The organism is Stappia taiwanensis, assembly GCF_014635285.1.
Lineage (GTDB): Bacteria > Pseudomonadota > Alphaproteobacteria > Rhizobiales > Stappiaceae > Stappia > Stappia taiwanensis.
Map to the genome: position 1 here is coordinate 55,756 of NZ_BMCR01000003.1, position 57,671 is coordinate 113,426.

The 57,671-nt window shown below is 66.2% G+C and carries 45 protein-coding genes (2 of these 45 only partly in view); 30 read left to right on the forward strand and 15 right to left on the reverse strand.

Features of this window, described 5'->3' with window-relative positions; translation table 11 throughout:
- Nucleotides 1-11,209, reverse strand: partial view of a right-handed parallel beta-helix repeat-containing protein gene (locus tag IEV83_RS07680; RefSeq protein WP_181760829.1) — the 5' portion only. Its footprint begins 1,325 nt before the window's first position; the window shows 11,209 of its 12,534 coding nt (coding positions 1-11,209); the start codon lies at nt 11,207-11,209; its stop codon lies beyond the left edge, outside the window.
- A 292-nt stretch (nt 11,210-11,501) separates the two neighbouring features.
- On the opposite strand from IEV83_RS07680, the gene IEV83_RS07685 reads away from it, so the two are divergent.
- Nucleotides 11,502-11,978, forward strand: a complete 477-nt coding sequence (locus IEV83_RS07685) for an ureidoglycolate lyase (protein ID WP_181760897.1) — start codon at nt 11,502-11,504, stop codon at nt 11,976-11,978.
- 65 nt (nt 11,979-12,043) lie between these two features.
- On the opposite strand, the gene IEV83_RS07690 is transcribed toward IEV83_RS07685, so the two are convergent.
- From IEV83_RS07690 to hutI, 7 genes are all read right to left on the reverse strand, one after another.
- Complete coding sequence (locus IEV83_RS07690) at nt 12,044-13,597, reverse strand: TRAP transporter large permease (RefSeq protein WP_181760828.1); 1,554 nt, start codon at nt 13,595-13,597, stop codon at nt 12,044-12,046.
- Nucleotides 13,594-14,106: a TRAP transporter small permease subunit gene (locus IEV83_RS07695; RefSeq protein WP_244628108.1), complete on the reverse strand. Its 513-nt coding sequence runs from the start codon at nt 14,104-14,106 to the stop codon at nt 13,594-13,596. The genes IEV83_RS07690 and IEV83_RS07695 overlap by 4 nt, the downstream gene beginning before the upstream one ends.
- 132 nt (nt 14,107-14,238) lie before the next feature.
- Nucleotides 14,239-15,336, reverse strand: a complete 1,098-nt coding sequence (locus IEV83_RS07700) for a TRAP transporter substrate-binding protein (protein ID WP_181760827.1) — start codon at nt 15,334-15,336, stop codon at nt 14,239-14,241.
- 82 nt (nt 15,337-15,418) lie between these two features.
- Entirely contained in the window at nt 15,419-17,092 is a 1,674-nt protein-coding gene (gene hutU / locus IEV83_RS07705; RefSeq protein ID WP_181760826.1) for a urocanate hydratase, read from the reverse strand.
- Complete coding sequence (gene hutG, locus IEV83_RS07710) at nt 17,089-17,910, reverse strand: N-formylglutamate deformylase (protein WP_181760825.1); 822 nt, start codon at nt 17,908-17,910, stop codon at nt 17,089-17,091. The genes hutU and hutG overlap by 4 nt, the downstream gene beginning before the upstream one ends.
- Nucleotides 17,907-19,457, reverse strand: a complete 1,551-nt coding sequence (gene hutH / locus IEV83_RS07715; protein ID WP_181760824.1) for a histidine ammonia-lyase — start codon at nt 19,455-19,457, stop codon at nt 17,907-17,909. The genes hutG and hutH overlap by 4 nt, the downstream gene beginning before the upstream one ends.
- A complete protein-coding gene (hutI, locus tag IEV83_RS07720; RefSeq protein WP_181760823.1) occupies nt 19,454-20,665 on the reverse strand; it encodes an imidazolonepropionase in 1,212 nt (403 codons plus the stop codon). The genes hutH and hutI overlap by 4 nt, the downstream gene beginning before the upstream one ends.
- A gap of 116 nt (nt 20,666-20,781) precedes the next feature.
- Between hutI and IEV83_RS07725 the strand changes: the two genes are divergently transcribed.
- From IEV83_RS07725 to IEV83_RS07795, 15 genes are all read left to right on the forward strand, one after another.
- Nucleotides 20,782-22,158, forward strand: a complete 1,377-nt coding sequence (locus IEV83_RS07725) for a formimidoylglutamate deiminase (protein WP_181760822.1) — start codon at nt 20,782-20,784, stop codon at nt 22,156-22,158.
- Nucleotides 22,159-22,163: 5 nt separating this feature from the next.
- Entirely contained in the window at nt 22,164-22,883 is a 720-nt protein-coding gene (gene hutC, locus IEV83_RS07730; protein WP_181760895.1) for a histidine utilization transcriptional repressor HutC, read from the forward strand.
- A gap of 166 nt (nt 22,884-23,049) precedes the next feature.
- Entirely contained in the window at nt 23,050-24,087 is a 1,038-nt protein-coding gene (locus tag IEV83_RS07735; protein ID WP_181760821.1) for a TRAP transporter substrate-binding protein, read from the forward strand.
- Between the two features lie 87 nt (nt 24,088-24,174).
- A complete protein-coding gene (locus IEV83_RS07740; RefSeq protein WP_181760820.1) occupies nt 24,175-25,449 on the forward strand; it encodes a flavin-dependent oxidoreductase in 1,275 nt (424 codons plus the stop codon).
- A 9-nt stretch (nt 25,450-25,458) separates the two neighbouring features.
- Nucleotides 25,459-25,920 (forward strand): MarR family winged helix-turn-helix transcriptional regulator, encoded by a 462-nt coding sequence (locus tag IEV83_RS07745; RefSeq protein ID WP_181760819.1) that lies wholly within the window; start codon nt 25,459-25,461, stop codon nt 25,918-25,920.
- Between the two features lie 154 nt (nt 25,921-26,074).
- Nucleotides 26,075-26,584 (forward strand): hypothetical protein, encoded by a 510-nt coding sequence (locus tag IEV83_RS07750; RefSeq protein WP_181760818.1) that lies wholly within the window; start codon nt 26,075-26,077, stop codon nt 26,582-26,584.
- A gap of 52 nt (nt 26,585-26,636) precedes the next feature.
- On the forward strand, nt 26,637-27,908 hold the full coding sequence (locus tag IEV83_RS07755; RefSeq protein WP_181760817.1) for an imelysin family protein: 1,272 nt from the start codon (nt 26,637-26,639) through the stop codon (nt 27,906-27,908).
- Between the two features lie 98 nt (nt 27,909-28,006).
- Complete coding sequence (locus IEV83_RS07760) at nt 28,007-29,530, forward strand: di-heme oxidoreductase family protein (RefSeq protein WP_181760816.1); 1,524 nt, start codon at nt 28,007-28,009, stop codon at nt 29,528-29,530.
- A gap of 43 nt (nt 29,531-29,573) precedes the next feature.
- Nucleotides 29,574-30,707, forward strand: coding sequence for an imelysin family protein (locus IEV83_RS07765; RefSeq protein WP_181760815.1), 1,134 nt, complete (start codon nt 29,574-29,576; stop codon nt 30,705-30,707).
- On the forward strand, nt 30,688-31,839 hold the full coding sequence (locus IEV83_RS07770) for a DUF1513 domain-containing protein (RefSeq protein WP_181760814.1): 1,152 nt from the start codon (nt 30,688-30,690) through the stop codon (nt 31,837-31,839). The genes IEV83_RS07765 and IEV83_RS07770 overlap by 20 nt, the downstream gene beginning before the upstream one ends.
- A gap of 150 nt (nt 31,840-31,989) precedes the next feature.
- Entirely contained in the window at nt 31,990-33,600 is a 1,611-nt protein-coding gene (locus IEV83_RS07775) for an ABC transporter substrate-binding protein (protein ID WP_181760813.1), read from the forward strand.
- Between the two features lie 12 nt (nt 33,601-33,612).
- Entirely contained in the window at nt 33,613-34,677 is a 1,065-nt protein-coding gene (locus IEV83_RS07780) for an ABC transporter permease (RefSeq protein WP_181760812.1), read from the forward strand.
- Nucleotides 34,677-35,609, forward strand: coding sequence for an ABC transporter permease (locus IEV83_RS07785; RefSeq protein ID WP_181760894.1), 933 nt, complete (start codon nt 34,677-34,679; stop codon nt 35,607-35,609). Before IEV83_RS07780 ends, IEV83_RS07785 begins: the two co-directional genes overlap by 1 nt.
- Before the next feature lie 7 nt (nt 35,610-35,616).
- Complete coding sequence (locus IEV83_RS07790; protein WP_181760811.1) at nt 35,617-36,483, forward strand: ABC transporter ATP-binding protein; 867 nt, start codon at nt 35,617-35,619, stop codon at nt 36,481-36,483.
- A complete protein-coding gene (locus tag IEV83_RS07795; RefSeq protein WP_181760810.1) occupies nt 36,476-37,279 on the forward strand; it encodes an ABC transporter ATP-binding protein in 804 nt (267 codons plus the stop codon). Before IEV83_RS07790 ends, IEV83_RS07795 begins: the two co-directional genes overlap by 8 nt.
- A 25-nt stretch (nt 37,280-37,304) precedes the next feature.
- On the opposite strand, the gene IEV83_RS07800 is transcribed toward IEV83_RS07795, so the two are convergent.
- Both IEV83_RS07800 and IEV83_RS07805 read right to left on the reverse strand, forming a co-directional pair.
- Nucleotides 37,305-37,826, reverse strand: a complete 522-nt coding sequence (locus IEV83_RS07800) for a glycine cleavage system transcriptional repressor (RefSeq protein ID WP_181760809.1) — start codon at nt 37,824-37,826, stop codon at nt 37,305-37,307.
- A gap of 107 nt (nt 37,827-37,933) precedes the next feature.
- Nucleotides 37,934-38,461: a cupin domain-containing protein gene (locus IEV83_RS07805; protein ID WP_181760808.1), complete on the reverse strand. Its 528-nt coding sequence runs from the start codon at nt 38,459-38,461 to the stop codon at nt 37,934-37,936.
- Between the two features lie 411 nt (nt 38,462-38,872).
- Here IEV83_RS07805 and IEV83_RS07810 point away from each other — a divergent pair, with 411 nt between their 5' ends.
- Genes IEV83_RS07810 through cobM form a run of 8 tightly spaced genes read left to right on the forward strand, consistent with a single transcriptional unit; the run spans nt 38,873 to nt 45,902 of the window.
- Nucleotides 38,873-39,133, forward strand: a complete 261-nt coding sequence (locus IEV83_RS07810) for a DUF6732 family protein (RefSeq protein WP_181760807.1) — start codon at nt 38,873-38,875, stop codon at nt 39,131-39,133.
- Complete coding sequence (locus tag IEV83_RS07815) at nt 39,130-40,269, forward strand: sirohydrochlorin chelatase (RefSeq protein WP_244628109.1); 1,140 nt, start codon at nt 39,130-39,132, stop codon at nt 40,267-40,269. The genes IEV83_RS07810 and IEV83_RS07815 overlap by 4 nt, the downstream gene beginning before the upstream one ends.
- Entirely contained in the window at nt 40,266-40,928 is a 663-nt protein-coding gene (locus IEV83_RS07820; RefSeq protein WP_181760806.1) for a precorrin-8X methylmutase, read from the forward strand. Before IEV83_RS07815 ends, IEV83_RS07820 begins: the two co-directional genes overlap by 4 nt.
- Nucleotides 40,925-42,130, forward strand: coding sequence for a precorrin-6y C5,15-methyltransferase (decarboxylating) subunit CbiE (gene cbiE, locus IEV83_RS07825; RefSeq protein WP_181760805.1), 1,206 nt, complete (start codon nt 40,925-40,927; stop codon nt 42,128-42,130). The genes IEV83_RS07820 and cbiE overlap by 4 nt, the downstream gene beginning before the upstream one ends.
- Nucleotides 42,109-42,858 (forward strand): precorrin-2 C(20)-methyltransferase, encoded by a 750-nt coding sequence (gene cobI / locus IEV83_RS07830; RefSeq protein WP_181760804.1) that lies wholly within the window; start codon nt 42,109-42,111, stop codon nt 42,856-42,858. The genes cbiE and cobI overlap by 22 nt, the downstream gene beginning before the upstream one ends.
- Nucleotides 42,828-44,648 carry a precorrin-3B C(17)-methyltransferase gene (cobJ, locus tag IEV83_RS07835; RefSeq protein WP_181760803.1) on the forward strand — a complete coding sequence of 607 codons (1,821 nt, stop codon included), beginning with the start codon at nt 42,828-42,830 and terminating at the stop codon, nt 44,646-44,648. The genes cobI and cobJ overlap by 31 nt, the downstream gene beginning before the upstream one ends.
- A 16-nt stretch (nt 44,649-44,664) precedes the next feature.
- Nucleotides 44,665-45,126 carry a hypothetical protein gene (locus IEV83_RS07840; RefSeq protein ID WP_181760802.1) on the forward strand — a complete coding sequence of 154 codons (462 nt, stop codon included), beginning with the start codon at nt 44,665-44,667 and terminating at the stop codon, nt 45,124-45,126.
- A complete protein-coding gene (gene cobM / locus IEV83_RS07845) occupies nt 45,123-45,902 on the forward strand; it encodes a precorrin-4 C(11)-methyltransferase (RefSeq protein ID WP_181760801.1) in 780 nt (259 codons plus the stop codon). Before IEV83_RS07840 ends, cobM begins: the two co-directional genes overlap by 4 nt.
- A 16-nt stretch (nt 45,903-45,918) precedes the next feature.
- Here cobM and IEV83_RS07850 read toward each other — a convergent pair whose 3' ends face one another.
- Complete coding sequence (locus tag IEV83_RS07850) at nt 45,919-46,482, reverse strand: winged helix DNA-binding protein (protein ID WP_244628110.1); 564 nt, start codon at nt 46,480-46,482, stop codon at nt 45,919-45,921.
- 170 nt (nt 46,483-46,652) lie between these two features.
- On the opposite strand from IEV83_RS07850, the gene IEV83_RS07855 reads away from it, so the two are divergent.
- Together IEV83_RS07855 and IEV83_RS07860 are read left to right on the forward strand one after the other, a co-directional pair.
- Nucleotides 46,653-47,777 carry an LLM class flavin-dependent oxidoreductase gene (locus IEV83_RS07855; protein ID WP_181760800.1) on the forward strand — a complete coding sequence of 375 codons (1,125 nt, stop codon included), beginning with the start codon at nt 46,653-46,655 and terminating at the stop codon, nt 47,775-47,777.
- Entirely contained in the window at nt 47,774-48,316 is a 543-nt protein-coding gene (locus tag IEV83_RS07860; protein ID WP_371873420.1) for a flavin reductase family protein, read from the forward strand. Before IEV83_RS07855 ends, IEV83_RS07860 begins: the two co-directional genes overlap by 4 nt.
- Before the next feature lie 81 nt (nt 48,317-48,397).
- Here the strand turns inward: IEV83_RS07860 and IEV83_RS07865 are convergent, their stop codons facing one another.
- The gene (locus IEV83_RS07865; protein ID WP_181760799.1) at nt 48,398-49,732 is read right to left on the reverse strand and encodes a cobyrinic acid a,c-diamide synthase CobB; all 1,335 of its coding nucleotides are present in this window, start codon (nt 49,730-49,732) and stop codon (nt 48,398-48,400) included.
- Nucleotides 49,729-50,601, reverse strand: coding sequence for a uroporphyrinogen-III C-methyltransferase (gene cobA, locus IEV83_RS07870; RefSeq protein ID WP_181760798.1), 873 nt, complete (start codon nt 50,599-50,601; stop codon nt 49,729-49,731). Before cobA ends, IEV83_RS07865 begins: the two co-directional genes overlap by 4 nt.
- Nucleotides 50,602-50,759: 158 nt before the next feature.
- Between cobA and IEV83_RS07875 the strand changes: the two genes are divergently transcribed.
- Together IEV83_RS07875 and IEV83_RS07880 are read left to right on the forward strand one after the other, a co-directional pair.
- Complete coding sequence (locus IEV83_RS07875) at nt 50,760-51,878, forward strand: cobalt-precorrin-5B (C(1))-methyltransferase (RefSeq protein ID WP_181760797.1); 1,119 nt, start codon at nt 50,760-50,762, stop codon at nt 51,876-51,878.
- Entirely contained in the window at nt 51,875-52,654 is a 780-nt protein-coding gene (locus IEV83_RS07880; protein WP_181760796.1) for a cobalt-precorrin-6A reductase, read from the forward strand. The genes IEV83_RS07875 and IEV83_RS07880 overlap by 4 nt, the downstream gene beginning before the upstream one ends.
- Here IEV83_RS07880 and IEV83_RS07885 read toward each other — a convergent pair.
- Nucleotides 52,651-53,430, reverse strand: coding sequence for a WecB/TagA/CpsF family glycosyltransferase (locus tag IEV83_RS07885; RefSeq protein ID WP_209003043.1), 780 nt, complete (start codon nt 53,428-53,430; stop codon nt 52,651-52,653). The genes IEV83_RS07880 and IEV83_RS07885 overlap by 4 nt on opposite strands.
- Before the next feature lie 303 nt (nt 53,431-53,733).
- Here IEV83_RS07885 and IEV83_RS07890 point away from each other — a divergent pair, with 303 nt between their 5' ends.
- Complete coding sequence (locus IEV83_RS07890; RefSeq protein WP_181760795.1) at nt 53,734-55,842, forward strand: GumC family protein; 2,109 nt, start codon at nt 53,734-53,736, stop codon at nt 55,840-55,842.
- A gap of 16 nt (nt 55,843-55,858) precedes the next feature.
- Nucleotides 55,859-57,157 (forward strand): UDP-phosphate alpha N-acetylglucosaminyltransferase, encoded by a 1,299-nt coding sequence (locus tag IEV83_RS07895; protein WP_181760794.1) that lies wholly within the window; start codon nt 55,859-55,861, stop codon nt 57,155-57,157.
- 20 nt (nt 57,158-57,177) lie between these two features.
- Here the strand turns inward: IEV83_RS07895 and IEV83_RS07900 are convergent, their stop codons facing one another.
- Nucleotides 57,178-57,671, reverse strand: the final stretch of a protein-coding gene (locus IEV83_RS07900; protein ID WP_181760793.1) for a glycosyltransferase family 4 protein. The gene runs 691 nt beyond the window's last position; only the last 494 of its 1,185 coding nucleotides appear in the window; its start codon lies off the right edge, out of view; the stop codon is at nt 57,178-57,180.

Sequence of the window (57,671 nt, forward strand, 5' to 3'; positions counted from 1 at the left end):
CCGTGACCGTGCCACCGTCGGCTGCGACGAAGCCCGCACCCGCCGTCGCGTCGATATCGAGGCCGCCGCCGATGAAGCTGATCGTGGAACCTGTATTCGCAGTCAGGCTGACGGCGGTCTGCATGCCGCTGTTGATCGTCTTCGTGCCACCGGAGAAGTTGAAGGTGGTCCCGCTGACGCTGTTCGCCACCAAAAGGCCGGTCCCGGTGGACCCGGTGATCGTCATGTTTCCCGTCAGATTGACCGTGCCGCCGACGCCGAGGAGCCTCATGCCGGTCCCGGTGCTGCCGGTCGAACGGGTGTGCGTCGCGTTCAGGTTCAGCGTGGTGTTGCTGATGTCCAGGACCGCGCGGCCGTTCGAAGTGAGGCCGCCCGCACTCGTCGTGCCGATATTCAGCGTCCCGGTGTTGCTGGCAAGAATGGCCGATGCGTTGACTGCGGAAATGCCTTGTATCGTGCTGAAGGTGAAGGTGCCGGTGTTGTTGACGAGCTTGAGGCCGCCGCCGCTTTCTCCCGCGTCGTCGTGATCGATCCAAAGGGTCTCGATGGTGATGCCGCCGGCACCCAGTGTCGTGTTGGCGATGTCGACCGCATAAGTGTCTGCGCCGAGGATGTTGTTTGTTCGAATCGCACCGCCGGAAATGGTCAGTATGCCGCCGTCGTTGGCGACGATGGCCTGACCGGTCGTCAGCGGCCCGCCTGTGCGAGGATTGTCGTTGTAGACGAGATTTGTGAAGTTGATGGTCGCCGTACTGTTGTTCGTCAAGACGAAGCCGTCGCCCGCGCCTGCGCTGGCGTTGGCCCAGTTTCGGACCTCGATTTGAGCCTGGAAGTCGGCGGCAAAGCTGGCGGCGGAATTGGTGATCGCGACACCGCTTCCCGTTCGATTGTGAATGATCGAGCTGCCGGTGAGAGTGAAGCTGCCCGAGTTGTTGTCGAGGCGAATGCCGGTCGCGACATTGTCCGCCGTTGCGTCTGATCCGATGGTCACCGTGCCGAAGGAGAAGGCGCCGGAGGACGAGGAAATGTCGATGCCGTTCGCCGTGCTGCCGGCAATGTTCATCGCGTTGGCAGTAAAGGTGCCTGCTCCGCCGACGTTGGTCATCGTCACGGCATTGCCGGTGATCTTGCCGGACGAGGCGAGCGTGTCGAAGGACATGCCGCTGGCAGCGATGCTGACGCCATTCAGTGAGATCAGCTGCCCGGTGGTGGTGTTGATCGTGTTGGTGCCGGTGGCGGTGCCGGAAAGGGAGCCGCCGCCCGAGCCGTCAAGCCGCAGGCCGCTGGTCAGCGCCAGACCTTGGAAATCGAAGGTGGAGGCGCCCGAAGTGGTGGCGACGTCGATTGCGTCGCCGCCGGTCCCGCCGCCGATGCTGCTGAACCGGACGATCAGGTTTTCAGCCGCCGCGTAGCTGGCGGCGATGCCATCGAACGTTCCGCCATTGGTGATCTGGACGTTCTGGATGCCGGAGGATCCGGCAAGGGTCACCGTGTTGCCGGTGGCGGAGGTCAGGGTCGGCAGCACCGTGTCGATGCCGGTAGCGGGGGCGGCGACCACCGAGGACGAGCCCATGCCGGTCAGCTTTACACTGGCCGGAGCCCCGCCGCCGGAGATCCCGAGGGTCGAAACGTCGATGCTCTCGCCGGCGGCAAGGCCGATCAACACCTGTCCATCGGCAAGGTCGAGCGAGGTTTCGCCCTGGGCGTTCAGGTCGATCAGGTCGCTGGACCCATTCACATTGGTATCGATCAGCACGATCACATCGGCGCCGGAGGCTTCCGCCTCGCCAGCGGTGCCCGGGTCGGCGAAGGTGCCGAGGCCGGAGGTGCCGGCGTTGTCGATGACGAAGACGGTCGGGCCTTGCAGGTTGGCGACATTGCTGGCGCCGAAACCGACATCTTCGAAATTATACTCGCCGGTGGCGGTCGTGCCGGTCGTGACAATGGCGAAATTGCCGGCAATGCCGGAGGTGTCGATCAGGCTGGCGACCGGTGCGGACCCGTCGCCATACTGGAAGCGGACGCCATTGGCGATGTTGGCGTTGGTCAGATCGACACCGACCTGCACGCCCTGGATCGTGCCGGAATTGGTGGTGACCACATCCTTGCTGTTGTCGTAGCCGGTGAGGTCGATGCCCTTCGAGCCAACCTGGCTTGTGCCGCTGATATCGAGGCGCGCGAAGGTCACCTGCCCATCGAAGGTGCCGCCGGAGAGGTTCAGACCTGTTCCCGCGCCGAGATTGGTGATGTCGACATTGCCGAAGGTCATGTTGCCGTTCGTGCCGGTCGCACGGATACCGTTGCCGCCCGCTCCCATGGCAATCGTCATGTCGCCAGTGGTGAGCGTTCCGGAGTTGCCAGTGAGGAGCAGACCGTCGCCACTGGTCGGCATCAGGTTGACCGCGCCGAAGGTCATATCCGACGACACATTCGTCGCGGCGATCGCCGACCCCAGGGTTCCCGAGATCGAGGTGGTTCCGCTGACGGTGAATGCGCCTCCGGTAATGGTGTGGAGCCCGAGGCCCGCAGGACCTGCGATATTCGTGCCTGTGATGGAGGTGAAATTGACGCCGCCGGCGCCAACGGCAATACCCGCGAAGTTGGCGATCTGCGCGTTGTTGACCGCAAGTGATCCGGTGCCGACGGACAGCGTTCCGCCGTTCTGAACGATCATGCCGAAGCCGCCATCCGTCGCCACATCAATGTCGGCGAAACTGACCGTGACGGCCTGGGTAGCGTTGTCGATGAACACGCCGTGGCCGCCAAGCGCGGTCGTGGTCCCCAGATCCAACGTGCCGGTAAAGGAGATCGTATGCGCACCGGTCGCGCCGCTCGACAGAATGCCGCTCGATCCCGCGCCATTCGAGACGATGGTGCCGGCATGGGTGAAGCTGCCGCCAGAGCGGCCGGTGATCGATACCGCGGTTCCGGACGTATTGTTGATCGAGCTGGCGCCGTCGAAGGTGAAGACCGCGTCGCCCCCGTCGATCGACAGCGTGTTGCCGCCGGAAATGTCGACATTCACTGCATTGATGGTGCCGCCGGCATTGTTGAAGGCAATGCCGGCGGCCGCGCCGGAGATCGAGATGTTCTGCAGCGTCGTCGTGCCGGTGGCGTTGTTCAGCGTGATCGAGGTCCCGGTCACGCCGGTGCTGGTCATGTTGCTGATGGAGGAGCCTGCGGCATTCAGCAGAATGTCATTGGCGTTGCCGGAGAAGGTGACACCGCTGATGGTGGTGTTGGTCGAGGGGGTGATCTCGATGCCGTAATTGGCAAAGTTGCTGATCCGGGAGCGCTCGATCAGCGTTCCCGTGGCGCCCGTGCCATTGTCCTTGATGCCGCGTGCGGCGGTGCCGTTGCCTTCCAGGTCGAGACCAGCGATGTGGTTGCCGCTGGACCCCAGCGTGACCACATTGTCGCCCGCGCTGGTGGTCAGCGTCGCCGCGCCGTTGCCGGTCGGATCGTCGATGGTCAGGCTTGGGGCGAAGAGCTGGATGGTCGGCGGCACCGTGAGATTGACGGCGACTGCCTGGCTGCCGCCGGCCCCGTCGCCGAAACTCAGAAGTTGCTGCGTGTCTTTCAGATTGAGGGTGTTGTCGCCATTGGTGCCCGCAGCTGTGATCGCACTGCCGTTGTTGATCAGGATGATGATATCGTCGGTTGCCGCTGCAAGCTCCGCATCGGCAAGCGTCATGGGGTTCGCCGCATCCGATCCCGACCCGTCGCCGCCGCCGGCGGCCCCATCGGCATCGACGAAATAGATCCGGCCAACACCGAAGCCCTTGCCCGGGCTGCCCGCGAAGGCCACGTCCTGGAAATTGTAGGTGCCGGCGATCGGAGCGGAACTGGCGTCGATGGCCGTGGTCGCGTCGATGGTCGATCCGGTGTCGATGCCGTCTTCGCCGTCGCCAAAGGTGAAGTTGGCGTTCGAGGCCGCATTGAGGAACACACCGGTATCGACGCCGGCGATCGAGCTGGACGTACCGCCGGCGGCCGTATCGCCAAGACGGATGGTCTGGCCGCCAAGGACGCCGCGCAGGTCGACACCGATGGTGCCGGTGGCGCTGCTGCTGATCAGGTCGAAATCATCGGCCGTCACGGCGGCGTTCAAGGTTGCGCCGCTGACATCGAAACCGGTGCGGTTGTCGTTATCGAGTGCAATGTCGATGTTGTCGAAATGGATCGCCCCATCGATCGTACCGGCGATCCTGATTGCGGCGGCGCCGGCGGGAAGCGCTGGAATGAGCGGCGCGCCAATCGTGCTGTCCGTGCCGGGGTTGGTGATCGTCACCTGGCCGAAACTGATCACGCCGGAGGTATCGGTGATGCGGATCGCATCATCCACCGTATCGGCGATCGTTGTGGTTCCGGATACGGAGAAGCTTCCGGTATTGCCGTTGAGGTCGAGGCCGATCGTGGCGCCGCCGGTGGTAAATTCCAGGCCGGCACCTGGCGCCAGCATCGGCGTCGATTGGATGTCCAGGGTGTTGAAGCTGATGTTCGCCGCGGAATTGACCACCTTGACCGCAGAGGTCTCGCTCCGGAGATAGTTTCCGCCGACCTGGGAGGAGACTTCCGGGGCAAGGATCGTCGCCGCACCGGTCACGGTGAAGGCTCCAGTGAAATTCCGAATCAGAAGCGCGTGCCCGCCGTAGGACTGGGTCAGGGTCAGATCGCTCAGGGTGATGGTGCCGCCAACAGGACCGCCGCCGCCGAAGCCGAGTGACATCGAGCCGCCGACGACCGATCCGTCGGCGATGTTCACGGCAAGACCCGGCTGATTGCCCTCGACCTGCAGGGTCGTGCTGTAGACATTGGCGTCGTAGTCGTCGAAGGCGATCGTGCCTTGGTTCGGGCCGGTGAGCGTATTGAAGAAGATGCCGCTTCTGATCGCCTGCGCGGCGCTGCCCGCCTGGAAGCGGCCTCCGGCAACGGTCTGCAATCCGGCGGTGGCAAGATCGCTGTCGAAGGTCACGCCACTGAAGGTGACGCCGTTGCCGAACAAGGTCGGATCGAAGGCGGTGGCATCGCCAACCAGCGTGTTGTCGGAGAAATCGGTGACGATCAGGTTCCCTGCAGGGCCAAGGCCGCGCAGGCGAACGCTGCTGTCCTCCGTCTTGAAGGTCGAGTTGGCAATGGAAACGATCGCCCGGTCGTCGCCCTGGGTCTCGACAAGGATGCCGAATTCGTTTTGGGCAACCGCCGCGCCCGAGGCATCGTGGTTGATGGTGAGGCCATTGATGTCCAGCGTCAGGCTACGTGTCGCGCCGGCATCGTTCTGGAGGACCTTGAGGCTGCTGAAACTGCTGCCGGAGGCCACCGTGTTCAAGGTGCCGCCCTTCAGGGTGAATGAGCCGTCGACATTCTGGAGCAGCACCGAGTCCATATTGGCGTTGGTCGCATTGACCTCATCAAATGTGACGTTGCTGTTGATGCCGTTCAGTTCAAGCGCACGCGCGTTGGTCGCCGTCACCCTCTCGCTTGCCGCGTCACTGATCCGCAGCGTGCCGCCGTCGAAGGCGAGCAACCCAGTGTACCCTTGCGTGGCGATATCGAGGCCGGCATCGAAGGCAATGGTGGACGCTTGCCCATTGTTGTTGATGGTGACGCCCATGCCGCCACCGAGCGCTGTCGTCGTGCCGAGCGATACCGTGCCACTGAAGGTCACGTCGCTGGCGGCCGTGGCGCCGGAAATGGCGATGCCGCTCGATCCCGCGCCATTCGAGGCGATGGTGCCGGCATGGGTGAAGCTGCCGCCAGAGCGGTTGTCGAGGGTCACCGCGGTCCCGGCGGTGTTGTCGATCGAGCTGTCGCTGTCGAAGGTGAAGACCGCGTCGCCCCCGTCGATCGACAGCGTGTTGCCGCCGGAAATGTCGACATTCACTGCATTGATGGTGCCGCCGGCATTGTTGAAGGCAATGCCGGCGGCCGCGCCGGAGATCGAGATGTTCTGCAGCGTCGTCGTGCCGGTGGCGTTGTTCAGCGTGATCGAGGTCCCGGTCACGCCGGTGCTGGTCATGTTGCTGATGGAGGTACCAGCGGCATTCAGCAGAATGTCATTGGCATTGCCGGAGAAGGTGACACCGCTGATTGTGGTGTTGGTCGAAGGGGTGATCTCGATGCCGTAATTGGCGAAGTTGCTGATCCGGGAGCGCTCGATCAGCGTTCCCGTGGCGCCCGCGCCATTGTCCTTGATGCCGCGTGCGGCGGTGCCGTTGCCTTCCAGGTCGAAACCCGCAAGGCGGTTACCACTGGCCCCCAGCGTGACCACATTGTCGCCCGCGCTGGTGGTCAGCGTCGCCGCGCCGTTGCCGGTCGGGTCGTTGAGGGTCAGGTTCGGGGCGAAGAGCTGGATGGTCGGTGGCACGGTCAGATTGACGACAATGGCCTGGCTGCCGCCGGCCCCGTCGCCGAAACTCAGAAGTTGCTGCGTGTCTTTCAGATTGAGGGTGTTGTCGCCATTGGTGCCCACGGCTGTGATCGCACTGCCGTTGTTGATCAGAATGATGATGTCGCCGGCCGCCGCCGCAAGCTCCGCAGCGGCAAGCGTCATGGGGTTCGCCGCATCCGATCCCGACCCGTCGCCGCCGCCGGCGGCGCCATCGGCATCGACGAAATAGATCCGGCCAATGCCGAAGCCCTTGCCCGGGCTGCCCGCGAAGGCCACGTCCTGGAAATTGTAGGTTCCGGCGACCGGAGCGGAACTGGCGTCGATGCCAGTGGTCGCGTCGATGGTCGATCCGGTGTCGATGCCGCTTTCGCCGTCACCAAAGGTGAAGGTCAGGTCAGTCGCGGCGCCGAGCAGCACGCCGGTGTCGACGCCCGAAATGCTGGCATTCTCGCCGGCAACCGTTGTATCGCCCACCTGGACCGTGCCGCCGCCGGTGGCGGTTTGCAGATCGATGCCGATGGTGCCGGTGGTCGAGGAACTGGTGACGTCGAAGTCGCCGAAGGTCATTGTGCCCGAGTAGGCGCCATCGATATCCAGCGCCGTCTGGCCCTGCAGCAGGTTGGTGTCGAAATCGGCGATCGTGATGGTGTTTGAGACGGTTCCAGACACCGAAATGGCGTTGGTCCCGTTGGCGGTGCCGTTGATGTCGACATCGCCGAGCACGATGTCTCCACCGGTTGTCGCTCCGCTGAGCGAGATGCCGTTTCCGCTCGTTGCGATATTCACGGTGTCGAAATGCAGTCCGGCCGATCCGATGGTGGAATTGAAGAGCAGGAGGCCGGTGCCGGTTCCCGAAGCGGTCAGCGTGTTGAGGCCGGGCGCGCTTGCGACGCTGGCCCGCGCGCTCGAAATGCTCAAGGCGGTGCCGCCGGTCGTCGAGACGGCGAGGCCGCCCTCGAAGCGTGTTTCGCCATCACCATCGTTGTCGGCGATCGTCACAGCCGTGCTGGTCTGGGATGAGGTGCGCACGTTCGTAAGGGTCGTCGTCGCGTCCGCGTCATGCGATCTTATGCCGTTGAAGACGGCGTCCAACCGCGCTTGGTTGGTCGTGTTGCCGAGGTTGATCGTGCCGCCGGCATCCGAGCCGATGGACAGCGCAGAGGAGCTGGGAGCTGAGGTTGAACCGATCTGTACGGTGCCGCTGGAGGTGGTGCCGAGATTCAGCGTTCCGCTCGTTTGCGCAATAACGATACCGCTGGTCCCGCCGTCGATGTTCAGGCCGGTGATGCCATTGGCGGTTCCCGTGCCGATCGAGACCGTGCCGTTCGCGCCGGAAACGGTAACGCCCGCGCCACCGGCGCCCAGGTCGATATCCGCCGCGGTCAGCGAGAAGCCGTTCGCACCGCCGACGCCCTGGATTTCGATGGCCGCGCCGGTATGACCGTCGAGGTCGGCGGAGCCGAGCGCGATCCCGCCGAGTGTCGTGTCCAGGTTGGCGGCCCGGATGCCGGGCAACACTCCGCTCGAAGAGCCGGTGACGGAATCGAAGGTCACCCCACCGGAGCCGATCGCCGTGCCGTAGACATTGAAGGCGGTGCCGCCCGATGTGGAGATGCTCCGCGTCCCGGCCGCCGCCACGCTGATGCTGCCGCCGTTGGTGGCAAGAAACCCGTCGGAGCCGGTGGTCGCGATCTCCAGACCGCCAGTGAAGGCGTTCGCCGATGATTGGCCGTTGTTGTCGATACCGACGCCCACGCCGCCACCGAGCGCTGTTGTGGTGCCCAGCGACACCTGACCGCCGAAGGTCACATCGTTCGCAGCCGCAGCGCTGTGAATGACAATGCCGGAGGCGCCGGCGCCGTTCGACGAAATGGTGCCGAAGTGGCTGAAGCTGCCGCCAATCCGGCCGGTGATTGACACTGCGATCCCGGAGGTGTTGTCGATCGAGCTGGAGGCGTTGAAGGAAATCGCCGCATCTCCGCCGGCCACGCGCAGCGCCTTGCTGCCGGTGATGTCGACGTTGTTGCCGGTAACGGTCCCCTGGGCATTGATGATGGCAACGCCCGTGCCGGAGGTATTGTCGACCGAGACATTGGTCAGGGTCACGGCGCCGGTGGTGTTGGTAAGGGAGATGCCGTTGACGGCGGTTGTTCCGCCCGAACCGATGGTGACCCCTTCGATGGTCAGACCGGAAATACCCGTGCCCGACAGCGCCGTTCCCGCACTGCTGCCCAGGGTGATGTTGCGCACGGCATTGTTGTTGCCCACCTCGATGGTGCTGACCGCGCCCGACGAATTGGTCAGGGTCGCCGCGCCATTGCCGGTCGGGTCGGAAATGACCGTTGAGCCTGTGGGGATATTGTCGCCGGTGATGCTGGCCGCAACCAGAAGGCCGGCATCGACAAAGGTGCGGCCGTCGCCGAAGGTATCGACGGTCTGGTTGTCGCCAAGGGCGAAGGTCAGGCCCGCCGTGTCGATTGCCGCGCCATCGTTGATCAGGATGAAATTGACGGTGCCAAGGCCCCCGGCGGCGCCAATCGCGGTGGAGATGGAGGCCCGATTGTCGACCGAGGAGCCATCCCCGGTGCCGGTTGCCGTAGCGGCGACGAAATAGTTCGGCGTGCCGGCGGTCAGGAAGTTGAACCCGCCGGTAAAGGTGGTGGTGCCGAAGGAATAGCTGCCGCTTGCGGCGTTGACGCCGATGCCGTCGAGCGCGAAGGCGAGCCCGCCGATGTCTCCGCCACCCCAGGTGAACACCGCATCGGGCGCGGCGAAGGCCGCGCCATTGGTGCCAAGCACGATGCCCACGTCCACATTGGTGACGGTGCCGCCATTGGTGATGGTGACACTGCGTCCGTTGAGCGTGCCGGAGATGTCAACGCCGCGGCTCCCGGCGACACCGGTACCGGTAACGTCCAGGCTCTGCATTGTGAGCGTGGCGTCGGCGCCCGCCATATTGAGACCAGTGCCGCCGCCAAGACCGGTGATGTCTACATCGCCAAAGGTCAGGGTCGCATTGGTGGTGCCGCTGAGGTCGATGCCGTCGCTGGATGCGGCTGCGCCAAGGCCGTTGATCTCGGTGGTGCCGGAAAAGCCGTAGCTGCCGCCGCCGCTGACCTGGATTCCATCGCCGCCAACCGTGTTGGCGGTGAAATCGGTGACATTGATCACGCCGGTGTTGTTGGTGAAGGTCAGCGCGTTGCCGGTGACATTGCTGATGCTGACCGTCGACAGCGTCGTTGTGCCGGTGTTGTTGGCGATGGTGATGCCGCTGCCGGCGCCGTTGATGGTGATGTTCGACAGGGTGGCGGCGTGGTTGTTCAGGAAGATGGCGCTGCCGCCAATGCCGCTGAACGAGAGGCCCGACAGCGTCAGGTTGCTGGCGCCGGTGATGTGAATGCCGTCGCCCGTGGTGTTCTGCAGCGACAGATCCTGCAAGGTGGCATCGGCAACCGCGTTGCCGCCCACCGCGATGGCTCCGCCCTGGATCGTCAGGTCGCGGATGGTCGCGCCGCTGGCAAGGGTGACGGTGGTGACGCCCGGGTCGCCATCGATGGTGCCATTGGTGCCCGAAAGCAGGAAATTGGTGGTGGTTCCGTCGCTGAGCTGTACCGCGACCGTCTCGCCGCCGCCGGTCAGGATCTGCCCCTGCTGCAGGGTGACGCCGGAGGTGGAAATGGTGCCGTTGTCGCCAAGCGCGATCACCAGCCCGTCGACGCCGGCATTCGCCACCGCCGTTGCCAGGGAGGTCGGGTCGGCGTAGGAGCCGGTGCCGCCGCCGACGCTGTCGGCATAGTAAACCCCGCCGTAGACCCGGCCGGTCGCCGGGTTGATCACCGCCACGCTGCTTGCGGCGGAGGTGTTCGTCTTGCTGCCCGCGCGGATGCCCTTGTCACGGCGCACGCCTTCGGTCATGCGCTGTTCCAGCGGCGACAGGGTGCTTGGAGCGGTCGCCCCCACGGTTTCGCCGAACAGCGGGATTCGCAGCCGGGCCGTTGCCAGCGCGTCCAGATCGTCCTCGCTGTCGAGCACCAGTTCCGCGCCCAGGGTGAAGCGCGAGCCGGAGAAACCGAGCACGTCGTTGATCCGATACTCCAGACCAACCCGGCCGCCGCTCTGGGTGTCATACCCGTCCCGGTCGTAGACATAACCGCCCACGTAGGTGCGCAGCTTCTGTTTCTCGCCAAAGGGCGAGGCGAACAACGCGCCGATCTCACCGGTCAGGCCGTAAAGCAGTGCCTCGGAACTGTTGATTCGGGAGCGGTTCTCCACCAACTGATTGTTGGTGATGCTGACGCCGTCCGACCGAAGCGCCGATCCGGTCGAGGTGCCCCCGCCGATCGGAATATGCGCATTCAGCCGCAGGTCGAAGATCGAGGTGAAGGCTTCAAGGCCGACGGTTGCGCCGCCGAAGTAGTTGCCATTGTCGGTCTTGACCGCATCGGCGAAGACATTGGCGCCAAGGATCAGGTCCGGTCCGACGATATGGCGCATACCCAGGCCCACCGATGTGGAGCCGCGTGCGTTTTCGCCCACATCCAGCCGGAGGTCGAGGAAGACGAGCGATTCGCCGTCCTGGGCCAGGGGCACAAACCCTTCCAGGAAGCCGGCGGCCTCGGACCCGGCCTGTGCGCCCAGTTCACCCCAGGGACCCCAGACGGGAGCTGCGTCCTGGGCGTTGGCGGAGGCGCTCGCGCCAGCCAGCAGGGCGGCCGCGCAGGAGGAGGAGAGGAGTTCTCGTCCGGCGCCTTTCAGGAACCGGGAATGGGGGACCGGATAGGAAATGACACTCTCCCAGGAGTTCGGTAGGCAAAACACGGTCCGAGTGGGGAGGTGGTGCCGAATGGACTAACTCCACCATCGGTAGAAAGCGTTAATCAGTTACGCTGCGTCAAAATTCCAAGGCAAGACCCGTACCGCAGGTTGTGGTTGGCGGCGGTTGGATTTTGATGTGGCTGTTGCGAATATGCGACAGATGACGGGTGCTTTTGCTGTGAGGCAACCAGAAGAAGTGGAACTGTGTGCCGTCCGGTGAGCGTCTGCGGGCGGCTGGCTTGGGGCCGGGCCGGGCGAGAGTTGATCAGGAAAAGGAAGAACCGTGTTGGAAGTGATGCCGGAACTGCTAGCCGAGGACGCGTTTGCGCCCTATGGGCGGGTGATCGATGCGGATTTCGACCGCAGCCATCTGATCAACGATGGCCGGACGCGGAGGTTTCACGCTCTGGCGAGGGCCGAGCCGGGGGAGGGGGGCGAGGCGATTCTGTCGATCTTCCGCGGCACGCCCTGGCCAGCACCCATCGAGATCCGGATGCTGGAACGTCATCCGCTGGGGGCGCAGGCTTTCGTGCCGATGGAGCGACACCCCTGGCTTGTGGTCGTGGCCGAACGGCCTGAGGCCGCCGCTTGCCGCTGTTTTCTGGCGCGGGGGGATCAGGGCGTGCAGATCGCCCGTGGGGTCTGGCACCATCCGCTGCTCGTGCTGCAGCCGATGCAAGACTTCCTGGTTGTCGACCGGGCGGGGCCGGGTAACAATCTGGAGGAAGTGTTTTTCGTCGACGGAGACTGGGCGCGCATCGCGCCGGTCTGAGTGTTCCGCAGTAGGTGAGCCCGGGCGCGGACGCCGCGCCCGGGAATGCGATCAGGCCGAAACGATCAGAAGGCGAGCTTCGGCAGGAAGGTGGCGACCGACGGCCATAGCCAGATCAGGGCCATGCCGAGGATCTGCAGCCCGATGAAGGGGATCACCCCGCGATAGATCTGACCGGTGGTGATCTCCTTCGGTGCCGCCCCGCGCAGGTAGAACAGGGAGAAGCCGAAGGGCGGGGTCAGGAACGAGGTCTGCAGGTTGATGGCGATCAGGATCGACAGCCAGACCGGATCGTGACCCATCATGATCAGCACCGGGGCGACCAATGGCAGCAGGATCACCGAGATTTCCACGAAATCGAGGAAGAAGCCGAGCACGAAGATCAGCGCCATCACGAACAGAAGCGCCGCTTGCGGTCCGCCGGGCATGTTCGCCAGGAATTCCTCCACCCGCAGATCGCCGCCAAGGCCCCGGAACACCAGGGAGAACACGCTGGCGGTCAGGATCGTGGCGAAGATCATCGCGGTGACGCTCATGGTCGAGGTCATCACCGGCTTGAGCACCCCACCCCGGAAGGTTCGGTGAAGCGCCTGGGCGATGGCGGCGGCGGCAATCAGCACCAGGACGGTGGCCAGCCCGCCGACCAGCCAGTCGACGAGGCCAGCGTCCGAGCGTTGCAGCCGCACCGGGTGAACGCCGATCAGAACGGCAAGAAGGCCAAGCGCGGCGGCGCCGGCGAACACCAGCCGGTTTTCGCCTTTCGACTGGCGCGCGCTGGCCATCAGCAGGGCGCCGATGGCGCCGACCGAGGCAGCTTCGCTCGGGGTGGCGATGCCGCCGAGGATCGAGCCGAGCACGGCCACGATCAGCAGCACCGGCGGCAGGATGGCGGCGGCGATCTCGCGCCGGGCGGGGCGGGTGTCGAGCGCCTTCATCGCCGGTGCGGAAGCGGGGTTCAGCCAGGCCTTGCCAAGCAGGTAGAGAATGTAGATGCCGACGAGGGTGAGGCCCGGCAGCAGCGCCGCGGCGAAGATCTGCCCCACCGAGATGGTGTCGATGGTGAACTTGCCCTCCCGGAACTGGGCCTGCTGATAGGCGTTCGACATCACGTCGGAAAGGATGATCAGCAAGGTGGAGGGCGGGATGATCTGCCCGAGCGTGCCGGAGGTGCAGACGATGCCCGACGCGAGCTTCGGATCGTAGCCGTTGCGCAGCATGGTCGGCAGGGCGATCAGCCCCATGGCGACCACCGTGGCGCCGACGATGCCGGTGGAGGCGGCCAAGAGCGCGCCGACCAGCACCACCGAGATGCCGAGCCCGCCGCGCAAGGGGCCGAACAGCCGGCCGGCGGTTTCCAACAGGTCCTCGGCGATGCGGCTTTTCTCCAGGACGATGCCCATGAAGACGAACAGCGGAATGGCGGTCAGCACCTGATTGGTCATCAGGCCAAAGACGCGCTGGCCAAGGGCGCCGAGCAGGCCCGGGTCGAACTGCCCGGTGGCCCAGCCGGCAAGGGCGAACAGGGTCGCGACGCCGGCGAGGGTGAAGGAAACCGGGTAGCCGATCAGGATGGCGCCGATCAGCGCCGCGAACATCAAGAGGTCAAGGGGCAGGCTCATGCGCCCTCCTTATGGGCGGAAAGACGCGCCAGATCCCGAAACAGGCAGGCAAGCCCCTGGATGGCGACCAGCAGGCAGAAGGCGGGGATCAGGGATTTCAGCAGGAAGGAGGCGGGGATGCCGCCCACCGAGATCGCCCCTTCCAGAACGGACCAGGAATTGCGCACGGACGGGAAGGTGTACCAGGCAAGCACCGCCATCGACGGCAGCAGCAACACGGCGCTTCCGGCCGCGTCGATCATCGCCTGCCGGCGTCGGGACATCTGGGAATAGAAGATATCGACCCGCACATGCCCATCGACCAGCAGCGTGTAGCCGGCGCCCAGCATGAACAGGGCGGAATGCATGTAGAGCACGCCTTCGTTCAGGAAGACGAAGCTGACGCCATAGACATAGCGCAGCAGCACGACCGCGAATTGCAGAAGGATCATGGCAAGGGCCAGCCAGCGCACCAGCGCACCGGTCGCCCGGTTGATGGTGTCCAGCCTGTCGGCGAAGCGGGTGAGCACGGTGCGGGGTCCTCGTGACCTGGCTATCGCGCTGGCGCCCGCTTGGGGGTGCCGCGCCCTGCCAGGAAGGTGGCCGAAGGATCGGAACGACAACGGCGGGCCGGCGCGTGGCCGGCCCGCCGCAGGAGCGCGTTAGTACTTGTAATCCATCGCGCGGGCGTTCATCTGCCCGTTGTCCGCGTAGGTCATGTACTTGGCGATCGAGGCGCGATAGGCGAGGAAGCTCTCGGTGATGCGCTGGACGAGCTCGTCGCTGTCCTCGCGCAGCTCGCCGATGACCTCGCCGGCGGCATTGCCCATGGCCACGATCACGTCGTCCGGCAGCTTCTTCACCTGGACGCCCTGCTCGGCGACGAGCTTCTCCAGCGCAAGCGCGTGCTTGGTGGAATACTCGGTCCAGACCGGATTGTAGAGCGACTCGCAGGCCATCGCCACCGCCTGCTGCAGATCAGCGGGAAGCGCGTCGTAGGCTTCCTTGTTGACGGCGCATTCCTCGGCCGAGGACGGCTCGCCAACACCGGGCCAATAGTAGTTCTTGGCCACCTGGTAGAAGCCGAGCGCCGAATCGCTCCACGGGCCGATGAACTCGCCGGCGTCGAGCGCGCCGGACTGCAGCGCCTGGAACATGTCGCGGCCGCCCATGGCCTGCACGGCCATGCCGAGCTTGGCGCACATTTCCGAGGCAAGGCCAGTGGTGCGGAACCGCAGGCCCTTCAGGTCTTCAGCCGAATTGATCTCGTTGCGGAACCAGCCGGCCCACTGCGGACCGGAGTTGCCGCACAGGAACGGCTTCAGACCGAACCGGCCGTACATTTCGTCATAGAGGGCCTGTCCGCCGCCATGGGCGAGCCAGCCGAACTGCTCGTCAGCGCGCAGGCCGAAGGGCTGCGATCCGAACAACAGGATGCCCTTGGACTTGGAGCCCCAGTAGGAGGGCACCGCGTGGTAGAGCTCGGCGGTGCCTTCGGAAACCGCATCGAAGACGCCGTGGCCGGGCACCAGCTCGCCGGCGGCGAAAAGCTGTACCTCGATCCGCCCGCCGGACAGGGCGGTGATGCGGTCGGCGAGCATCTGCGCGGCGACGCCCGGGCCGGGCAGGTTCTTCGGCCAGGCGGTGACCATCTTCCAGCGCAGCTTGTCCTGGGCGATTGCCGGGGCGGCGAGCGTCGCGCCGGCAGCGGTAGCGGCGGCGCCAGCCGCGGCTTTTTTCAGGAAATCACGTCTTTTCATCGCACGTAGGTCCTCTGGTTGTTGTCGTTGCCAGGAGCCGGGAGCCCCTGCGGCTCCCGGGTGTGCCTGTCCGTCGCTTCCCTCAATTGCCGAGAATGGCGGGCAGGCGCAATCCATTTTCGCGCGCGCAGTCCAGCGCGATGTCATAGCCGGCATCGGCATGGCGCATCACGCCGGTGGCCGGATCGTTCCACAAGACGCGCTCGATCCGGCGGGCCGCATCGTCGCTGCCGTCGCAGCAGATCACCATGCCAGAATGCTGGGAAAAGCCCATCCCCACGCCGCCGCCATGGTGCAGGCTGACCCAGGTCGCGCCGGAGGCGCAGTTGAGCAGGGCGTTCAGCAACGGCCAGTCGGACACTGCGTCGGACCCATCCATCATCGCTTCGGTCTCGCGGTTCGGCGAGGCGACCGAGCCGGAATCGAGATGGTCGCGGCCGATCACGATCGGCGCCTTCAACTCGCCATTGCGGACCATCTCGTTGAACGCAAGGCCCAGCCGGTGACGGTCGCCGAGGCCGACCCAGCAGATGCGCGCCGGCAGACCCTGGAAGGAGATGCGCTCGCGCGCCATGTCCAGCCAGCGGTGCAGGTGGGTGTTGTCGGGCAGCAGCTCCCGGACCTTCTGGTCGGTCTTGTAGATGTCCTCCGGATCGCCGGACAGGGCGGCCCAGCGGAACGGGCCGACGCCGCGGCAGAACAGCGGCCGGATATAGGCCGGCACGAAGCCGGGGAAGGCGAAGGCGTCTTCCAGACCTTCCTCCAGCGCCATCTGGCGGATGTTGTTGCCATAGTCGAGGGTCGGCACACCGGCGTTCCAGAAGGCGACCATGGCTTCCACGTGATCGCGCATTGAGGCGCGCGCGGCCTTCTCCACCGCCTTGGGATCGCTCTCGCGCTTGGCTTCCCACTCGGCCATGGTCCAGCCTTTGGGCAGGTAGCCGTTGATCGGGTCATGGGCGGAGGTCTGGTCGGTGACGATGTCCGGATGTACGCCGCGCCGCACCAGCTCAGGGAACACGTCGGCTGCATTGCCCAGGAGGGCCACGGACTTCGCCTCGCCGGCCTTGGTCCAGCGCTCGATCATCTCCAGCGCCTCGTCGAGCGAATCGGTCTTTTCGTCGACGTAGCGGGTGCGCAGGCGGAAATCGATGGAATCCGGGTTGCACTCCACCGCCAGACAGCAGGCGCCGGCCATGACGGCGGCCAGCGGCTGGGCGCCGCCCATGCCGCCGAGGCCACCGGTCAGGATCCACTTGCCCTTGAGATTGCCCTCGTAGTGCTGGCGGCCGGCCTCCACGAAGGTCTCGTAGGTGCCCTGCACGATGCCCTGGGAGCCGATGTAGATCCACGACCCGGCGGTCATCTGGCCGTACATCATCAGCCCGGCCTTATCGAGCTTGTTGAAATGGTCCCAGTTGGCCCAATGCGGCACGATGTTGGAATTGGCGATCAGGACGCGCGGCGCGTCCTTGTGCGTCTTGAACACGCCCACCGGCTTGCCCGACTGGACCACCAGCGTCTCGTCCGCTTCAAGGTCCTTGAGGGTTGCCGCGATCCGGTCGAAATCGTCCCAGGTGCGGGCCGCCCGGCCGATGCCGCCATAGACGACCAGCTCATGCGGCTTTTCCGCGACATCCGGGTCCAGGTTGTTCATCAGCATCCGCAAGGGGGCTTCGGTCAGCCAGGACTTGGCGGTGATTTCGGTGCCGGTATCAGCCTTGACGATACGGGCATTGTGACGCGGGTTGTTCATCTGGGGTCTCCGGGAGTGACAAGCCGTCCGTCGAGCGCCAGGCGCTCCAGACGGGCAAGCAGGGTTGCAAGGTGGGGGCGCAGGCGCTTGGCCTTGGCCTCGTCATAGGAAAAGGGCAGGGTTTCCTCGCCTAAGTGAGTGGACTGGGCCAGCTCCATCTGGATTGCGTGAACGCCGCTGGCCGGCTGGCCGTAGTGACGGGTGGTCCAGCCGCCCTTGAAGCGGCCGTTGAGAACGCTGCTGTAGCCTTCGGCGCTGGCGCAGGTCTCGACCGTCGCCTGCTCGATCTGCGGATCGCAGGTGGTGCCGCCATTGGTGCCGATGTTGAAATCCGGCAGGGTGCCTTCGAACAGGAACGGAATATGCGAGCGGATCGAATGGCAATCGTAGAGGATTGCCACGCCATGCTGTGCCTTGACCCGTTCGATCTGCGCGGCCAGCGCGGCGTGATAGGGCGCATGAAACTGCGCGGCGCGTTCCTCGATCTCCGCCGCATCGGGGGCGGCGCCCTCGCGCCAGATCGGCGCGCCGTCGAAATCGGTCAGCGGCACCAGCCCGGTGGTGTTCTGGCCCGGATAGAGGCTGACACCGCTCGGGTCGCGGTTGGCATCCACCACATAGCGGTGGAAGGTGGCGCGCACGGTGGTCGCGCCGGCCAGCAGCCCGTCATAGAGCGTGTGGATATGCCAGTCGGTATCGGCAAGCTCCTGTCCGCGCGGGGAAAGCCGCGCGTGCATCGCCTCGGGAACATGGGTGCCCGTGTGCGGCAGCCCGAGGATGATGGGGGAGGTGCCTTCGTGAATCTCGACCGGAATCATGCGTCTTCTCCTTGCGGTGTTCCAAGGCTGGGCAGGATACCGGCCGCGATCGCGGCGGCAAGGCGGCCGTCGGCCACAAGCCTGGAGGCCTGTGCAAGATCGCCGGCCATGTAGCGGTCTTCCTCAAGATGTGGCACGGCGGCGCGAACGGCGGCCATGGCACCGGCCAGCGCCGGGCTGGTGGTGAGCGGCGCGCGGAACTCCACCCCTTGCGTCGCCGTCAGCGCCTCGATGCCGATGATTGCATTGAGATTGTCGGTCATGGAGAGGAGCCGGCGGGCGCCGTGGCAGGCCATCGACACGTGGTCCTCCTGATTGGCGGAGGTGGGCGTCGAATCGACGCTGGCCGGCATCGCCCGTTGTTTGTTCTCCGACATCAGCGCTGCGGAGGTGACCTCGGCGATCATCAGGCCCGAGTTGAGACCCGGCGCCGGGGTCAGGAACGCCGGCAGGCCGAAGCTGAGCGCCGGGTCCACCATCAGGGCGATGCGGCGCTGGGCGATCGCGCCGATCTCGCACACGGCGATGGCGATCTGGTCGGCGGCGAAGGCCACCGGCTCGGCGTGGAAGTTGCCGCCGGAAATCACATCGCCATCGGACAGCACCAGCGGATTGTCGGTGACCGCGTTGGCCTCGCGCCGCAGGGTCTCGCCGGCAGCGCGCAGAAGGTCGAGACAGGCGCCGGCCACCTGCGGCTGGCAGCGGATGCAATAGGGGTCCTGTACCCGCTCGTCGCCTTCCCGGTGGCTTTCGCGGATCTGCGAGCCGTCCATCAGTGCGCGCAAGGTCCGAGCTGCCTCGATCTGCCCCGGCTGGCCGCGCAGGGTGTGGATCTCGGGGCGGAACGGGGCGGCGGAGCCCATCGCCGCGTCGGTCGACAGAGCACCGGTGATCAGCGCCGCGGTGGCCGCACGCCAGGCCTTGAAAAGACCGGCCAGCGCCAGGGCGGTGGAAACCTGGGTGCCGTTGATCAGCCCCAGCCCCTCTTTCGGGCCGAGCACCACGGGCGTCAGTCCGGCGTCTTTGAGGGCTTCGGCGGCGGGGCGGCGCGCGCCATCGTGGAACACCTCGCCCTCGCCGATCATCGCCGCGGCGAGATGGGCGAGCGGAGCAAGGTCGCCCGAGGCGCCGACCGAGCCCTTGGCCGGCACGACCGGGATGATGTCCGCGCCCAGCATGCCGTCGAGCAGGGCAAGCGTTTCCCAGCGCACGCCCGAAGCACCATGGCCGAGCGACAGCAGCTTGATCGCCATCACCAGCCGGACGATCTCCGCCGGCAGCGGCTCGCCGACACCGCAGCAATGGGAGAGAATGAGATTGCGCTGCAGCGTCGCCACATCGCCCGGGGCGATGCGCACGCTCGCCAGCTTGCCGAAGCCGGTGTTGACGCCGTAGACGGGGGTATCGCCGGCGGCGACGTCGCGGATGCGGGCCGCGCTTGCTTCCACGGCGGGGCGTACCGCCGGATCGAGCCGGGCAGAGCCGCCGTGATAGATCGCCTCCAGCTCGGCAAGGCCGACCGCGCCCGGGGTGAGGAGAATGGTCATGGCTTGCCTCCGATCAGGCGTTGATGCAGCGGGTTGAAGCCGATGCGATAGATCAGCTCCGCCGGCTCGGTCACGTTCCAGATCGCCAGATCCGCCTGTTTGCCGGCCTCCAGCGTGCCGAGGCTGCCGGCAAGGCCAAGCGCCCGGGCCGCCTCGCGAGTCGCACCCGCCAGCGCTTCCTCCGGCGTCAGCCGGAACAGGGTCGCGCCCATGTTCATGGTCAGGAGCAGGGACGTCAGCGGCGAGGAGCCGGGATTGCAGTCGGTCGCAAGGGCGATCGGCACGCCGGCGGCCCGCAGCGCCGCAACCGGCGGGTATTGGGTCTCGCGCAAGGTGTAGAAGGCGCCGGGCAGAAGCACGGCGACGGTGCCGGCCCGCGCCATGGCGTCGACCCCGTCCTGACCGAGATATTCAAGGTGATCGGCGGATAGCGCCTTGTGCTCGGCGGCCATGCGCGCGCCGCCGAGATCCGACAGCTGTTCGGCGTGCAGCTTGACCGGCAGACCGAGCGCGGCGGCCCGGTCGAACACCCGCGTCATCTGCTCTGGCGAGAAGGCGATACCCTCGCAGAAGCCGTCGACCGCGTCGATCAGCCCTTCCGCATGGCCGGCGTCCAACCCGGGCAGCACCACCTCATCGAGATAGGCATCGTCCCGGCCCTTGTATTCGGCCGGCGTGGCATGGGCGGCAAGATAGGTGGTGACGACGCGCACCGGCCGGATCTGTCCCAGCCGGCGGGCCACCCGCAGCATCTTCAGCTCATCAGCAATGGTTAGCCCGTAGCCGGACTTGACCTCGATGGTGGCAACGCCCTCGGCGATCAGCGTGTCGAGGCGCGGCAGCGCGTCGGCGAGAAGCGCCTCCTCATCGGCCGCGCGGGTGGCGGTGACGGTGGAGACGATGCCGCCGCCGGCGCGCGCCACCTCCTCATAGGAGGCGCCTTCCAGCCGCATCTCGAATTCGCGGGCGCGGTTGCCGCCGAAGACGATATGGGTGTGGCAGTCGACCAGCGCCGGCGTGATCAGCCGTCCGTCCTGGCCTTGCCGGTCCCAGCCGGCAAAGCGGGCCGGCAGATCGGCGGCGGGGCCGGCATAGGCGATGGTGCCGTCCTCGGCAATGGCGAGGGCGCCATCATCGACAAGGCCATAGGGCTTGTCGCCCACGCACATGGTGGCGATCCGTGCCTTGTCCAGAACGATGCCGGTCATGTTCCTCCCCTCATGCTCTAATCTCCCGAGACGGGCTTGTGCGGCACGCCTCTATATGTCTTTCTATATTTACGATATGTATGTACATAATTGTCAATCGCAAAAATGAGGCGAACATGACACGGCTTTGGGCGGAAACAGCATTGCTGGCGGATGGCTGGCACCGGAATGTGGCGGTGGAAATTACGGCGAATGGCCGGATCGCGGCGGTCGAGACCGGCGTGTCCGAGGCGGATTGCCAGGCAGATCAGCGGCTTGGCATCTTGTTGCCGGCGCCGTCCAATCTGCACTCCCATGCCTTCCAGCGGGCGATGGCCGGTCTCAGCGAGCGGCGCGGGGAAGGGGAAAACGATTCCTTCTGGACCTGGCGCGAGCTGATGTACCGGTTCCTGGCCAGCTACACACCGGAGCGGGTTGAGGCAGTGGCCGCCTTCGTGCAGATGGAAATGCTGGAGGCGGGCTATGCCGCTTCCGCCGAGTTTCACTACCTCCACAACCAGCCGGATGGCGCGGCCTATGCCGACCCGGCTGAGCTGTCCCGGCGCATCGTCGCCGCCGCCGGGACGAGCGGCATCGGCCTGACCCTGCTGCCGGTCTATTACGCCACCGGCGGCATCGACGGCCGGCCGCTGGCGGGCGGCCAGTTGCGCTTCCGCAACGATCTGGACAGTTTTGCCCGCCTGATCGAAGGCGCCTCCTCGGCGGTGGCCTCCCTTGGGCCCGATGCCCGTCTGGGGCTTGCGCCGCATTCGCTGCGGGCGGTGCCGCGCGATGCGCTGACCCATCTGGTGGCGCTGCGGCCCGACGATCCCTTGCACATGCATATCGCCGAACAGACCGCGGAGATCGCCGAGGTCGAGGCCGGCTATGGCGCGCGGCCGGTGCGCTGGCTGCTCGATGCCCATGATGTCGACGGGCGCTGGTGCCTTATTCACTGCACCCATCTCGACACGGGCGAGCGGCGCGATCTGGCGGCGAGCGGCGCGGTGGCCGGCCTATGCCCGATCACCGAATCGAGCCTTGGCGACGGCATCTTCGATGGCGCGCGCTATCTCGCCGATGGCGGGGTGATCGGCATCGGTTCCGATTCGAACATCCGCATTTCGCTCTCCGAGGAGCTGAGGACGCTGGAATACTCCCAGCGGCTGCGCGACCGGCAACGCGCGGTGCTTGCCACCCGCGATCTCTCCTGTGGCCGGCGGCTCTATGACGCGGTGACCGCCGGCGGGGCACAGGCGCTGGGCCGCGATTGCGGGGCGATTGCCACCGGACGGCTCGCGGATCTGGTTGCGCTCGATGCCGGCTCGGTGCATCTGGACGGCTGCGCGGGCGATGAGCTGCTCGATGCGTGGATCTTTGCCGGCGATGACCGGCTGGTCCGCGATGTCTGGGCGGCGGGCCGGCATGTGGTGCGCGAGGGGCGCCACGTGCGCCGTGCGGAAATCGAGAAGGGGTACCGCGACGCGGTGCGCAGCCTGAGGCAGGGTCTTTGAGTGATGTGACGCAAACGGGTACTGGTGCGGCGGCGCAGCCCAACTCCTTTCGCACGATCAAGACGGAGATCCTGCGCCGCATTCGCGACCGGGTCTGGCAGCCGGGGGAATTGATCCCCGGCGAGGAGGATCTGGCGCGCGAGTTCGGCTGCGCCCGGGTGACCGTCAACCGGGCGCTGCGCGAGCTTGCCGATATCGGCATTGTCGAGCGCAAGCGCCGGGTGGGAACCCGGATTGCCGAACATCCCTTGCGCGAGGCCCGGCTGGAAATCCCCGTGGTCCGGACCGAGGTCGAGGCGCGCGGCGCCCAGTACCGGTTCTCCGTACTCAGCCGCGACGAGGTCGAGGTGCCCGAGACCCTGCGCGCCCGGCTGGAATTGCCGCCGGGGGCGCCGGTGTTGCACGTGCGCTGCCTGCATTTCGCTGACAATCGCCCCTGGCAGTTCGAGGATCGCTGGATCAACCTGGCCGCCGTGCCGGACATCGCCGGGCAGAGCTTCGAAACCGTCAGTCCCAATGAATGGCTGGTGCGCAACGCGCCGTTCTCGGAAATGGAGAACGACCTCAGCGCCGCCGGAGCGACCACGGAGGAGGCGGAGATGCTCGGTGTCTCCCGGGGCGATCCGGTCTTCGTGATCGAGCGCGCCACCTGGTTGCTCGACCAGCCGATCACCCTTGTTCGGATGGTGCACCCCTCCAGTTACCGGATGATTTCGCGGGTCTGACCTCCGGCGATGGGGCGTTGTGGCCGCGGATCGCGGGCAGGTTGAGACAACCGCGTTGATCCCTGACCGGATCGGCGGCATAGTCGTTTACATTGTAAACGAATTTCCGGCGTCCGTGGCCTTTGGCCCTGTTGCCGGCAAGACCGCATCCTGGGGAGGAAGCCACATGTCTCGACTGAAAATGCTGCTGATTGCCGCCACCGCGTCGCTCTGCGCCGGTATTGCGCCGGGCCTTGCGCAGGAAGTGACCCTGCGCGTCCATCATTTCCTGCCGGCGCCGGCGCCGGTTCCGAAGAACTTCATCACCCCCTGGGCGGAGAAGGTGATGAAGGAGTCCGATGGCCGGATCAAGGTTGAGGTCTATCCGGCGATGCAGCTTGGCGGCAAGCCGCCGGCTCTGTTCGACCAAGCGCGCGACGGGGTGGTCGACATTGTCTGGACGCTGCCGGGTTACACGCCGGGCCGCTTCCCCGGCACCGAGGCGTTTGAGTTGCCGTTCATGCCGGCCAAGGCCGAGCCCACCAGCCAGGCATTCTGGGACTTTTACGAGAAGTACCTGACGGACGAGTTCAAGGATGTGCATCCGATCGCCGTGCATGTGCACGGCCCCGGCCTTTTGCACGTCAAGGGCGAGGGCGTGTCGAAGCTGGAGGACATGAAGGGGCTGAAGCTGCGTGGCCCGACCCGCCAGACCAATGCGCTGCTCGGAGCGCTCGGCGCCACCTCGGTGGGCATGCCGGTGCCGGCCATGCCCGAGGCGCTGTCCAAGGGCGTGATCGATGGCACGGTGGTGCCCTGGGAAGTGACCACCCCGCTGAAGGTGGCTGAGCTGGTGGACAGCCACACCGATTTCGAGGGTCCGCGCGGGCTCTACACGGCGGCCTTCCTCTTTGCCATGAACAAGGCGAAATACGACAGCCTGCCCGATGACCTGAAGGCGGTGATCGACGCCAACAGCGGCCGCGAGATGTCCAAATGGGTCGGCCGGGTGATGGACGAGGGCGATCAGCCGGGCATTGCTGCCGCCGAAAAAGCCGGCAACACCATCCGCAAGCTGCCGCCGGAGGAAGTCGCGCGCTGGCAGGCAGCGGCCCAGCCGGTGATCGATGCCTGGATCGCCGAGGTGACGGAGAAGGGCTATGACGGCGCGGCGATGGTCGAGGACGCCAAGGCGATGATCGCCAAATACGCCGACGGCAACTGACCCTTAGCGACGCGGGCCGGGGCTGCTTGCAAGCGCCCCGGCCTTTCCGTTCAAAGCGTCCTTCCGCTGACAGAAAAGCGATATGTCATGACAGTCCTGATTGCCGGCGCGGGCATCGCCGGCTTGACCCTGGCGCTCAGCCTGGAACGGATCGGCGTGCCGGTCCGGATCTTCGAAAGCGTTGCCGAAATCCGCCCCCTTGGCGTCGGCATCAACCTGCAACCCCACGCGGTGCGAGAGCTTGACGAACTGGGGCTGCTCGACCGGCTCGACGCCATCGGCCTGAGGACGGCGGAGGTCGCCTATTTCTCCAGCCACGGCCAGCCGATCTGGGCGGAGCCGCGTGGCCGCGCGGCCGGGTATCGGTGGCCGCAATATTCCGTCCATCGCGGCAAGCTGCAGATGATGCTGCTGCAGGCGGTGCGCGAGCGGCTCGGCCCGGATGCTGTACGCTGCGGCGTTTCCGTCACGGGCTGGCGCGAGAATGGCGAGGGCGTCGAGATCGATCTGTCGGGCCGGGACGGCAGCGGCGCAGGGACCGAGCGCGGGGCGCTGTTCATTGCCGCCGATGGCATTCATTCCACCGCCCGCGCCGCGCTCTATCCCGATGAAGGCGCGCCGGCCTGGAGCGGCATCGTCATGTGGCGCGGCGTCACCCGTGGCCCCCGCTTCCTGACCGGGCGCTCGATGGCGATGGCCGGCTGCAAGCCGCGCAAATTTGTCTGCTATCCGATCGAGGACATCACCCTTGAGGATGGCTCGGAAGGCGCGTTGATCAACTGGATCGCCGATCTGAAGCTGCCCGACGACTACCTGTGGCGGCGCGAGGACTGGAACCGGCCCGGTGTGCTCGCCGACTTCCTGCCGCGCTTTGCCGACTGGCATTTCGACTGGCTGGATGTGCCAGCGGTGATCCGGGCGGCCGAGCATGTGTTCGAGTATCCGATGGTCGACCGCGATCCGCTGCCGCGCTGGACCCATGGGCCGATGACCCTGATGGGCGATGCCGCCCATCCCATGTATCCGATTGGTTCCAATGGGGCGAGCCAGGCAATCCTCGATGCCCGGGTATTGACCCGCGAGATCCTGCGCCAGGGCTGCGTCCCGGCGGCGCTTGAGGCCTATGAAGAGGAGCGGCGGCCGGCGACGGGGCGGATCGTGCTCGCCAACCGCGCCGATGGGCCGGACAAGGTGCTCGATGTGGTCGAGGAACGGGCGCCGGACGGTTTCGAGCAGATCGACCAGGTGCTGTCGGCGGAGGAACTGGCCGAAACCGCCGCCGGGTATAAAAAGCTGGCGGGCTTTGATGTGGACGGGCTGAACCAGCGTCCCTCCATCGTGCCCCCGGCCGCCCGGGTCTGAGGGCGGCCCGTGACCGGGGAACTGGACTACGGCTGTCTCAACGATCTCGTCGGGCATCTCTTGCGTCACGCCTTCCTGCGCGGTCATCAGGCCTTCGCCCGCGCCTTTGCCGATGAGGAGATCACGCCGCTCCAGTTCATGGTGCTGGAGCTGGTCGACCGCAATCCCGGCGTTAGTCATCGGGAGGTGGCCCGCGCCATGTCCTGCTCGCCTTCGGTGCTGACTACCGCGCTGAAACCGGTGGTCGGATCGGGCGTGCTGTGTCAGGCGCGGGCAGCCGGGGATCGCCGCAAGGTCGGCTACACCCTGTCGGCGGCGGGCAAGGCGCGTTTTGCGGGCTTGCGCCAGCGGATCGGCGGCGCCGAAGAGATCTTGCTCGACGGCTTGAGCGAGGGGGCGCGGAACGAGCTTCGCCGGGCTCTCCGGCACATCATCGGTCGGCCTGTTGGGGCGGAGGATGTAAAAACCTGAATGCAAAATTCCACTTTATAATTATTCTAAACTATTGTTTTCTTTTATTTTATTTCTTGACACTTAAAGTCATGTATTGTTGGTTCGGTCGCGCGGCGGCACCTGCCGCAGCCTTTGATGCCGGGACCTTGACCCCCGGCGATTGGGGGATGTGATGACCGAACCTGTGCACCTGTCGCCCTGCGGCAACATGGGCGGGGCGGCGGCCGAGCAACTCGTAATCGAGGGGCTGCGTCGCTGGCTCGACGGCTATCGAACCGGCAGCATCGACTGCTGGGAACGGGCCTGGAACCTTTATGCCTGTACGCTCGGGGTCGAACGGGCGCGCGCCACCGTGACCAGCCTGTCCTGCTATGCCCGGGCGCTCAATGCCTGGACCAAGGGCGGGGTCCACATGCTTCCCTATGATTGCCCGCGCCGCTGTCCGCAGGAATGCCTCGCCGTTGCGCTGGTTGCCGCTTCTCAGGCCGGCGATCAGATGGCGGCGGGCGAACTGGCCGATGAGCTTGTCCTCGCCCCCGGCCTGCCGGCGGCGCTTGAGACGGCGGCCGGCTTTGCCGACGCCTTGCGCGGGGCAAGACTTTTCCTGCCACGACGCGATGCGCTGCCCTGCCTGTGGGCCGGGCTGGCCGGCGCCTGCGGGCCCGGCGCCACACGCCACTGACCTTTATTCACCGTAAACGCGACCCATTCACCAACAGACGGGATAGACCAACATGCGCAAGACCTCTTTGATGCTCGCCCTTCTGGCGAGCGTAGCCGCCACGCCGGCCTTCGCCGCCACCGAAGCAACGCCCCAGACCGTTCTCACCACCTATGGCGACATTGCCGAGGCGGCCTATTCGGAGGCCCATGCCACGGCGCTTGACCTTTCCAAGGCGATCGACGCGCTGCTGGCCAACCCGACCGACGAGACGCTGGCCGCTGCCCGCGATGCCTGGCGCGCGGCGCGCCGCCCCTATCAGCAGACCGAGGTCTATCGCTTCGGCAATGCGCTGGTCGACGATTGGGAAGGCAAGGTCAACGCCTGGCCGCTCGATGAGGGGCTGATCGACTATGTGGACGCCAGCTACGGTACGGACTCGCCGGAAAACGCCTTCTACACCGCCAATGTCATCGCCAATGCCAAGCTGACCGTGAACGGTCAGGAGATCGATGCGACCGAGATCACGGCCGAGCTTTTGGCCGAGACGCTTCAGGAAGCCGGCGAGATCGAGGCCAATGTTGCCACCGGCTATCATGCCATTGAATTCCTGCTCTGGGGTCAGGATCTGAACGGCACGGAGAAGGGCGCGGGCAATCGTCCGGCCAGCGATTTCGACACCGCCAACTGCACCGGCGGCAATTGCGACCGGCGGGCGGCCTATCTGAAGGCGGCGACCGCGCTGCTGCTGGCCGATCTCGACGAGATGAAGACCGCCTGGAGCGCCGACGGTGCGGCCCGCAAGGAGCTGGCGGAGAAGGGCGAGGCCGGCGGCCTTGCCACCATCCTCACCGGCATGGGCTCGCTCTCCTATGGCGAATTGGCCGGCGAGCGGATGAAGCTCGGCCTGATGCTGCACGACCCGGAGGAGGAGCATGACTGCTTTTCCGACAACACCCACATGTCCCATCTCGATGATGTGATCGGCATCCGCAATGTCTGGTTCGGCACCTACAAGGGCTTTGCCGGCGCGGCGGTGGAAGGGGCGTCCCTGCGCGATCTGGTGGCGGCGAAGAACCCGGAGCTGGCGGCGGAGATGACCGCGAAGCTCGATGCCTCCCTGGCCGCCTTCGAGGCGCTGCGCACCCGCGCCGAGACGGTGGAAGCCTATGACCAGATGATTGGCGAGGGCAACGCGGAGGGCAATGCCCTGGTCGAGGCGGCGGTGCAGTCGCTGATCGACCAGACCCGCTCGATCGAGCGCGTGGTGTCCGAACTCGGTCTTGAGCAGATCGCCTTCGAAGGCTCGGACAGCCTCGATAATCCGAACGCGGTCTTCCACTAAGCCGGTTTGAACAAGGGGCGGCGGGTGTACGGGCTCCCGCCGCCCGGTTTGCGCGTTGGGGCTTGGCCCCAGGAGGGACGCGCCACGGGACAGCGAAGATGATGACACTGATGAAGCTCGGGACGGCTGGCTGTGTGCTGACCGCCTCCCTGACCGCTGCTGCTGCGGCGCCTCTCTCCCTCGATCACCGCGACGACCTGAGCGACGCTGACAAGGCGAAGGTGGAACGGGTGCTGGCCGACCCGCAAGCCGATGATCTGGCCGAGCGCTTCGAGGAGATGAGCGGCGGTGCCGCCACCTCGCGCAAGAAGCTGAACGCCAATGCGTTCTCGCACCCTTCGGCCAATCTGTCCTTCGAGGATCAGCAGCGGTTCGCGGTCGGCAATGGCCTGTTTCGCAAGTTCTGGGTTTCCTCGCCGGCCTCCACCCGCGCCTCCGATGGGCTGGGGCCGCTCTACAATGCCCGCTCCTGTCAGGGCTGCCACCTGAAGGACGGGCGCGGGCATCCGCCGGCGCCGGGCGAAGAGCCGGTTGCCCTGTTCCTGCGCCTCTCAGTGCCGCCGACCACCGAGGCGGAGAAGGCGGCGCTTGCCAATCGCGACGCGCTGGTCATTCCCGAGCCGGTCTATGGCACCCAGTTCCAGACCTATGCGGTGCCGGGATTGTCGGCGGAAGGCCGGATGAAGGTCAGCTACACGGACAAGCCGGTCACCCTTGGCGATGGCACGGTGGTGACCTTGCGGGACCCGGTCTACACCATGACCGATCTCGGCTACGGGCCGATGCGGGACGATGTGCTGATCTCGCCGCGCGTTGCGCCGCAGATGCTCGGCCTGGGTCTGCTGGAGGCGATCCATCCCGGCGATATTCTGTCTCGGGCCGATCCGGAGGATGTGGATGGCGACGGGATTTCCGGCAAGCCGAGCTGGGTCCGCAAGGCGCCGGGCGGCGAGCTTGTGCTCGGACGCTTCGGCTGGAAGGCTTCGGAGCCGACGGTTCGGTCGCAATCGGCGGGCGCCTTCGCCGGCGACATCGGCATTTCCTCGCCCGATCGTCCGGACCCTTATGGCGACTGTACGGCGCGCCAGACCGACTGTCGGCGGATGCCCACCGGTGAGCAGGCCAATCTCGGTCCCACCGAGGCACCCGATCCGGTGATGGAACTGGTGGATTTCTACTCGCGCAATCTGGCGGTGCCGCGCCGGCGCGATGTGGACGATCCGCAGGTGCTGAAGGGCAAGGCGGTGTTCCGCGCGCTTTCCTGCAACGGCTGCCATGTGCCGAAATACGTCACCTCCCGCAAGGCGGCGATCGCCGCTCATCGGTTCCAGCTGATCTGGCCCTATACCGATCTTCTGCTGCACGATATGGGCGAGGGTCTGGCCGACAACCGCCCGGCGGGCGATGCCACTGGCCGGGAATGGCGCACCCCGCCGCTCTGGGGCATCGGCCTCACCGAACTGGTCAGCGGGCAGGAAAGCTACCTGCATGACGGCCGCGCGCGCACGCTGGAGGAAGCGATTCTCTGGCATGGCGGCGAGGCCGAGACCGCCCGCAACGGCTATGCAGCGCTGGACAAGGCGGACCGGGAGGCGCTCATTCGCTTCCTCAAGTCGCTCTAGCGATGCGGTGCGATTGGATCAGACGGCAGGGAACGGGGCGAAGATGACAGGCGTGATCACGACACTGAGGAACTGGGCGTGGGCGTTCGCGGTGGCGGGGCTTGCCGCCGGGTTTGGCGCCACGCCCGTCCTGGCGCAGGAGCCGCCCATCGACTACGGCCGGTTCGTTCCGGCGCTTGTTGAGGACTATGCGCTGCCGACGGCGCGGGATCTGCGCGACCGGCTGCAGGAGCTTGAGGGCGATGTCGCCCGGCTGTGTGCCCGGCCGGAAGAGGTCGGCGATGCGGGCGAGGCGACCAGCGCCTTCGCCGATGGCTTTGCCGCCGTGGTCGCCGCCCATGGTCGGCTCGCCGTCTCCCGCTTCGGCGCGCTGGCCGATGCCTCGGCGCTGGAGCGGCTTGCCTTCGTTCCCGATCCGCGCGGCGTCCTGCGCCGGCAGGTGACCCGGCTTCTGGCGAAGGAAGACCCGAGCGCTCTGACAGCGGCGACGCTGAAGGACAAGAGCGTGGCCCTGCAAGGGCTCACCGCGCTGGAGTGGATCGCGTTCTCGCCCGATGGCGCGGTGGTGCTCGGTACCGAACAGCCCGACCGCGCCTATCGCTGCGCCTATGCCGGCGCGCTTGTTGCCGGTCTCATCGCCACGGCAAATGAGGTGGGGCGCGGCTATGCCTCGCCCTCCGGCCAGACCGCGCTGCTGCTGTCGCCGGGGCCGGATAACCGGCTCGCGGCCACACCGAAAGAGGCGGCGGAGGTTGCCTTCAAGGCATTGATGACCGGGCTGGCGCTGATGAAGGATCAGGTGCTGGAACGGGTTCTGGAGCCCGGCCCGGCGAACGGCCGGGCGGCGCGGGCACCGTTTGCGCGATCGCGCAATGCGGTGCGTCATCTGTCCGCCGGGATCGAGGGGCTTGCCTTGGCCATCACTGCCGCCGGTTATCCGGAAGGGGCGGAAGGCGCCAGATGGATCGGCAACAGCCTGCAGTTTGAGACCGCGAATGCTCGAGCCGCGCTGGCCGCCGTTCCCGCCGATCTCGGCGCGGGCCTTGCCGACCCTGAGGCACGTGCCCGGCTGGTTTATGTGAACACCATCCTGTCGGGCCTGCGCGGCACGCTCGCCGGAGAACTGGCGGGGCATCTGGCGCTCAAGGGAGGCTTTAATGCGCTCGACGGTGATTGACCGGCGGGCCTTCCTGACCGGCTGTGCCGCTGCGCTGGCCGCCGCCGCACCAAACGTTCCCCGCGCCCGGGCGGAGGATGCGCTGGCCGGTCTTGCCGGGTCGGACGACCCCTTGTTCGTGGCCGCAAGGCGTGGCTCCGATGGGAGTTACGCGCTTGCGGTGACGAGCCCGGAAGGGATCGACGTGCTTACCATCCCGCTGCCCGGGCGCGGCCATGATGTGGCGCTGTGCCCGGCAACCGGGCGCTGTCTCGTCTTTGCCCGGCGTCCGGGCACCTTCGCCGTGCTGTTCGATCCGCTGGGCCGCGCCGGTCCGGTCACGTTCCAGGCGGAAGCGGGCCGCCACTTCTACGGGCATGGCGCCTTTTCGCCGGATGGCCGTCTGGTCTTTGCCACAGAGAACGATTTCGCCGCCGCGCGCGGCATCATCGGCGTTTATGACGTCAGCGGCGCTTTCCCGCAGCGCCTGGGCGAATTCGCCAGCGGCGGGGTCGGCCCGCATGACATCCTGCCGATGCCCGATGGCAAGACGCTGGTGGTTGCCAATGGCGGCATCGAGACCCATCCGGAGCGCGGGCGAGACAAGCTCAATCTTGCCACCATGCGCCCGAACGTGGCGCTGATCGACCGGGAGGACGGCGCGCTGCTGGCGCGATTCGAGCTTGATGCGGAGCTGCATCAGCTCTCCCTCCGGCATATGACGGTGAGCGCTGGTGGCACGGTGTGGATTGGCGCCCAGCATCAGGGCGCGGCAACCGAGACGCCGGCGCTGCTCGCCGCGCTCGACCCCGAAAAGGGCCTGCGCCTGCACGATGTCGCGCCGAGGCTGCGCGGCAAGCTGGAGAACTATGTCGGGTCGGTGGCACTCAACCGAGAGGAAAGTGTCGTCGCCGCCTCCTGCCCGCGCGCCGGGCGGATGCTGTATTTCGCTACCGCCGATGGCCGGTTCCTGGGCAGTCAGACGCGGGCCGATGTCTGCGGCGTGGCGCCGCTCGACGACGCCGGTTTTCTGCTCTCGGACGGGGAGGGCGGGCTGCTGCAGAGCGATGCGCCGGACACTGCGCCGCTGTTGCTGGCCAGCCGGGCAGGCATCTCCTGGGACAATCACATGATCGCCATTTCCCCGCGCTGACTGGCCCCTTGCGGGCCCTGGGTGGGGAAAACGGAGGGTTGTGGACGACGCGCCTTGATCATTTTGACGAGGCATTGAAAGATACCCCCTTTCCTGCGGACGCGCCAAATAAGGCGCGCCGTGGGGCAATCCAGAGGGGAGTTCTTCCAGATGCGTTTCCAACGTTCCCTGTTGGCGGCCGCGCTGTCCACAGCGCTTGCCCTGCCGATGACCATGCCGTTTACCCAGGCCGAAGCGGCGACGCCGCCGAACATGTTGGTGATCGCCAACCGCATCGACGACATCGTGTCGCTCGATCCGCATGAGATGTTCGAATTCGCCGGCACCGACTATGCCAACAACGTATACGACACGTTGGTGGTGTTCGACCCGGCGGATCTGTCCTCCGGCTACCAGCCCGGCCTTGCCGAAAGCTGGTCCGTGTCCGAGGACGGCAAGACCTTCACCTTCAAGATGCGCTCCGGCATTTCGTTCCATTCTGGCAATCCGGTCACGGCGAAGGATGCGGAGTATTCCCTGCGCCGGGTGGTTGCGCTGGAAAAGACCCCGTCCTTCATTCTCACCCAATTCGGCTTCAACAAGGAAAACATGGCCGAGACGATCCGGGCGACCGATGACGGGACGCTGGTGATCACCACGGACAAGAAATACGCCCCCTCCTTCGTGCTCAACTGCTTCACCGCAGCGGTTGCCTCCATTGTCGATAGCAAGACCGTGCAGGAGCATGAAAAGGATGGCGACTGGGGCAATGAATGGCTGCGCACCAACTCGGCCGGCTCCGGCGCCTACAAGCTGATCAACTGGAAGCCGAACGAGAGCTATTCGCTGCAGGCGGCCGGCGACTACTGGCGCGGCGACGTGGCGATGCAGCGGGTGATCGTGCGCCATATCGCCGAATCCTCGGCTCAGCGCCTGTTGCTGGAAAAGGGCGATGTCGATGTGGCCCGCAACCTTTCGCCGGAAGATGTCGCGGGACTTTCCTCCGATGAGAACGTGAAGGTCGAGGACACCCTGCGCGGCCGGATCATGTACATTTCCATGAACCAGAAGGACCCGGTGCTGTCGAAGCCGAAGGTGGTCGAGGCGCTGAAATACCTCATCGACTACAAGGGGATGGAAGGCTCCTTCCTGAAGGGTCAGTACACGGTGCATCAGGCCTTCCTGCCGCTGACCTACATGGGAGAGCTGAAGGATCAGCCCTACAGCTTCGATGTGGACAAGGCCAAGGCGCTGCTGGCGGAAGCGGGTGAGGGCGACGGCTTCGAGGTCGAACTCATCGTCCGCAATGCGCAGGAGCGGGTGGAGATCGCCCAGTCGCTGCAGAACACTTTTGCCCAGGCCGGCATCACCGCGACGATCACCCAAGGAACCGGCAAGCAGATCCTCGGCAAGTATCGTTCGCGCGATTTCCAGATCTACGTCGGCGCCTGGGGGCCGGATTATCCCGATCCGCACACCAACGCCGATACATTTGCGAACAACCCGGACAATTCGGATGAAGCCCAACTGACCGGCAAGCTGGCCTGGCGCAACGCCTGGGACATTCCGGAGATGACCAGGCGGACCGATGCGGCGGTGCAGGAAACTGATGCCAAGGTCCGGGCGCAGATGTATGTGGACATCCAGAAGGACTTCCAGAAGGTCGCGCCCTTTGCGCCGATGTTTCAGAAGGTCGAGCAGAACGTGATGCGGGCGAATGTCAACGGCTTCAATCCGGGCGCCGCGATCACGGCGGTGTTCTACTGGCCGGTGACCAAGTAAGCCGCCAGGATCATGACAGACACGCTGGGAACGGCAGGACGGCGGCGGGGCGCGACCCCGCCGCTGTTCAAGCTGGCACGGGCGCTGGCAGCGACGCTGCTTTCGGTCCTGCTGACGATCATCGGTCTCTTGTTCGTGACCTTCCTGATCGGCCGGGTCATGCCGGTCGATCCGGTGCTGGCGATCGTCGGCGAACGGGCCAGCCAGGAGATGTACGAGGCCGCCTACCGCTCGCTCGGCCTCGACCAGCCGCTCTATGTCCAGTTCTGGATCTTTCTGAAATCCGTCGCCGTCGGCGATTTCGGCATGTCGACGCTGACCGCTCGCCCGGTGGCGGAGGATGTGCTGCGCGTCTTTCCCGCAACGCTGGAACTGGCGACGCTGGCGACGATCATCGGCGTGTGTTTCGGCGTGCCGATGGGGGTGATCTCCGCCGTGCATGAGGGCCGCTGGCCGGACCATCTGGTGCGGCTGTTCGGGCTGTTCGGCTATTCCATGCCGGTGTTCTGGATCGGCCTCATGGGCCTTCTCGTCTTTTACGGTATTCTCGGCTGGGTCGGCGGGCCGGGCCGGCTCGACATCTATTACGAGGACATCATTCCGCCGGTCACCGGCATGATCCTGATCGACAGCCTGATCGCCGGGGACATGACCATCTTCTGGAACGCGGTCAGCCACATCATCCTGCCTGCGTCGATCCTCGGCTATTACTCGCTCGCCTATATCTCGCGGATGACCCGCTCCTTCATGCTGGAGCAGCTCAGCCAGGAATACATCACCACCGCCCGGGTCAAGGGGCTGTCCGAGCGCGCCGTGATCTGGCGCCACGCGCTGGGCAATGTGATGATCCCGCTGATCACCGTGGTGGCGCTGTCCTATGCGACCTTGCTGGAAGGATCGGTCTTGACCGAAGTGATCTTCGCCTGGCCGGGCATTGGCCAATACATCACCAACGCGCTGCTCTCCGCCGATCTCAACGCCGTGCTCGGCGGCACGGTGGTGGTGGGGCTGGTGTTCATCCTGCTCAATCTCCTGTCCGATCTTCTCTACAAGATCGTCGATCCGAGGGCGCGATGATGCGGGCGCCGGACACCCAAATCACTCGCCCGGGCCTCAGGGCCTGGCTCAACAGCGATGCTCCTGCCTCCCGTTTCCAGGCGCGGATGATTCAGCTCTATCTCGGCTGGTTGAAGCTGCGCGGCAATCCGCTGGCGCTGATCGGCTTTCTGATCATCGTCGCGCTGGTGCTGATGGCGATCTTTGCGCCATGGCTGGCAACAGCGGAGCCCTCGGCCCAGGATCTGGGGCAACGCCTGCTGCCGCCCGGCAGTGCCGGCCATCTGCTCGGCACGGACGAACTTGGCCGGGACATCTGGAGCCGCATTGTCTACGGCTCGCGCATCACCTTGATGATCGTCACGCTGGTGGCGGTCACCGCGCCGGTCTTCGGGCTCTTGGTCGGCACACTTGCCGGCTATATCGGCGGCTGGGTGGATGAGGTGCTGATGCGGGTGACCGACATCTTCCTCGCCTTTCCCAAGCTGATTCTGGCGTTGGCCTTCGTCGCCGCGCTCGGCGCCGGCATCGAGAACGCCATTCTGGCGATCTCGCTCACCGCCTGGCCACCCTATGCGCGCATCGCCCGGGCGGAAACCCTGACCATCCGCAATGCGGACTACATCGCCGCCATTAGCCTGCAAGGGGCCGGCGCGCTGCACATCATCACCCGGCATGTGTGGCCCATGTGCCTGTCCTCGCTGATCGTGCGGGTGACGCTGGACATGGCCGGTATCATCCTGACGGCGGCCGGACTGGGGTTTCTCGGTCTCGGCGCTCAGCCGCCGATGCCGGAATGGGGCGCGATGATTTCCGCCGGACGCAAGTTCGTGCTTGACCAGTGGTGGGTCGCCACCATGCCCGGCCTTGCCATCTTCACTGTTTCGCTCGGGTTCAACCTGCTTGGTGACGGTCTGCGCGACATCCTCGATCCCAAGAAGTCGAAATCGTGAGGCCGCGATGAACGCCACGGATCCACTTTTGACGGTGGAAGATCTCAACGTCCGCTTTCCCACCCGCCAAGGGGTGATCGAGGCGGTGCGCGGCACGTCCTTTTCGGTCGGGCGGGAGCGCGTCGGCATCGTCGGGGAAAGCGGCTCGGGCAAATCCATGACCGGCCGGGCGATCCTGCGGTTGGTGCGTCCGCCCGGCGAGGTTTCGGCGCGGCGCATCGACTTCATGGGCGAGGATCTCCTTTCCCTTTCGGAGCGCGAGATGCGGCGCATTCGCGGTCACCGGATCTCCATGGTGATGCAGGACCCGAAATTCTCGCTGAACCCTGTCATCCGCGTCGGCGAGCAGATCAGTGAAGCCTACCGGCTGCACACCCGCGCCTCGCGCCGGGCGGCGCGTCAGAAGACGCTGGAGATGCTGGAGGCGGTGCAGATCCGCGATCCGGAGCGGGTGTACCAGACCTTCCCCCATGAGGTGTCCGGTGGCATGGGGCAGCGCATCATGATCGCCATGATGCTGATCCCGGATCCGGACCTCCTGATCGCCGACGAGCCGACCTCGGCGCTGGACGTGACCGTGCAGATGCGGGTTCTGGCCATCCTCGACAAGCTGGTGCAGGAACGCGGCATGGGGCTGATCTTCATCAGCCACGATCTCAACCTGGTGTCGTCCTTCTGCGACCGGGTGATCATCATGTATGGCGGGCGAATCGTCGAGACCTGCCGGGCGGCGGAGCTGGACAAGGCGGAGCACCCTTATACCCGGGGGCTCCTGGCGGCCTTGCCGCGCCTCGATCAGCCGCAAGCCCGGCTCGATGTGCTGGAGCGCGACCCGGCCTGGCTGAAGGAACAGAGCGTGGTGGCACATGTCTGATGCGGGGAAGGGCAAGGTGCCGGCACTTGAGATATCGAACCTCAACGTGTTCTTTGGCCATGGCGAAAGCCGGTTCCAGGCGGTGAAGAATGTGAGTTTCGTTCTGCCGGAAGGGGCGAGTTTCGGCCTGGTCGGCGAAAGTGGCTCGGGCAAATCCACGGTGCTGCGGGCGATCACTGGGCTGGTGCGCGACTGGTCCGGCACCATCAAGGTGGCCGGCAGCACCCTGGGGGAACGGCGCGAGACCGCCTTTTATCGCCAGGTGCAGATGGTGTTTCAGGACCCCTACGCCTCGCTGCATCCGCGCCATACGGTCGACCGGATCCTGTCCGAGCCGCTGCGCTTGCACCGGATCGGCGACATCGACCGGCGGGTGTTGCAGGCGCTGGACGATGTCGGCCTGCCGCGCGCCTTCCGGTTCCGCTATCCGCACCAGTTGTCCGGCGGCCAGCGCCAGCGGGTCGCGGTGGCCCGGGCGCTGATGCTGGAGCCGCGCATTCTGTTGCTCGATGAGCCGACCTCGGCGCTGGATGTGTCGGTGCAGGCGGAAATCCTCAACCTGCTGACCGACCTGCGGGCGCGCCGTGGGCTGACCTATCTGATGGTCTCCCATGATCTCGCCGTGGTGGCGCATATGTGCGAGCAGATCGCGGTGATGCGCCTTGGCGAGGTCGTCGAGGTGATGGGCGTCGAACAGATGCGCCAGGCCACCCCGGAAGATGCCTATACCCAGGAGCTGCTGCGGGCGAGCCTCGGCTATGACCGGGACTTCTTCTCCGCGCATATGGAGGAGTGAGATCGGGCTGGCTGGCGGCGAGCGGTCAGCTCAGGTCGGTGAAATCGACCTCGGCCATCAGGTCGCCGGCAAGGTCCTCCAGCGCGGCGGCGAGGGTGGCGGTCTCCAGGTCGACCGGCAGCACCACGTCCATTTCCGCGCGGAACATCCGCTCGCCGCTCATGGAGCCGGCGAAGGCCTCGCTGGTCAGGTGGGTGATGCTGGCGCCCTTGGCGGCCAGCGCGCCAGCCAGCGAATGGACGATGCCCGGATGGTCCTGGCACAGGATGCTGATGCGCGCGGTCTGGCCGTGGGTCTCCCGTGCTCCCGTGCTCTGACGCAGCGTTGTGAGGATGCCTTCCTCCGCGAGGCTCGTCAGCGCGGCTTCCAGCTCCATCACCCGTTCGCCCGGCGCCTCGATGCGGACAATGCCGGCGAACTCGCCCGCAAGACGCGCCATCGAGCTTTCGATCCAGTTGCCACCATGGGCGGCGACCACATCGGCAAGGCGGACCACCAGGCCCGGTCGGTCGTCGGCGATCACGGTGAGGACAAGGCTTGTCTGCATGATAGGGCTCCGGGCAGCGTCCAGCGGGCTGAAAGGTCTTCGATCACAGTAGGCGCGCGGGCGGTCAAAGAAAACCACCCATGTTGCGGGGCGAAGCTTGGGAGACCTCAGGAGGCCTTGCGGCCTGTGCGCTCCGGTTTGCCGCTCATTACCACGGAAAAGAGGCGCTCGGCGACGCGCGTCATCTTGCCGAGGATCCGCACCGGCAGCCGCGCCATTACAGGCAGCACGTCATGGCAGAAGGCGACCTTGCGCACATACTCTTCCACGTGCCACTCAAACCAGGTGTAGGCCGGGAAATAGGCCGTGTCGCCGGCGGTGAGCTTGCGCACCTCGCCATCCGGCCCGGTCACTGTGACCGATCCTTCAAGGATATAGACCGCCTCGTCACAGCCGAAGTACCAGTTGAACCGCCCGGCGGTGCAATCCCAGACCGCCATGGTCGCATGGCGGTCGCTGCCTTCGGCAAGCTGGGTGCAGCGGGCCTCCGGGGTTCCGTCCAGAATCCAGTCCGGGTTGATTGGCTGCGGCTGCAGGTCCACGGCCCCGAGCTGCGCGGACATCAAGCCGGCGGATGAGCGTTCGATCGGCGTTGCGGTCGCGCTGCTTGACGCGCCTCCTGTCTGCCTCGGCATTCCTGTCGGTCTCCCTGATCCTTGTGGTTGTATGTCCGATATCCTGAAACGATGAAAATCCGGTTTCTGCGGCAGGGGCGGGCGTCTCGCCGGGCCCCGGGCGGGCGGAAAGGTCGCGCAGGGAGTGCGGCCGCGTCGTATTTCGCACTTGATGCCTGCCGCGCGCTCCACTAGCGTTCGCTGCACTGACGGCGTCCCGGTGATAGGGACTGAAAACGATTCTGGTGGTGGCCGACCCATATCGGGGGTCCAGTCCGGAGCTGTCCGACGGCGAAAGTCCTCAAGGTGCGGGCCGATTCCCCGCATCTGCTTTTGGCGTTTGACCGGTTTCTTTCCCACCGGCCGCCGTGTGTCGAGGATTTTGGGCGGTGCGTGTCGTGCCGCGAGACGGCCGACGAGGGAGTTATCTTGATGATCCGTTTGTTTGCACCGGCCATTTGTGCCGGCGCCGTTGCCACGCTGCCAACGCTGGCGCAGGCACATGTGGGCCATGTCGGCGAACTGGCCGGCCATTCCCATTGGGCCGGCATTGCCGCCCTTGCCGGTGCCGCGCTTCTCGCCGGGGTCGTGGCCGCGGGCCGCGCGCGAGCGCGGCGCAAGAGCCGTGAGAGCGATGGCGAGCAGAAGGCCGGCGCCGAGGCGCCGCAGGCGGTGCGGGGAAGCGAAGCATGAGCGGCGCGATGACGGCCAACGGCGAAAAACTCGGGCTGATGATCTGCGGCCACGGCAGCCGCAACCGGGGCGCGGTACAGGAGTTTGCCCGACTGGCCGAGGGGCTGAAGGCGCGCTTTCCCGACTGGCCGGTGGAATACGGTTATCTGGAATTCGCCAATCCGGTGATCAAGGACGGGCTCGACCGGCTGCGCGCGGCCGGCTGCACCCGCATTCTGGCGGTGCCCGGCATGCTGTTCGCCGCCGGTCATGCCAAGAACGACATCCCCTCCGTGCTTAACACTTATCAGGCGCAGCATGACGGGGTGACCATCGATTATGGCCGCGAACTGGCGGTCGATACGCGCATGATCGCCGCCGCCGCCGACCGGATCCGCGAGGCGCTTGCGGCCAGCGACAACGATGTGCCGCTGCATGAAACCCTGCTGGTGGTGGTCGGGCGCGGTGCCTCCGATCCGGATGCCAATTCCAATGTCTCCAAGATCACCCGGATGCTGTGGGAAGGCTTCGGCTTCGGCTGGGCGGAGACTGCCTATTCCGGCGTGACCTTCCCGCTCGTCGGGCCGGGGCTGGAACATGCGGCGAAGCTGGGATACCGGCGGATCGTCGTCTTCCCCTATTTCCTCTTCTCCGGCGTTCTGGTCTCGCGGATCTACAATCAGACCGACGAGGTCGCCGCCCGTCATCCTGAGATCGAATTCCTCAAGGCCGATTATCTCAACGATCACCCGCAGGTGATCGACACCATGGCCGACCGGGTGAGCGAGATTCTGCAGGGGGCCAACCTGATGAACTGCCAGATGTGCAAGTACCGCGAGCAGGTGCTGGGCTTCGAGGCGGATGTGGGCCGGGCGCAGGAAAGTCATCACCACCATGTGGAAGGGCTGGGCGCGGATGCGGAGTGCCAGCTCTGCGACGTGACCTGCACCGGCGCCTGCGAGGAGCAGGGGGCCACGGGGCATCACCACCACCATGATCATTCCCATGATCACGATCACGACCACGACCACGACCACGACCATGGCCACCACCATCACCACCATCATGGCGATGACCATCACCACGACCATCATCATCCGGTCTATCCCCATGCGGATCATCCGCTCGGGCCGAAGTCGATGAGGCGGGACGGGTGAGCGGCCGGGCTCCGGTCCGCTACGACTACGAAAAGGATCCGGCGGCGATCTATCGCCAGTCGTTTGCGATCGTGCGGGCGGAGGCCGATCTTGAGCGGATCCCGGCGGAGCTTCATCCGGCGGCGATCCGCCTTATCCACGCTTGCGGGATGCCCGGGGTGATCGCCGATCTGGCCTGGAGCGACGGCGTCGCGGCCAAGGTCGCGGCGGCGCTTCGGGGAGGCGCGCCGGTCTTCACCGATGTGCGGATGGTGGCCGAGGGTATCATCGCCAGCCGCTTGCCGGCGCAAAACCCGGTCCGCTGCCTGTTGAACGATCCGCGCACGCCGGATCTTGCTGCCCGGCTTGGAACCACCCGTTCCGCTGCGGCGGTCGATCTGTGGCGCGAGGAGCTCGCCGGTGCGGTCGTGGTCATCGGCAATGCCCCGACCGCGCTGTTCCACCTGCTGGAGCGGATCGGCGAGGGATTTCCGCAACCTGCGGCGATCCTCGGCTTTCCGGTCGGCTTCGTCGGTGCGGCCGAATCGAAGGAGGCGTTGATCGCCAATCCCTTCGCCATCCCCTATCTCGCCTTGCGCGGCCGCCACGGCGGCTCGGCCATGGCCGCCGCCGCCCTCAACGCCCTGGCCGGCGGTGTGCCGGAGGAGGCGCCGCGATGAGCGCCCCCTGGCTGACTCTGATCGGCATCGGTGAGGATGGCTGGGACGGTCTCGGCCCGCTCTCCCGTCAGGCTCTTGCCGAGGCCGGCGCGATCTATGGTGCCAAACGCCACGCGGCGCTGCTGGAGGGCAAGTGCGGACCGGTCATCCCCTGGCCGGCGCCGTTTTCCGCCGGCGTGGAGGCGCTGATGGCTCGGCGCGGCCAGCCGACCGTGGTGTTGGCGACCGGCGATCCCATGTGGTTCGGTGTAGGCGCGACCCTGGCCCGCCGGCTGCCCGCCGGTGAAATGACCGTGCTGCCGGGCCTTTCGGCCTTTTCGCTGGCCGCCGCGCGGCTTGGTTGGCCCTTGCAGGAAACGGAGCTTCTGTCGCTGCACGGGCGTCCGGTCGATACCTTGCGGGCGTTTCTCCGGCCCGGCGCGCGGCTGCTGTGCCTGACCTCCAACGCGGCGACTGCCGCCAGCGTTGCCGATCTTCTGGCCGATGAAGGCTATGGCGACAGCCGGATGATTGCATTGGAGCATCTCGGCGGTCCGCGCGAGCGCCAGGTTTCCGCCCGCGCCGAGGGCTGGGCGGAGGAGATCACTGATTTCTACGTGCTGGCGATCGAGGCGGAGGCCGTGCGCGACACCCCCTTGCGCGCGCGGGTTCCGGGGCTTCCCGACGATGCCTTCCGCCATGACGGCAAGATCACCAAACGGGAGATCCGTGCCGCGACCCTGGCCCGGCTGGCACCGGTCGCCGATGCGATGCTCTGGGATATCGGTGCAGGTTCCGGCGCCATCGGGATCGAGTGGATGCGCGCCGCGCGCGGGGCGCGGGCGATCGGCCTGGAGCCCAATGCCGGGCGCCGGGCGACCGCCCGGGCCAATGCGGCGGCGCTGGGCACGCCCGGGCTTGAACTGCTGGATGCCACCGCGCCGGAGGGGCTCGCCGGCCTGCCGTCACCGGATGCGGTGTTTCTCGGCGGCGGTCTGACCGCGCCGGGCATCCTTGACGCGGTGATGGAGAGTTTGCGACCCGGCGGCCGCCTGGTCGCCAATGCGGTGACGCTGGAAAGCGAAGCGGTGCTGCTGGCCGCCTACACCCACTTCGGCGGAGACCTGTGCCGGTTGTCGATTGCCCGGGCCGCGCCGGTGGGTTCCCTGACCGGTTGGCGCCCGCTGATGCCCGTCACCCAATGGAGCCTGATCAAGCCGTGACCCGCCCTGGAACCCTTTATGGCGTCGGTCTTGGACCCGGCGACCCGGACCTGATGACAGTGAAGGCGCATCGGCTGATTGCCGCCGCGCGCGTCATTGCCTATCCGGCGCCGGACGATGGCCCGAGCTTTGCCCGTTCCATCGCCGCCGACCTGATCCCCGAGGACGCGCGCGAGATCCCGATCATCGTGCCGATGCGGGTCGAGCGCTTTCCGGCGCAGGCGGTCTATGACCGGGCAGCGGAGGAGATCGCCGCCGAGCTTGCAGCCGGCGCGAATGTGGTGACCCTGTGTGAGGGGGATCCGTTCTTCTATGGCTCCTTCATGTATCTGTTCGAGCGGCTGGTCGACCGGTTTGCTTGCGAGATCGTGCCCGGCGTCACCTCGCTGACCGCCTGCGCGGCGCGGCTGCGCCGGCCGTTGACCGCGCGCACCGACGTCTTGACCGTGATCCCCGGTCCGCTCCCCGATGAGGAGATCCGCGCCCGGATCGAGGCGGCGGGCGCCGTCGCGATCATGAAGGTCGGCCGCCATTTGCCCCGCCTGAAACGCCTGCTCGGCGAGATGGGGCTGCTTGACCGCGCCGGTTATGTCGAGCGCGCGACCCTTGCCAGTGAACGGGTGCTGCCCCTTGCCGAAGCCGGTGAGGCGGGAGCTCCCTATTTTTCCATGATCCTGCTCTACAAGGGAGAAGAAGCGTGGATGCTTCCCCCGCGATCCTCGTCCTGACGCCGGCCGCCGTGCCGGCGGCTCGGCGGATTGCCGCCGCCTTGCCGGCTGCCAAGTTGCACGGGCTCGCCCGCCGGGTGACAGGTCTCGATGTGGCCTTTGCCGAAACGCTCAATCACATCCGGGCGCTTTATCAGGCCGGAACGCCGATCATCGGTGTCTGCGCCTCGGGCATTCTGATCCGCGCGCTGGCGGCGGTGATCGAGGACAAGCGGTCCGAACCACCGGTGCTGGCGGTGTCGGAAGATGGCGCCAGTGTGGTGCCGTTGCTCGGTGGCCATCGCGGTGCCAATGCGCTGGCGCGGCAGGTCGCCGAAACCCTCGGCGGTCATGCGGCCATCACCACCGCCGGCGATACGGCGCTCGGGCTCGCCCTCGATGCACCGCCGAAAGGCTGGTGGCTGGCCAATCTGGACGATGCCAAGTCGGTGATGGCGCGGCTTCTGGCCGGGGAACCGGTGCGCATCGAAGGCGGTGCGCCCTGGCTGAGCCGCGCGCGGCTGCCCGTCGCCGACAAGGCGGAGCTGACCATCGCCGTGACCGAGGAGCGCCGCGTCGGCGGGCCGGATACGCTGGTCTATCATCCCAAGCGTCTTGCGGTCGGCGTTGGCTGCGCCCGTGGCTGTCCGCCGGAAGAACTGCTGACTCTGGTGCGCGGCGTGCTGGCCGAACAGGATCTGGCCGAAGGCGCCGTGGCGCTGGTCGCCAGCCTCGATCTCAAGGCCGACGAACCGGCGATGCATGCGCTGGCCGAAGCGTTGGATGTTCCCTTCCGCGTGTTTTCGGCGGAGCAACTGGAGCAGGAAGCAGGCCGCCTTGCCACGCCCTCGGAGGTGGTCTTCGCCGAGGTCGGCTGCCATGGGGTCAGCGAAGGGGCGGCGCTTGCCGCCGTCGGTGCGGAAGGGGCTTTGCGGGTCACCAAGCACAAGAGCGCCAATGCCACGGTGGCCGTTGGGGTGGCGCCGGCGCCGATCAACCCGGCCGCCGTTGGCCGGCCGCGCGGGTCTCTGTCGGTGATCGGCATCGGGCCGGGGCGGGACGCCTGGCGCACGCCGCAGGCTTCGCGGCTGCTGGCCGATGCGGATGAGGCCGTCGGGTATTCGCTTTATCTCGATCTCGTTGCCCCCTTGGTTCAGGGCAAGCCGCGTCATGCCTTCCCGCTCGGCGCGGAGGAGGAGCGGGTGCGCTTTGCGCTGGAGCGAGCCGGCGAGGGGCGCTCGGTGGCGCTGGTCTGCTCGGGCGATTCGGGCATCTATGCCATGGGCGCGCTGGTCTATGAGCTGCTCGACCGGCCGGTGGCCGAGGGCGGGGTAAGCGATGCAGCCAAGCGGGTTGCGGTCGTCAACGCGCCGGGCATCTCCGCGCTGCAGGCGGTGTCCTCGCTGATCGGCGCACCGCTGGGCCATGACTTCTGCACCATCTCCCTGTCCGACCTGCTGACGCCCTGGGAGGCGATCGAGCGTCGGTTGGAGGCGGCCGCGCGCGGCGATTTCGTCATTGCCTTCTACAATCCGGTGTCAAAGCGGCGGCGCAGCCAGCTTGCCGCCGCCCGCGAGATCCTGCTTGCCCATCGCCCGGCGGATACGCCGGTGGTTCTTGGCGCCAATCTGGGGCGTGAGGGCGAGAGCGTCAGGGTCACCACCCTGGAAGCCCTGACGGTGGACGAGGTCGACATGCTGACCACGGTTCTGGTCGGCTCCTCGGCCTCGCGCGCGGTCATGACAGGATCGGGCAAGCCCTTCGTCTACACGCCGCGCGGCTATGCCAAGCGTATCGAGGAAAAGCTCTAGGTCGGGAAAAGATATTATGTCTGGACTGAGTTGCTTCTGGGAATGGCTGAATGAATCAGCGGCTGGAATCTCAGCTTTTGCAAGTCTATTCGCTGCCTTCGCCGTGTGGTGCGTGGCATTTATTCAGAATAGAAGCAACGAGAGAGCTCGTATTGATAGTCTTAAGGTTGCAAAAATCGAGAGGATCTCGAGAGATGTGGGGGATGCCCTGAAAATAGCGCGATCTTGGGAGATGAATATCAGTGCGGAACACTCTCCGTTTGAACTTGACATACAAACTTATTCCGCAATCGAGAGATTGGTGGCAACATTAAATAGATCTGATAAAAATCAAAAGGAGTTAATAGATAAATTAGATTCATTCAGGAAATCTAGGGGGAAAGAGAACGTTTGTATTGCGAGTGAGGAGGTTCGGTTAAAGTGTCAAGATCTTATAGCTGATATTAGATCTGCAAAGAGTGTGAGTGATTTATTATGACGGTTCATTTCATCGGCGCCGGCCCCGGCGATCCGGACCTGATCACCGTGCGCGGGCTCAAGCTGATCGAGCGTTGTCCGGTCTGCCTCTACGCCGGCTCGCTGGTGCCCGAGGCGATTGTCGCGGCTGCGCCGGAGGGGGCGCGGGTGGTCGATACCGCGCCGTTGACCCTCGATGAGATCATGGCGGAGATCGTTGCCGCTCATGAACGCGGCGAGGAGGTGGCCCGGGTGCATTCCGGCGATCCCTCGCTCTATGGCGCCATTGCCGAGCAGATCCGCCGGCTGCGGGCGCTGGGGATTCCCTTCGACGTGACACCGGGCGTGCCGGCCTTCGCGGCGGCCGCCGCCGCGCTTGGCCAGGAACTGACCGTGCCGGAGATTGCCCAGACGGTGATTCTCACCCGCACGGCGATGAAATCCTCGGCCATGCCCGAAGGCGAGGATCTGGAGACGCTGGGGCGCAGCGGCGCGACGCTGGCGATCCATCTGTCCGTGCGGAACCTGCGCGAGATCGAACGTCAGCTTGCCCCGCTTTATGGCGCCGATTGCCCGGTGGTGGTCGCCTATCGGGTCGGTTGGCCGGATCAGTCCTTCATCCATGGCACCTTGGCCGATATCCGCGACAAGGTGCGGGCGGCCAAGATCACCCGTACGGCGCTGGTCTTTGTCGGTCGGGCGCTGGAGCCGCAGGCGGATTTCCGCGATTCGGCCCTTTATGACGCCGCGCATGTGCATGTGCTGCGGCCGAAGAAGAAAAAACCGGCGGAAGCCTGACGGTGGTCCGGCGCCCCTACTCGGCGCCGGGCTTGCGCCGGTGGGTCGCGGCGGTACGCGCGGCCTGCTCGTAAATGCCTGTCATCAGTTCAAGGGTGCGGGTGCTGCCCTGCAATCCCTTGTCCAGCCCGGAGACATGGGAAACAGCGGCAACCAAGAGCTCCGAGCGGACATCGGCGAACCGGTCGGTCACCTTGCGGCCAAGGTCGGAGACCGCGTAGGTGACGCCGGAGCGCCCGCTGCCGGAACTCTCGATCAGCCCAGCCTGCTTCAGTTTCCTGAGGCTGTATTGGATGTTGGGCACATCCACGCGGTTGGTCATGTTGGCCAGATCGTGGATGGTCTTGGGCCGGTCGTTCATGCGGATGATGTGCAACAGTGCGTTCTCCGGTCCGGTGGCCGAGAACTCGACGCTTGAGGCCAGACACTCGGTCTGCCAGCGGCCGAAGGCCTCGAAGGCCCGCATCAAGGCATACTCGAATTCGGCGACATCCACTTCCTCCGGCGTGCGCGCCAGATGCCAGGAGCGGTCCAGTGCCTCTCCGCGTCCGCCGCCGGTGGGCTCATCACGCTTGGTCACTCAGCTCTCCCTTGAGACATCACCATACCCTCACGGCGCGCGGCGTGCCGGGCGCGCCGGTTGTCGCGAGGTCGCCGACACAAGCATGGATTCGTGGCTTGCGTCCATTGGGGATTTAAAATAGATTTTTTATTATAAAGTCTATCGCTTGATTACGAGGGAGGAGTGTAATGAGCGTGACCGGGAATAGTATGTTCAATCGCGACAGGTTCCTGCTTGGAACCTTCGCATCCAATTGTTCGAGCGGCATGACCGTCACCAAGGCGGAAGGGCGCTGGGACAATTCCTGGGACAACAACTTGCGGCTTGCCCAAATGCTGGACGCGGCCGGCATTGATTTCATGCTGCCGATCGCGCGCTGGATCGGCTATGGCGGCGAGACCAATTTTCATGGCGGTGTCCTGGAAACCATGACCTGGGCGGCCGGGCTTCTGGCGCAGACCACCAACATCAATGTGTTTGCCACCATCCACACGGTGGCCAATCATCCGGTGGTGGTCGCCAAGCAGCTTGCGACCATCGACCAGATCAGCCGGGGCCGGGTCGGCCTCAACATCGTGGCCGGCTGGAACAAGCCCGAATACGAGGCGCTCGGCCTCGATCTGCCCACCGATCACGAATCCCGCTACGGCTATGCGCAGGAATGGTTCGACATCGTCAAGGCGCTGTGGACCCGGACCGAGGCCTTCGATTGGGACGGAACCTATTTCAAGCTGAAGAATGTCCTGGGCGATCCGCGCCCGGCATCGCCCCTGCCGATCCTCAACGCCGCCGGTTCGGCGCAGGGGCGGGATTTCGCCGTGCGCAACGCCGACTTCCTGTTCACCCCGGCCATCGACCTGGAGCGCTCGCGCGAGGAGGTCGCCGAGCTCAAGGCCCATGGTGAGACCGTTGGCCGTGACGTCGATGTGCTGACCTTCTCGCATGTGGTCTGCCGGCCGACCGAGAAGGAAGCGCAGGACTTCCTCAAGCACACCGCCGACACCAATGCGGACTGGGAGGCGGTCGACAATCTGATCCGGCTGCAATTCGCCCACGCGCAGTCGTTCCCGCATGACCTTCTGGCGCTGATCCGCAGCCGCATGGCCGCCGGCCATGGCGGTTTCCCGCTGACCGGTACCCCGGAACAGGTGGCCGAGGGCCTCATCGCCCTGCACAAGGCCGGCTTTGGCGGCACGACCCTGTCCTTCGTCGACTATGCCGAAGAGTTCCCCTACTTCCGCGACACGGTGCTGCCGCTTCTTGCCGAACATGGCATTCGGCCTGCGGTGAAGGCCGCCGAGGCCGCGGAATGAGCGCCTCGGCGATGCGTGTTGCCGAGCCGCTGGCCGCCGACGGCGCGCTCCGTGACACCACCGCCCGGTTCCGCGAGGCCATGCGGCTGATCGTTGGCAACGTCAGCGTGATCACCGCCGGGGTTGGCGAGGACCGGTCCGGTCTCGTCGCCATCTCCATGGTGTCCCTGTCGGCCGATCCGCCGAAGGTGATTGTCTGCGTCAACCGCAACTCGTCCACCTGGCCGTTGATCGACAGGTACCGGCATTTTGGGGTGAATGCGCTGGCGGCGCATCATCAGGAGGTGGCCGAGCGCTTTTCCGGCTTTGGCGGGATCAAGGGCGCGGCGCGCTATGACGGGGCGGACTGGGTCAAGGGTGAGACCGGCGTTTCGCTCCTCGCCGACGCCAGCGTCAGCCTTGATTGCCGGCTGGAGGAGATGATCGACCGGGGGTCCCATTCGATCGTCATCGGCGCGGTTGCCTCCGTGCGGATCAAGGATGCCGGCACCGCGCTCACCTATTGGCGCGGCGGCTATCGCGGTATCTCCGCCGCCTGACAAGACACGGCGACCGGTGCGGGAAACCCGGACCGGTCGTTTTTCCCTTGGCCGTGGTGCACCTCAACGCAAGGCGATGGCTCACGCCCGGTCGATGACATGGGCAAAGGAGCCCATCACCCGGCCCTGGCGCAGCCCCATGTCGGGCTGGAGAACGCCGCTGGCGTCGCGGGCCTGAAACAGCCGCTCCGCCGCGCCCTCGCGAACGACCGTCGCATAGTGGAACTCATGGCCCGTCAGCGGCCCTTGCCAGGGCAGGCCGGCGAAGGGATGCAGCCGGCGGTAGCCGAGATGGCGTTTTCTCCGGGCAAAGCTCGTTTCCAGCGGCAACAGGCCGAGCATCTGGTGACGGGTTCCTTCCGCATCGGTCAGATCGTCGCCAAGGACCATGTACCCGCCGCACTCGCCGTAGATCAGCGCATTGCGCGCCGCCGCCTGATGCATACCCGCGCGAAAGCGATCCGCCGCTGCCAGCCGTCCGGCATGCAGCTCCGGATAGCCGCCGGGAAGGAACACCGCATCGCACTCGGGCCCAGGTCCCTCATTGGCCAGCGGCGAGAAGAAGGACAACTCCGCGCCCTGCCGCCGCCAACCATCGAGGAGATGCGGATAGGCGAAGGAAAAGGCAAGGTCCCGGGCAACCGCGATCCGCTGGCCGAGCGGGGCCAAATCTAACGGGGCCAGGCCTTCCGGCGCGTTGCCCGTGACCGGCGATGCGACGGGGCGGGCGGCGGCGATGATCCGCGTCAGGTCAGAGTGTTCGGCAATGAGCGCTGCCGCCCGCTCGACGAAGCCTTCGAAATCCGCGTGCTCGCTCGCCTGGTGCAGGCCGAGATGGCGCTCCGGCAGGGTCAGCGCCGCATCGCGCGGGACGGCGCCGAACACCGGCATGTCGATGGTCGCCAGCGCGGCTTCGAGCATTGCCCGGTGCCGGTCGCTGCCGCAGCGGTTGAGCAAAACGCCGGCCAGGGTGATGTCCGGCCGGTGATCGCGGAACCCGCGTGCCAGCGCCGCCACCGACTGGGACTGCCGGCCGGCGTCGATCACCAGAACCACCGGCAGATCCAGCTGTGCGGCGAGGTCGGCGGTCGAGCCGCCGCCGCTGGCGGCCCCGTCGAAAAGGCCCATCACCCCTTCGATGATAAGGAGGTCGGCGTCGGCGGCTTGCCGGGCGGCGAGACTGCCGAGCAGGTCGGCGCGCATGGCGTAGGCGTCGAGATTGATGCACGCCCGCCCGCTCGCCAGGGCGTGAAAGGCCGGGTCGATATAGTCCGGTCCGGTCTTGGCGCTGGCCACCGCGCGGCCGGCCCGCCGCAGCGCCCGGATCATGGCAAGGGTGAGCACGGTCTTGCCGGAACCGGAAGACGGGGCGGCGATCACCAGCCCCGATGCCGGGCGAGGGGCGAGGGCACTCATGCGCTGTCGGAGGTCCCGCGCAGGCCGAGCGGGTCGGCGGTGAGTATCCGGCCGCCGAGCGCGCCGAGCCAGTCGAGCCCGGCCCGCAGCCGCACCACCTCGCCGACGCAGACAATCGCCGGCGGCTGCAGCGGTGAGGCCTCGCAGTCGCGGGCGGCGGTGCCAAGGGTTGTTTCCAGCACGATCTGGTCGGCCAGCGTGGCGTTGCCGACGATGGCAACCGGCTCGTCCGCCCGGCGTCCGCCGGCCATCAGCTTCTCGGCGATCTGCCGCAGATGCTTCATCGCCATGTACATGACGATCACCGGCGAGCCCTTGGCAATGGCGTCCCAGTCGATGGCCGAGGGTGTGAGACCGGTCTGGTCGTGACCGGTGAGAAACGTGACCGCCTGGTTGGTGTCACGGTGGGTCGCCGGAATGCCGGCATAGGCAAGCCCGCCGATGCCGGCGCTGACACCGGGGATCACCCGGAACGGGACACCTGCCTCGACAAGGGTCAGTGCCTCCTCGCCGCCGCGCCCGAAGACGAACGGGTCGCCGCCCTTCAGCCGCAGAACCCGCTTGCCCGCCTTGGCATATTCCACCAGCTTCAGCGAGATATCGCGCTGCTTGGGGCTCGGTTTGCCGCCGCGTTTCCCGGCGTAGTCGATGATCGCGCCCGGCTTCGCCTGATCCAGGATGCGCTGATCGACCAGCGCATCGAAGACGATCACATCCGCCTGCGCCAGCCCGTTGAGCACATGCAGCGTGAGAAGGCCGGGGTCGCCCGGTCCGGCCCCGGCCAGCCACACCCAGCCAGGCTCGAACACCGGCAGGGAAAAGCGGGAAGGGTCGAAGTCGGCGGGCGGCGGGGATGTCGGATCTGTCATGGTCTTTCGGTTTTACGGTCTTGCGCGGCATTCGCCAAGCCTCGCGCTGCGGCGCAAGAGGCCCGGATCGCGACATGGCGGAGCGGCCTGCCGGAATCCGCGCCTTGCCGTCTTTAGCGCCGGTGACGCCGGGCCGGACCGGGCCTATAGTCCGGCCCATGAAACCTTCGGATATCTCGACCCTGCGCCGGGGCTGGACCACGGGCGCCTGCGCCACGGCAGCGGCGAAATCCGCCTACATGGCGCTTTTGAGCGGAGAGTTCGCCGATCCGGTCGAGATCACCCTGCCGAAGGGGGAGCGTCCGGCCTTCGCGCTTGAACGGGAAGACCTTGGCGACGGATTTGCGCTGGCCGGCATCGTCAAGGATGCGGGCGACGATCCGGACGTGACCCATGGGGCCACGGTGATTGCCCGGGTCAGTCCCGGTCCGCCGGGGTCAGGTGTTGTCTTTCGTGCTGGGGAAGGCGTCGGCACGGTCACCCGTGCCGGCCTGCCGATCCCGCCGGGCGAACCGGCGATCAACCCGGTCCCGCGCCGGATGATTCGGGAGGCGATTGCCGAGGTGGCCGCCGCGCTTGGCGGCAGCGGCGATGTGATCGTCGAGATTTCTATTCCCGGCGGCGATCTTCTGGCCAAAAAGACCATGAACCCCCGGCTTGGCATTCTCGGGGGGCTGTCGGTGCTCGGCACCACCGGCATCGTTCGTCCGTTTTCCTGTGCCGCCTGGATCGCCTCGATCCATCGCGGCATCGATGTCGCCCAGGCCGCCGGTCAGCGGCATGTGGTCGGGGCGACGGGATCGAATTCGGAAGATGCGGTGCGGGCACGCCATGATCTGCCGGAGATCGCCTTCCTCGATATGGGCGACTTCGCCGGCGGGCTGCTGAAATACCTGCGCGCCCATCCGGTGGAGCGGCTCACCCTGGCCGGCGGCTTCGCCAAGTTCCTGAAGCTGGCGCAAGGGGCGATGGACCTGCATTCGGCGCGCAGCCAGGTGGATTTCGCAGCACTGGCCGCGCTGCTAGGCGCCGCTGGCGCCTCGTCCGATCTTGTCGCCCTGGCACAACACGCCAACACCGCCAAGGAGGTGCTCGACAGGGCGGAGGCGGAGGGCATCGACATTGCCGCCCGCGTCGCCGAGGGCGCCTGGCGCAGCGCCCGCGCCGTGCTGCGCGATGCGCCGGTGGCGCTGGAGGTGCTGGTGGTCAACCGCGCCGGACGTGTCATTGGCGAAACGCGCGGCCCCGGCCCGGACAGCGAGGCACCGGCGTCATGATCCGCCTGCTGATCCTCGGCGGCACGGGGGATGCGCGAAAACTGGCGCAGCATCTGACCGAGGCGCCGTGTGGGTCGCCATCTCTGGACATCACCCTGTCGCTTGCCGGGGCGGTGACGGCGCCCGGGGCCTATCCCTGCCGCACCCGGATCGGCGGCTTCGGTGGGATCGACGGGCTCTGCGCCTATCTGACGGCGGAACGGATCGACGCGGTGGTTGATGCCACCCATCCCTTCGCAGGACTGATCACCGCCAATGCCCATGCCGCCTGCCGGCAAACCGGCACGCCGCTGCTACGGTTGCTGCGCCCGGCCTGGCAACCGGTCGCCAGTGACCGCTGGATCGAGGTGGGCGATCTTGAGAACGCGGCGCGGCGGTTGCCAGCAGGCGCCCGTGCCCTTTTGGCGATTGGCCGCAAGGAGATCGGCGTTTTTGCCGGGCGCCGCGACATCTGGTGCCTGATGCGGATGATCGATCCGCCATCGCCCGGCCAGGCCTTGCCACCCGGAAAGGTGCTGCTGGCGCGGCCCGACGCACGGGAAGAGGCCGAGGCCGCACTCTGCCGGAGCCATGGTCTGACCCATGTGGTGGCCAAGAACAGCGGCGGGGGCTGGGGCTATGCCAAGATCGCCGCTGCCCGGGCGCTGGGCCTGCCGGTGGTGATGGTGTCGCGACCGCCCGAGCCTGATGGGAACCGGGTCTCGCGGGCCGAGGATGTGGCGGAGTGGATTTCGCGCCTTGGAAGCACCACAAGCGCGCGCGGCGCGGAGAGTTAGCTCGCTTGCCGCTTGCTGAAGCGCAGCAGCAGGATTTTCCAGAGGAAACGCACCACGCCGCTGGTGTAGCGCTTGTAGAGCCGCTTCGGCTCGTGCAGCAGCCGGAATACCCATTCAAGGCCCGCCTGGCGCATCAGTTTCGGCGCGCGTATGACCTCGCCGGCGGTGAAGTCGAACAAGGCGCCCACCCCGAGAACAACCGGCGGGTCGAGCTCCGCGCGCAGGGCATTCATTAGCAGCTCCTGCTTCGGATTGCCGAGGGCAACCAGCAGGATATCGGCTTTTGCCGCATTGATCGCCGCGACGATATCCGCCCGGTCACCGTCCTGGAAATAGCCGTCCCGCCAGCCGCAGATCGTGACATGCGGATGGCTGAGGGCGAAGGCATCGGCCGCCCGCGCCACCACATCCGGCCGGGCACCGAGCAGATAGACCCGGGTTCCGGCCGGCGCGGCGTTCAGCAGGGCCGGCACGAAATCCGTCCCGTTGAGGTTCTCTGCAAAGCCCTCGCCAGTGAGCACGCGCGCGCCGATCCTGGCGCCAATTCCGTCGTTGAGCACATGGCAGCGGGTGAGCGTTTCGGCGAACTCCGGGTCGTCCATCGCCAAGAGCAGCCCATGCGCATTGGCAAAGGCCACGTTGATCTTGGTGCGCGCGGCCATGCAGTCGAGCAGCATGGCAATGGCTTCGGACCGGGTCTGCCGCGAGATGGCGACGGGGCCGATCCGGGCGTGGCTCGATGTCGTCATGGGATCGGTAAGCGTGGCGTCGGCCATCGGCGTCATCCTGTGTGCTGCAACTGGCCGAAGGAGTACGTCATGAAGGGTTAATTGTCGGGAAACCGTCGGGCCAGACTGATCGTAGGTTGAACAAGCCGCTAACGCATCATCATTGCCGCAAGCGTGAATGCAGCCCCGCCCCTTGGCGATGGGCATGTCAGATGCCTCTCTTTTGTCAAATATTAACCATGGTTTGCAAGGTTCGGTTGGTAATCGGGTCAGGCCGCCACCGATTGGTCTTTACTGGCGCGGCAGCTCCGGGTCCGATCTGATCCCGAAGGAAGCAAGCGGTTCGCTTTGATGGTCGATATCTACCAGGTTCCAGGCATCTTGAAAAAACGGATCGGCTGGCTGATCGCGTTGCCGGTGCTGTTCGTGGCGCTGGCCTTGGTCTTTCTGATCATGCAGACGCCGAAATACCGGGCGACCGCCGAATTGCTGATCGACCCGCAGGGGTTGCAGATCGTCGGCAACGACATCGTCGCCCGGGAAAACGGTGAGATGCTGGAACGGCTGGCGGTCGACAGCCAGGCCTACGTCATTTTGTCGAACACGGTGCTGGGCGACGTCGTCGACAAGCTCGGTCTCGTCAATGATCCGGCGATTGCCGGCAAGGGCGGAGGGCTTGTCTCCCGGCTGCTGGGGCGGGTGCCGGCGACGCTCACGCCGGAGGAAAAGCGTGGAGTGGCGATCATGGGGCTGCGGGAGCGGCTTCAGGTGGTCAAGGTCGAGAAATCGTTCGTTTTCAATATCGTGGCGAGCCATCCGGATCGCTTCAAGGCGGCGGCGATCGCCAATGAGGCGGCCCGGGCCTATCTCGATGAGGCGCGCCGGTCCCGCGCCGATGCTTCCTTGCGGGCCAGCATGGCCTTGCGGGTGCAGGCGGCGGACCTGCGCAAGCGGGTGGAGGCGGCCGAGGCGGAGGTGGAGAACTTCCGCGCGCAGAACGGCTTGATCAGCACCGGTCAGGCCGGGCTGGTCGCCGACCAGCAGCTTCAGGGGTTCAGCAGTCAGTTGACACAGGCACGGGTGGAGCTGGAGCGGGCCAAGAGCAACTATGATCTTGTCCGCAACCTGACCGTTGCCGACATCGAGGCGGGGGGTCTGCCGGCCAACCTTCAGACCACGACCCTTGGGACGCTCAGGGTCCAGTATGCGCGTGCCGCCGAGCAGGTGGCCCAGGCCTCCACCACCCTGGGGGCCAATCATCCGCAGATGCGCGAGTTGCGGTCGCAGCTTGAAAACGTCCGGCGCCAGATCGGCGAGGAATTGTCCCGAACCCGCCGCTCCATTCGCAGCGACTATCAGCGGGCGGAGGCGACCGTCGCCGCGCTCGGTGAGGAAGCGAACCGGCTGAAGAACACCAACGTGGATCAGAGCAAGGCGCAGATTCAGTTGCGCCAGCTCACCAGCGAGGCGGAAACCCTTGGCACGGTGTATCGCTCCTTCCTCAGCCGCGCCAAGGAGTTGGAGGAACAGCAGGATATCGATACCAGCAATTCCCGTGTGATCTCCCAGGCGGTCGCGCCGCTGAAACCGCTCGGCCCCTCCAAGGTGATGGTGCTTGCGGCCGCGGCGATGTTCGGCTTTGCCCTGGCTGCCAGCGCCAGTATCGGCTGGGAAATGCTGGGCGGTCGGCTCGGTTCGGAAGGCGAACTGGTGGACCGGACCGGCGTGCCGCTGATCGCCAGCCTGCGGGCACCTGACGCGGTGTCTGCAGCCGGCGGCCCCCGGCGCGGTGGAGGGCTCTGGAAGCGGGGCGCTCGGGCCGAAGCGGAGGCAACGGCGCGCCAGATGGCCATCACCCGGATTGCCTATGCGCTGCGTCATGCCTTTGAGAACGAGCGGCCGGCCAATGTGCTGGTCTTGTCTTGCGGCGAGGAACCGGCCCTGGCCCCGCTCTCCCGAGCCATTGCCACCGGCCTTTACGACATGGGTGAGGTTGTCCTCATCGCCCGGGCGGACCCGGGGGCGCCGGCAGGCACCCGGGACGCGGACCCGGACAAGGACGCGACACAGTCCCAGTCCAGTGGGCGTGAGCTGCGCACCCGCCTGTCCTCGCGCCGGCGCGGCGATCTGCAGACCGGTGAGGATTCGGCCGTTGCAGGCGCGTCACAGGCCAAGGCAGGGCGCCCACGCACTGCACCGCCCTTCAAGGTTGAACATCTCGATGGGCGCCCCCCCGAGAACGGCGTGCAATCGCTGGCGCGGGAAGGTCAGGAGTTCCTGGTGATCGATGGCGGGTCGGCTCTGGCCAGCCCTTATCTGCCGGTGCTGCTCGACTATGCCGATGCCATCGTGCTGGTGAGCGGCATCGGTGAGACCTCGCGGGAAGAGCTTGACCGCACCCTGGCCCTGCTGCAGCCGTGGCGCGACCGGATGATCGGCAATGTCGCCCTCGCGGCCTGACGCTGTGGCGGTGCCCATGGCGGCGCGGCTTCCGGCCGGGCCGGGAGGCTTCGGTGCCGCCGGGCAGCATGACATTACCGTCCTGTGGCAACGGGCGGTGTTCGCGGTGGTGATCGCCGCGCTGACGTTCAATTGCTTCCTGGCCTTCGTCAACACGCGGATCACCGGCGTCTCCGCCAGCCATGTCATGCTGGTGGAGGTGGTGCTGATCGGCATTGCGGCAGTGCTGGCGTTGAACCGGCATGTCGGATTCTATGTGCTGCTGCTGGTCTATCTCGCCTATATGGCGCTGATTCTCGCGCTCCGGCCGGAGCTGGATCTGAAGGCCATCCGCGACGCGCTGATCCCGATCGTGTTCTATTTCGTCGGCCGTGGCATCACCGATATCAAGGTGGTCGACCGGCTGGTGATGCTGAGCGCCGGCGTCGTTCTTGCCGTTGGCCTGTTCGAGTATTTCCTGCTCGATACCTTCATCGCCAATATCAACATCCTCGACTATTACATCGCGCGCGGCACGGTGGAGGAGGGGGAGAACTTCAACGAAGGATCGAGCCTGTTCATCAGCGGCGTGCGCCCGGAAGGTCGAAACTTTCTGCCCTTCCTCGGCCTGCACCGGGTGTCGTCGGTGTTCCTCGAACCGGTATCGATGGGCAATTACGGCGCGTTTCTGTTCATGTGGGGGCTGTTTCGCAAGGACATGGCCCGCCGCAAGCTTCTGTTTGCGGCCTCCGCCGCCGTGATCATCCTCGGCGACGCGCGGTTCGGCATGTTCGTCTGCCTGGCCTTCGTCGGTACCCTCGCGGTCTACCGCTTTGTTCCGCGCATGGTCTGGTGGCTGGTGCCGGCCATGTTCATCCTGCTGCTGGTGCTTTATGGCACCTCCACCAGCCAGTTGACCTGGGAAGACAATCTCGCCGGCCGCTGGTTCCAGTCCTCGCGCCTGTTTCTGGAGCTGGACCTTGCCGGTCTGTTCGGGATCTCCGCCGATGAAGTATTTCTCGGCGACAGCGGCTACGGCTACACCCTACAGCAAATCGGCATGGTTGGCGTGGCCGCGCTTTGGTCGCTGTTCATCTTCGCGAAGGTGCGGTCGTCGGACGCCTGGCGCCTGCGGGCGATGGTGGTGACCTATATCTGTCTGCTGATGGTGGTCTCAAATTCGCTCTACTCGATCAAGACCGCCGCCCTGCTTTGGGTCTGTGTCGGCGCCGCCGATGTGTGGCCCGGCTTCGGCTCGAAGGAAACGAGCGCCCCTGATGGCGCTAGGTCCCTGGCCGAGGCAGCGCCGCAGGACCCCGGGCGCCCGGCGGCCTGATCTGCCGCGACCGCCATCTGTCAGCGACCGGTGACCTCCCGGTAAAGCGCCTCGTAGCGCTGCGCGGTGCTGGCCCAAGAGTAGCCGCCGGCTGTCTCCATCGCTTGCGCGCGCACGGCCGCAGGCGCGGCGCAAAGCCGGGCGAAGGTCTCTTCGATCCGTACCGCCGCGTCGTCCGGATCGGTGAAATCGGCAAGCGAGACAAGATCATGCTTGGCCGCGAAGGCGCGGAAAGCGGCGTTTCCTTCGACCACCGGCAGCAAGCCGCCGCTCATCGCCTCGATCAGGGCAAGGCCGAAGCCTTCATAGGTGGAGGCACTGGCAAACAGCGAGGCGCGGGCGATGATTGCGCGCATCTCTTCATCCGAGGGGCCGACATGCAGGCGAACCGAGGCGGACAGGCCGCGGGTGTCGATCATCTGCGTGATATCCGCAGCGCTCCAGTCGAACGGCGTGCCGATGATGTCCAGCGTCCAGGCTTCGTCGCGGGCGGTCAGCGCCTGCATGGCATCGA

Coding starts and splice junctions, on each gene's coding strand:
- IEV83_RS07685 (WP_181760897.1), top strand. CDS start 11,502: ATGCCGGAACTGCTAGCCGAGGACGCGTTTGCGCCCTATGGGCGGGTG.
- IEV83_RS07690 (WP_181760828.1), bottom strand. CDS start 13,597: ATGAGCCTGCCCCTTGACCTCTTGATGTTCGCGGCGCTGATCGGCGCC.
- IEV83_RS07700 (WP_181760827.1), bottom strand. CDS start 15,336: ATGAAAAGACGTGATTTCCTGAAAAAAGCCGCGGCTGGCGCCGCCGCT.
- hutU (WP_181760826.1), bottom strand. CDS start 17,092: ATGAACAACCCGCGTCACAATGCCCGTATCGTCAAGGCTGATACCGGC.
- hutG (WP_181760825.1), bottom strand. CDS start 17,910: ATGATTCCGGTCGAGATTCACGAAGGCACCTCCCCCATCATCCTCGGG.
- hutH (WP_181760824.1), bottom strand. CDS start 19,457: ATGACCATTCTCCTCACCCCGGGCGCGGTCGGCCTTGCCGAGCTGGAG.
- hutI (WP_181760823.1), bottom strand. CDS start 20,665: ATGACCGGCATCGTTCTGGACAAGGCACGGATCGCCACCATGTGCGTG.
- IEV83_RS07725 (WP_181760822.1), top strand. CDS start 20,782: ATGACACGGCTTTGGGCGGAAACAGCATTGCTGGCGGATGGCTGGCAC.
- IEV83_RS07735 (WP_181760821.1), top strand. CDS start 23,050: ATGTCTCGACTGAAAATGCTGCTGATTGCCGCCACCGCGTCGCTCTGC.
- IEV83_RS07740 (WP_181760820.1), top strand. CDS start 24,175: ATGACAGTCCTGATTGCCGGCGCGGGCATCGCCGGCTTGACCCTGGCG.
- IEV83_RS07750 (WP_181760818.1), top strand. CDS start 26,075: ATGACCGAACCTGTGCACCTGTCGCCCTGCGGCAACATGGGCGGGGCG.
- IEV83_RS07755 (WP_181760817.1), top strand. CDS start 26,637: ATGCGCAAGACCTCTTTGATGCTCGCCCTTCTGGCGAGCGTAGCCGCC.
- IEV83_RS07760 (WP_181760816.1), top strand. CDS start 28,007: ATGATGACACTGATGAAGCTCGGGACGGCTGGCTGTGTGCTGACCGCC.
- IEV83_RS07765 (WP_181760815.1), top strand. CDS start 29,574: ATGACAGGCGTGATCACGACACTGAGGAACTGGGCGTGGGCGTTCGCG.
- IEV83_RS07770 (WP_181760814.1), top strand. CDS start 30,688: ATGCGCTCGACGGTGATTGACCGGCGGGCCTTCCTGACCGGCTGTGCC.
- IEV83_RS07775 (WP_181760813.1), top strand. CDS start 31,990: ATGCGTTTCCAACGTTCCCTGTTGGCGGCCGCGCTGTCCACAGCGCTT.
- IEV83_RS07780 (WP_181760812.1), top strand. CDS start 33,613: ATGACAGACACGCTGGGAACGGCAGGACGGCGGCGGGGCGCGACCCCG.
- IEV83_RS07785 (WP_181760894.1), top strand. CDS start 34,677: ATGCGGGCGCCGGACACCCAAATCACTCGCCCGGGCCTCAGGGCCTGG.
- IEV83_RS07790 (WP_181760811.1), top strand. CDS start 35,617: ATGAACGCCACGGATCCACTTTTGACGGTGGAAGATCTCAACGTCCGC.
- IEV83_RS07795 (WP_181760810.1), top strand. CDS start 36,476: ATGTCTGATGCGGGGAAGGGCAAGGTGCCGGCACTTGAGATATCGAAC.
- IEV83_RS07800 (WP_181760809.1), bottom strand. CDS start 37,826: ATGCAGACAAGCCTTGTCCTCACCGTGATCGCCGACGACCGACCGGGC.
- IEV83_RS07805 (WP_181760808.1), bottom strand. CDS start 38,461: ATGCCGAGGCAGACAGGAGGCGCGTCAAGCAGCGCGACCGCAACGCCG.
- IEV83_RS07810 (WP_181760807.1), top strand. CDS start 38,873: ATGATCCGTTTGTTTGCACCGGCCATTTGTGCCGGCGCCGTTGCCACG.
- IEV83_RS07815 (WP_244628109.1), top strand. CDS start 39,130: ATGAGCGGCGCGATGACGGCCAACGGCGAAAAACTCGGGCTGATGATC.
- cbiE (WP_181760805.1), top strand. CDS start 40,925: ATGAGCGCCCCCTGGCTGACTCTGATCGGCATCGGTGAGGATGGCTGG.
- cobI (WP_181760804.1), top strand. CDS start 42,109: ATGGAGCCTGATCAAGCCGTGACCCGCCCTGGAACCCTTTATGGCGTC.
- IEV83_RS07840 (WP_181760802.1), top strand. CDS start 44,665: ATGTCTGGACTGAGTTGCTTCTGGGAATGGCTGAATGAATCAGCGGCT.
- cobM (WP_181760801.1), top strand. CDS start 45,123: ATGACGGTTCATTTCATCGGCGCCGGCCCCGGCGATCCGGACCTGATC.
- IEV83_RS07855 (WP_181760800.1), top strand. CDS start 46,653: ATGAGCGTGACCGGGAATAGTATGTTCAATCGCGACAGGTTCCTGCTT.
- IEV83_RS07860 (WP_371873420.1), top strand. CDS start 47,774: ATGAGCGCCTCGGCGATGCGTGTTGCCGAGCCGCTGGCCGCCGACGGC.
- IEV83_RS07865 (WP_181760799.1), bottom strand. CDS start 49,732: ATGAGTGCCCTCGCCCCTCGCCCGGCATCGGGGCTGGTGATCGCCGCC.
- cobA (WP_181760798.1), bottom strand. CDS start 50,601: ATGACAGATCCGACATCCCCGCCGCCCGCCGACTTCGACCCTTCCCGC.
- IEV83_RS07875 (WP_181760797.1), top strand. CDS start 50,760: ATGAAACCTTCGGATATCTCGACCCTGCGCCGGGGCTGGACCACGGGC.
- IEV83_RS07880 (WP_181760796.1), top strand. CDS start 51,875: ATGATCCGCCTGCTGATCCTCGGCGGCACGGGGGATGCGCGAAAACTG.
- IEV83_RS07885 (WP_209003043.1), bottom strand. CDS start 53,430: ATGGCCGACGCCACGCTTACCGATCCCATGACGACATCGAGCCACGCC.
- IEV83_RS07890 (WP_181760795.1), top strand. CDS start 53,734: ATGGTCGATATCTACCAGGTTCCAGGCATCTTGAAAAAACGGATCGGC.
- IEV83_RS07895 (WP_181760794.1), top strand. CDS start 55,859: ATGGCGGCGCGGCTTCCGGCCGGGCCGGGAGGCTTCGGTGCCGCCGGG.